The organism is Collimonas sp. (genome assembly GCF_035566375.1).
Classification (GTDB): Bacteria; Pseudomonadota; Gammaproteobacteria; order Burkholderiales; family Burkholderiaceae_D; genus Collimonas.
The window spans coordinates 1-57,671 of sequence record NZ_DATMRK010000079.1 but is presented as its reverse complement, the minus strand read 5'-3'; the positions used below and the strand labels follow the sequence as shown (position 1 = coordinate 57,671).

Genomic DNA, 57,671 nt, shown 5'->3' with positions numbered 1-57,671 from the left:
GCCATTGCCAAATCCGGCCAACTGCAACTGGGTATTGAGATTGCCGTTGGCGTCGCGCACACCGACCAGGTGGCTGGCGGCGTCATAGTAGTACTGGGTAGTCGGCGTCGCCCGAATGATAGTGCCGTTCTCCAGCGTCACATTGGTTTCCGGCGCCTGCTTGCTGACCAGTTGGCCCATCGTGTCGTAAGCCAGCGTGACGCGGTTGCCCCGGCCGTCAATTTCAGTACTGACATCGCCGAAGGCATTGTGGATCTGGCTGCGATGGATCGCGGCCTGGGTATTCGGGATGTCTGGCGCGGTATTGTTCAAGCCGGTAACCGTCCATTGCAACTGCCGCACAGTGCCGCTGCGGTCGGCGCCGATTTCCAGTGTTCCTTGCGCACGCGGATTGCCGCCCGACACGGCGACCGGCTGGCCGCTGGCGTCCAGCAGGCTGTAAACATATTCCAAGCTCAGACTGCCGCTGGCCGGACGAAGCGCATCGACATTCCAGACAAAACTGCCGCCTGCTGTTCTCGCCAAGGTTACGCTGCTGTAAGCGCCGGTAGAACCGGCGTTGCGGTACTGCAGCAGCAGTTGCGCAGCATTCGCCGCCGGCGGATTGAAGGTGATGGTGGCAGGCTTGGCGTCGTTCAGGTGCGACAACACAAGCTGGTCCGAACCTAGTTGCAAGGCGCCATGTGCGGCATTGACGATGGCACCGCTGGCATCCATGGTCTGGTAGTTGTAGTCAACCACATAATTGCTAAAACGGTCAGGTACCAGGCCGCTGGCATCCCAGTTGAATTGCTGGTGGACGGCGTCCCAGGTCAGGTCGGCGCTGCCGCTGGCGCCGCCGCGCACCGAATAATTCACGTGCATGGTGGCGGCATTGGCCGGCTGGCTGCCGAAGGCGACGTTTTCCGGGAGGCTGGTCCACGAGGTCAGGTTTGAAACCCAATCGCCGGCAACCAACGAACCGCTGGCGCGATTGAGCATGGTGCCGGTCGCATTGGCGCCGGTATAGGTTTCGATCGAGTATTCATAATTGCCGCTCCAGCCGATGGTCGATATCATGAACCAGCCGGGGGTGTAATGGCTGACCAGGCCGGTGCTGGCGGCGCCAACCACCTGCGTGGCCCAGGCTTCGCCCGAGCCGATATGACGGTAGCGGATGCGCATCGAATTGGCGGCAACACCCTGTTGCGTGAAATTGAGCGTGTATTCCGGTCTCACCAAATTGTCCCTGGTCAGGAACACTTGGCCGCTGCCGCCAACCGGTTGCGCCTGCTGATACATGCTTGGCGTCGCGCTGCTGGTGTTGAGGGTGCCCATCTCCGAGTTCAGCACCGTGCCGTCGGGCGCCAGCGCGAAGTATTGGAACAGCCAATTGCTATCCGGCCAGCCAGTCCAGTCGGCGTTGAATAAGCCCGGCATTATCCCGTTGCCGCTGTTTTGCACCGGCTGAGGAGTAAACCAGGTCCACGGCTGGCTTGAGTTAAGGGGACGGATCATGGCAATGATCCGATCGGTCGATGGCGACTGTCCCTGGAACTGGATCACCTGTTTCGTCGCTGCGCTAGCTGATGCGTAGATATCGTTTGACTCACCAGCGCTTATAAAAGGGTAATCCGGTATCGTAACGGAGGTTTCACCGATCACGATTATGCTGCCGTCTGGCAGATCTTGATACACCGATACCGGGTAAGTGCCGGCCGGCCAGGATCTATTGGTGCTGGGTATGTCAATCCGCGTTGTACCGGCCGGGACCCGCGCATATTCAACCCCGCCAAAGCGGAAAACCAAACTGCCGGTGCCGTAACGCGGCCCGGCCGGGATCGTGATCAGCGCTGTCCTGCTATCGCGTACCTGTCGAGTTCTACCCGACATGGAAACGGTACGGGTCGACGTGAAACTAAATCCGACCGTACCGGCCGTGTTAATCGCGACTGTCCCCTGCATCGCAGGCGGCGCCGTCGTCTTGCTTTCGGTCGCTTTGGTCGGCCCCAGAGTCACGCTGCCACCGCTGAAATTGCTGCCGGCCTGTTGGGTCAGGAACTCCTGTATCGTCGCCAGGTTGTGGGCGCTCTGCATGGTCGGCTGATAGGTGTCGACTAGTTGGTTGCGCCGGTCGTAGACGCTCACCGTCATATGGATGCCGCCGGCGGCAATCGCCGCCTGCACCACAGGATCGGCAGAGACACCCTGGGTTTGGCTGACCGCCAGGATCTGCGCCAGCGTCATATTGCGCATGTCGGCGCCGGCTGACTGGATCAGGACCGTGGCGTTGCCGCTGGCGTCATACAGATAGACCTTGGTGGCGCCGTCGCCGGCATTGGTCTTCCAGAGCCGGCCCTGGCTGTCGTGCTCGGTAAATTCCGCCGTGCTGCCGTTGACGCCTTTGCCGACAATCTCGCCATAGGTGTTGTAGCGTACTTCATGGGTGTCGCCGCTGATCCACACATTTTTGCTCGGATCGCCGTTAGCAGCCGATATCGCCTGTCGTGACACCTCACGATTCGCGGCATCATAGAGCGTTACGGTGGAATCCCAGCGCTGGCCGCCGTCGGCATTCTTGCCTATCACGCGTGTCTCAGTGACATTACCCACCGCATCGGAATAGTACTCATAGCGGCCATCGACGTTGAGGGTCGACTTGCCGCTCAGATGGCCGGCCGCATCATAGGTGAAGTTGGTGACGCGGTCGTCCGCACTATTCTTGCCGCGTGCAATCGATTGCGTGATATTTCCCAGTCCGTCATAGGCAGTGTCGGTGGTAGGCCGCACCAGAACGCCTTCGAAATCGATAAAACCGGCACTTTGCGTACGTAGCTGGCGTCCCAACGCATCGAAACTCCAGTCGCTGACATCGCCGTTGGCTTCTGTCTTTTCGATGACGTTGCCCAGGCCGTCGTAGACATAGCGCGTGGTCGCTGCACCGGTGGCGGTAACTAAACCGCCATTGCCGTTGAGGCTGGTGGTGACCAGATTGAGCCGGCTCTGCGTCAACAGACGGTTGAGATGATCGTAACTGGAGGTGGTAATACGGTCGTTGCTATTGCTGCCAGCGTCTTGCATCAACTGGCTGACGGCGCTGGCGGTAGTGGCCGGCGTCGACAAACGATTTGCGTAACGATATTCCATGGTGACGCTGTCGTTCTGGTCCCGCACCCAGACCGTCAGGTAGTTCTCGGCGTCGACTTGCGCGATCTTTTTGCCGACCGCGTTGTAATAGGACAAGGTCTGATTACCCATGCCGTCGCTCTCGACAATCACATTACCGAGCGCATCGTATTGACGTGAAGTCGTAATCGAACCGGTATAGATGTTCAGGCTGGTGCCGCCGATTGGTCGCTGCGCAAAGGTGGCGCCGTCGATCAGCGTTTGCACCTGGCGATTGCTCTTGTCGTAGCTGTAACTCGTCTGCCGATAATTGTTTGGGTTGACGGCAACGGGCAAGGCGCCGCCAACCGGCAGCGCCACCGCATCGGCATAGACCCGGGTGCTGGTCATATTGCTGGCGGCGTCGTAGTTCCACACTGACAGCGTGCCGGCAGCGCTCAACTCGGCAATCTTGCGGTTGGCGGCGTCGTAGTACCAACCGGTGCGATTGCCGTTGGCGTCCGTGTAGGACGTCTTGTTGCCGACCGCATCGTAGGTCCAGTGCTGGGTCGGGCTTGCGGTCGACCATCCCTTGGCGTCGCGGATCGTGACTACATCGCCGCTTTGGGTAGTCAAGCGGTCATTCTGGTCGTAAATGTAATTGGTGGTGCGTTGCTCCGGCAAACCGGCTGCTTCGATCATTTGCATGCGGTTGCCGCGCGCATCGTAACGATACTGTTTCACCACCGGCGCCAACACTCCGGCGCTATTGCGCGAGGTGATCGGCAGGGTTTCGCTCAGCAATAAGCCACGGCCATCGTAGGTACTGGTGGTCACGCCGCCAAGCTTGTTTTGATAGCTGATCCGATTGCCGGCGCCGTCATACGCGAACAACTCGACACCGCCCTCCGCGTCGGTGCTTTTGATCAGGCGATCATTCTGATCGTATTCCAGCTTGGTGGTGGCGTCGGCCGCATTGGCGATCAGTGCAGGTTGGGTCGAGACCGATACCGGCATGCCGACCGGCGTGGCTAAACGCACTACCTGGCTCGGCTTGCCCGAGGCCGTGTAACTGGTCTGGGTGGCGTATCCCAGCGGGTCGATTTGCAACACCACCCGGTTGTGCTGATCGTAGTAAAAATAACCGACGTTGCCCAACGGATCGGTGATTTTGACGGCATTGCCGAACGCATCGTATTGCGTCGTTGTCACTGCATACTGCGGTGTTTTGCCGTCCGTGCCGTCGTTCAAGGGTACGGAGGTGACGGTTTTTCTGCCGAGTGCATCGAATTGCTGGATGGTGGTGTAACCACGTTCGTTGGTGATGCTGACGGCGTTGCCCAGTGCATCGTAGCCATAGCTGACGGTTCCCGCTGCGGCGGTGCCGGCGGCTTTGGTTTGCTGCGTCACCCGGCCGGCAGCGTCGTACACATAGACCGTAACACTGTCATCCGCTGTAGGAGCGGTTGTAACCGGGATAACGACGGGTTTCGCATATCTGACGATTTGCGTCAGCTGGCCATTGGCGTCATAAATCTGCTGCGTGACAGCGCCCATGGCATCGACGCTATAGATTCGCCGATTGGCCGCGTCGTACACATAATTGGTGGTTTGATCAGCACTGCTGGAAGAGACTGCGGCCAGATTTGTGGTCGCCGTCAGCGGCGCTGTCAGCGCTGTTACATAATCGGTCCGACGCACCACATTATTGTTATTGTCATAGACAATCTGGCTCACTGCCCCGGCCGCATTGGCGGTATAGATCAGGCGATTGGCGCCATCGTAGACATTCACGACATGGCCGTCATGGACTGGATCGGCGGTGCTTGCGAGTTGTTGCGCAATAGCTGCCAGCGTCGCCGGCTGCCCGGTCGGGATGGTCTTGGTGTAGGTAATCCGTTCGATGCTGTTGCCGTTGCCATCGTAGTGCTGCTCGACCACTGCGCCGTTGGCGTCCACGGTGTAAATCGCGCGGCCCAAGGCGTCATAGGCAATCTGCGTCAGCCTATCGTGCGCTGCATCGGCGACTGATGTCGGTAATGCTGCGGCGTCTGCCTTGAGCGCGGCAAGATTGCTGGCACTGAGGCGCGTAGCGTAAGCGAGCCGTTTGACTACATTGCCGTTGGCGTCATAGCTGTTTTGCGTCACGGCGCCGGTACCGTCTACTGTCCAGGTCAAGCGGCCGTCGTGATCGTAGCGACGCAACTCCGTGACGTCTTGGGCGCCATTGGCGATCACTTTAGCCTGAACATCGCTCAGTGCAGGCGTCAAAGACAAGCCGCTGATCTGAATCGGCGTCGCATACCTGGTGGTTTGCGTCACATGGCCATTGGCGTCATACACCGTCTGCGTCACATCGCCTTGCGCATCGATCGCGAAAGCCACCCGGTCGTTGGCGTCATACACATAACGTGTCACGTTGCCATTCGGATCGGTCACCGTGACCGCATTGCCCTGTTTGTCGTAACCGGTGCGAGTAGTCAGGTTCAAGCCGCTGGGATCGACATGCTGCTCGATGCGCCGCCCCAGATTGTCGTAGACGTACTGGGTCACGCTGCCGCCAGGACTGGTGACGCTCAATACATTGCCGTTGCCATCGTAACTATATAGCGTGGTCAGCTTGAGTCCGCTCGGATCCAGTGTCTGACTGATCTTCTGCCCTTTGGCGTCGAAGCTGACTTGCGTGGCAACGCCATTCGGGTCTATCACCGTCACTTGCCGGCCCTTGGCGTCGTACTGATACACGGTCGTCAGATTGACGCCTTTGCTATCCACCTGGCGCGTCAGTACCCGATTCGCGGCATCAAAGCTATACGCAGTGAGCCTGCCATTGGCGTCGATAGTTTGCACCAGGCGATTGGCATGATCGTAATTGTTGCCGATGGTAGTCAGCGGTGTGGCAGTCGACAGCAGGTTGCCGTTCTTGTCGTAACTGTATTGCGTCGCATTGCCCAGACCATCCGTGATGCTTTGCGTCTGCCCGTTCCGGGTTCTGACCGTCGTTACCGTCACACCTTCCGGCGTGACCAACGTCACGCTGCGCCCCGCCGTATTGTAGGTATAGCGCGTGACATTGCCCATGCCATCGGTCTGCGTCAGGCTGCGGTCAAAGGCGTCATACGTCGTCGCACGCTGTGCATTCAACGGATCGAAGCTTTGCACCACCCGGCCCAGGCGGTCATAGCTTTGGCTGCGTACATTGCCGTTGGCGTCCACCGTCCGCATCACCCGCCCGAAAGCATCGTATTGCGTCGACGTCGTGGCGTTGACACCCAGCGGATCGGTGACAGTGCCCACGCTCAATCCGCGCCGGTCATAGCTGCCGGTCTGCGTCAGCACGTGGGTGGCGTCTATCACCTTGCTGCTGGAGATCAAGTCGCCAAACGCATCGTAACTGCGTGTGGTGACATTGCCCAAGGCATCCGTGGAAGTCGCCAGGCTGCCATTGACGTTGTAAGTAAAACTGCTCTTGCTGTCCAGATTGCTGTTGCGTACGGCATTGAGCGCCGTCGTCAGCGTAGGATTGACTAAACCACCTGTCAGGCCGCTGGTGCTGATCCTGGTCCCGTACTGGATTGTCGCCGTCAGCTGCCCCAAACCGTTGTATTGATTCTCCGCCACTTCACCCAAGGCATTGACGGTCTGCGTCAGATGGCCGTCGGCATCGTAGTAAAACAAGCTCTTATTGCCGTTCTGGTCGGTCGTGCTGGTGCGTCGTCCAGCCGCATCATAGGTGTGCGTCAGCCCATAACTGCTCCAGATGACATCGATCTGCGCTTGCGTCAGATTGCCGCTCAACTGGGCGCTGCCTTCGCCAGTCAACTCACCGGTGAGCCGTCCTTGCACGTCATAGCGCGCATTCAGGGTGCGCACATCGCCGCTTCCCACCGCGCTCGTGCTCTGGATCAGGTGGCCGACATTGTCGTAGCTGTACTGCGTTAGCGTCCCTTCCGCATTGGTTTGCTGGCTGATCCGGTTCTGCGCATCGTAGAGCGTCGTCGTCACGTGGTCTTCCGCACTGGCTCCAGGACGCACGCCAGCCACCGTCGCATTGGCCGATACCGACGCGCTCACCTTGGTGGCGTAACGCACCGTCTGCGTCACATTGCCATTGGCATCGTAGACCTTCTCCGTCAGATACCCTTCGCCATCGATCTCGCCGGCGACCTGGCCTTTGCTGTTTAACAGCAATCGGGTGACGATGTCGCTGCCACTGGCCGCCGGCAGCAATTGCGCTAATGTCCCGGCAGCGCGCAGACTGGCGTCCGTTGCCGTCGCATAGCCAATCCGGCTGGTCAGATGGCCGGCGCTGTCGTAGCGTTGCTCGGTCAGATAGCCTTCGGGGTCCAGCGTAGCGCGCAACAGACCATCGCTATCATAAAAGCTACGGCTGATACGGTCTGCCGTCGACGCCGCCGGCGCAATGCTGGCAGCGTCCGGCGTGCTGCTCAGGCTGCTTGCATCAAACAGCGTGGCATAGCTGGTCGTGCTGACCAGGCGTGAAGCGCCGTCGTAGCGATATTCGTTCACCCGCCCCGGCTGGCCGTCGACCGTCTTCACCAGGCGATTCGCACTGTCATAGGCGCGCCAGGCCTTATGATCGGCGGCGCTGGCGCCAGGACGGATCGTACCCAAGGTCGCTGCCGTCAGATTGCCCGCCGCATCGGCCAATTGCCCCACATCGATGGGGCTGGCATAAGTAATGGTTTGCGTGAGCTGATTGTCCTTGTTGTAGACGTATTCGGTCACGCTGCCGTTGCCATCGATATCGGCAATCTTGCGGCCGTCATCGTCGTACAGGATGAAACTGCGCACTCCCGTTGGGTCTTGCGTCATGCGCAGGCGGTTGTCGGCGTCATAGACATATTGGGTCGTGCCCAGCGTCTGCGCCGCCGCATTGCTTTGCTGGACGCTGATCAGGCGTCCGGCCTGATCGTAGGCACTGGTGGTGGAAAGGCCATTGGCCAGCGTCACCGTGGTCTTGTGATGAGCATCGTCATAGCTGGTCAGAGTGAGCTGGCCGGCTGCGTCCTTGCTCGACAAGACCCGGCCCAGACCATCATAGGTGTATTGGGTCACGCCGCCGCTGCCGGCAATCGTGCTCAGCAGTTGTCCGGCCTGGTCATACAGGTATTGCGTCACCGTCTGGCTGCCGTTGGCGACGCCATTGCCGCTGGCATCGACCGCGCTCCAGCTCGACGCGGTCTGCAACTGACCGCGGGCGTCGTAGACCATGTCCACACGCGTTGTCTGCGTTTGATCCTGGCTGCCGGCCCAGGCGCTCAGCGTGGCTTCGAGCGGAACTTCTGTCCCTCCCAGACTTGCCACAGCATAGGCCGCACCGGCGTATTGAATACTGCTGCTGCGCTCGCCATAGCTGTTGTAACGATACTCCGTCACCCGCCCTTCGGCGCTCAGCACAAAGCGCAGCAGATTGCGATTATTTCCATCGTAGACATAGCGGGTCGTCAGCGGCAGCCCCGGCAAAGCCGGGCCGGCGCCGTCCGGATCCGGCGTCAGATATGCCGTTTCTGTCTGCAACTGATTATTTGCGTCGTAGCTGCGCGTCACTGTATTGCCGGCCGCATCGCGTTGCAGCACCTGATTGCCGTTGCTGTCGTATTGCATGTCGATGGCGTGGCCTTCGCCGTCGACCACCTGGATCACATCGCCATTGGCGTTGTAGCTAAAGCTGGTGCTGGGCGCGACGCCGCCTACGGCAGCTGCGGTGATGCGGGTCAGTTGCCCGTTGCTGTCATAGGCGTACAGCGTGTTCAGGCCCAGCGGATCGATCACCGTGGTGCGGCTGTTCACCGTATCGTAGCTATAACTGGTGGTGTGGCCCAGGCCATCCTGCGCCGTGGCGATCCGATAGTCGGCGCCGACTTGCACATAGGTAAAGGCCTGGCTGCTGCCGTCGCTCTGGCTGACGCTGGCGATCCGCTTGCTGCTACCGTCGTAGGTATAGCTGGTCCGATAGACCTGGTTGTCCACCACGCTGTTGTCGGCCGGACTCAGGTCAACCGTAACCACCGACAGCCGGTTGCTGGCGTCGTAGCTGTAGCGCACCCGGGTCGTCGTATGGCCATCGGCCGTTAGCGTGCGGATCTGTGTCAGGTTGCTGCCACTGTAATCGTAATAGGTAGCCTCCCCCGTCGCATCGGTCACGCTCGACAGCAAGCCATTGGCGCCATACTGGTAACTGACGCTATTGCCGTTGCGGTCCGTGCTCGACAGCAGCCGGCCTGAGCCGGCGCCGTCGTAGATCTCCTTCAGGCCCGTGCTGCCATGCGACCAGACCAGCCGGTTGTTGCCGCCATCGACGCTGATCGTGTTGTAGGCGCCGCCGCCATCGGTGCTGACATACAGCTGCCGCGTACTGTCATACAGATAGGTCGATTCGGCGCCGTCGCGTCCGGTGCGCACAATACTGCTGCCGGCCGCCGACAAGCTGCCGTTGACCCGCAACTGCTGGTTATAGACGCCGTTGGACCAGTTGTCGCCATTGTCGTCGCTGAACTTGCCCTGGCTGTTGTAGGTCCGCAGCGCCGCGATATCGATGCCGTGGTTCACCAGCATATCGTCACGATCCTGCAGCACCAGGTTGCCGCTGAAGACATTGACATACGCCAGTTCGCCATTGCGACCCTGGCTCGCTACCCCCAGCGCACCACGCTGACCCAGCGTGTTCATCGAAGTCAAACTCACACCCAGACTGTTGCCGCTGACGATCGCCACCATATTCCATCCTGTCTTCATAAAGTATTGTGCGCAGCTTTCAAGATCCCAAAAACCAGATCCTGACGCCGCTTCCCTCCCAATACATCCTGACCTCACAGAATTTGTTTAGTGTTTCTTGAAATATTTTTACATCTCCATTTTTCATCAATTTAAAATGGTGTTTTTGCGAACAATCAGCCGAATAACGTGTCACGCTAAATTTTCCTGACGACAGATGGATATATTAGGTAAGCAATGGCAAGGAAGTAGCGACGCGCATTGCCCAATGAATCTGCTACCAGGATGCGATGTAAATATCGGGCGAGTAGTTGTATGCCGATTTACAATGGAACAAAACAAAATGAATATTGCGCCTGATGCAATATTTGATCGAATCAAGATGGAACACCTTGGTCTAACCAAGGATAGTCAACCGCAAGGAAGTCAATGAGCGCAATTCTTTCACGATCGAGCCAAGCGAACTCCGAAGGCAGCAAGCGCCTTGACCGGCTGCTGAGCTTCTTGCACAGCGATCCGCAAAACGAAACCTTGCGGGCTGATGTCTTCGAACAGGCATTCGACGTCGGCAATGAAGAAGTGGCTGAGCAGCTGATCGCTGTCGGCCTGGAACTTGGCCGCGATCCCAATGCATGGCGCTTCCGCGAAGCCCGTCTGCGAATGGCGCAAAGGCGCTTTGAAGAGGCCGAGGACTTGCTGACCAGGTTGAAACAACAGATGGAACCGCAACCGGCAATCTCGCATAACCTGGCTTTCATCGCTGCGCTACGCGGCGATTACCAGGCATGCTTCGAAGAGTTGCTGCCGTGGACCAGCAAAGATCCCGCCGTAGAAGTTGATCCTTCCATACAAACGCTCTGGCTAAAAAGCCTGCATCATTTGAGCAAGCTGGAGCTTGCCTTGCAATGGGCAGAGCAAAGACGAGCCCTGGGCAAGCTGACGCCGGCAGCAATAGGCGTAGCAAGCCTGATCGCCATCGATGCCGATCAAACCGTCAAGGCAAAGGAACTGGCCGACCAGGCTCTGGCAGCTGGGGACGGCAGCCTGGAAGCCCTGCTGGCCCGCGCCGCCGTGGCGCTGGCGGAGCGCGATACGACGCGCGCCCACCAATACTTGCAACAGGCGATGCAGCGGGCGCCGGACAACGGCCGTTGCTGGTCAACTTTAGGGTTGGCGCAAATGCTCGACATGGACATCACAACAGCCCGCCAAAGCCTGCAAAAGGCAGTCACTCTGATGCCCGGCCATATCGGGACTTGGCATAGCCTGGGCTGGGCTTGCCTGGTCGACAAAGATATCGATGCAGCGCAGCAAGCGTTCGAAGCCGCCATGCAGCTTGACCGCAATTTTGGGGAAAGCCATGGCGCTCTGGCGATCATCGCCGCCTTGCGCGGGCAAAGAACCAGTGCGATCGAACAGATCAGGCGCGCTACCGGCCTGGATAAAAACAGCTTGTCGGCTGGTTATGCCCAGGCGGTCCTGAACGGCGAAATCGCCGATCCGCAGTCCTTGCAAAACGCCATGCACGGTCTGCTAAGCAGCCGCATTGCACCGATGGGCGAACCCCTGCTGGATTTACTGCCGCCACTGCCGCAAATCAACGCTTAACCTTGAGAAGCCTTATGCAATCCTTCCCTGACAATCTCCCTCCATTGATGCAGCAGGCCATCAGCGCCAGCCAGGCCAAAGATAGCGACACCGCGCTCAGCCTATTCCAGCAAGCGAGCCAGGCAGAACCGGGATCGCCGTTGCCGCATTTCCTGATGGGTGCAGAACTGGCGCAACTGGAGAGAATGACCGAAGCGGAAGCAGCGTACGCCCGAGCCGTGATACTCGCGCCTGACTTTTCCATCGCGCGCTTCGAATTGGGAGTACTCCAATTCGTCACCGCACGCCCGGCTATCGCTTTGGTGACATGGCAAGCGCTGCTGGAATTGCCCGACACCGATCCGTTGAAGCTGTTTGTGCTCGGCTATGCAAAGCTTATGCAGGACGCCTTCGACGACGCCCAGCATTATTTCGAGCAAGGTATCGCTGCCAACACAACGAATCCCGCCCTGAATGGCAATATCCAGCTGTTGATCGCGGAAATTCATCGGACGCGTGGAACGCAGGCGCCGGCGACCGAAAAAATGCCAGCCCAGGAAGAGCCTGGTGATAACCACTTCCTGTTATCCAACTACAATCAAAGCCGACTTCATTGATTTGTTTCCAGTCAATTAGAAGAAGGAATGTCAGATGACCTCGATTAACGCCACGGCGGAGATAGCCGCCCTGATCCGTAGCCAGGTAGCATCGCTGCGCAAGCCGTCCGGTTCTACCGCCTCCAAAAGCCAGTCAAAACATGGCAAGCTTCAGGACGAACGCGATATCGCAGCCCTCATCGCCCAGCGGGTAAAGGTCATCGATCCGGACGACCCGCAGCGTGAGCGCAAGGCTTTCAGGATTTTTCTGGAATCGGTACTACTTGCCGAATTGGGAGGTGATCTGATCAACGATCCGGCTTTTTATCAGATGGTCGAAGATGTGCAGCTGCAGATGGAAAGCGATCCGGGGCTAGCTTTAGCGGTTTCTCAGGCGGCTAAATTGTTGTTGGCGCCGCTGAAAAAATAGTTGGCGCAGGCCCCTGCCAAACTTCTTAGCAGCTCTCAAAATATTTGTACATACCTGCTTCTAAAAACTCACCAAAAGACATCGCTGGTCTTTTGCTCGCGCAAGGTGTCGCGTAAAGAACGCAATGCCTTGCGATGGATCTGCGCAATACGCCCCTTGCTGAGTTGGAGAGATCCGGCGATTTCATCGAACGGCATTCCCTGCAGATAATGGCGCTGAATCACCAGCCGCTCCTGATCCGAAAGATCGCGTACCAGCGCACGTACATGTTGCTGCAACTGCCTGAGCTCCAAACCGCGATAAACTGGCATCGCCTCGACCGCGGCCTCAGCGCTATCGTCAATCATGCCGGTATCCGCCAATAGCCAAGTCAGCGCCAGTCCAACGCCCACTTGTGCCAGATCCCGGAACAGCTCTGCCGAAGTTTTTCCTGTTGTTTGGGCCGCTGCGTCTTGATCCAGGTTTTTGACCGCGTCTAGCCGCTCACGCAACAATCGCTGACGAACGGCAATTTGTTGTTGCTTATCGGTAAGATGTTCCAGCCCGTTGAGAATCGCGCCGTGCATCCTGCGCGCGGCATACGTTTTGAACTGGGCGCCGAGATCCGGATCATACCGATCCAATGCCTCCATCATGCCGACTGATGCAAGTTGCAGATACTCTGCAAACTCGATTTCGTCGTGAAACCGTTTCGCGTAGTATGAAGCAGCTACGGTCCGTGCGTAAGGAATATAGTGACAGGCCAAGCGCTCACGCGCGGCACTGTCGCCGTGCTCGCGCCAGCGTTGCCACAGCAAGGATTCTTCGCTATTTTCCATCAGTGTTCCGGCAATTTCAACTTCCTGAAATTGCAGATGGCTAGCAAACGGGCGCGAATTACTCACGGCGATGACCGGCTATCTCAGTGAAACGAACCAACGAGCGCCTTCAAAATCAGGCTCCAGCCGTCAATCAACACGAACATCAGAATCTTGAGCGGCAACGCAATGGTAGTAGGTGGCATCATCATCATGCCCAATGCCATCAGGATGCTGGAAACAATTAGATCGATCAGTAAAAACGGCAGAAAAATGACAAAACCAATCTGGAATGCCGCGCGCAATTCCGACAGCATAAAAGCGGGGATCAGTTGCACATTGCTGATGTCGTCCATATTGCGCGGGGCTTTAGCTTTTGATAATTCCACCATCAGTGCGAGATCCTGCTCACGCGTCTGCCGCACCATAAACTCACGAATCGGAAGAATGCCTTTTTCGTAAGTAGCTTCCATCGAAAGACTTCCTTGCATGAACGGTTGGAAGGCATCCTCATTCACTTTTTGCAATACCGGCGACATGGTAATCATCGTCAAGAACAAGGCTAGTCCGATCAGCACCGTATTCGGTGGCGTCTCTTGCATGCCGATTGCATGACGCACCATCGACAATACGATGATGATGCGCATAAATGCCGTCACCGACATCAGCAAGGCCGGCAACACGGCCAACAAGGTCATGCCGACAACCACGCGTATCGCTAGCGCGGTGTCGTCGGATTTTCCGGCAGCGCCGCCGTTGAATCGAATTTCGACGCCGGGGGTTGCCGCACTCCCTTTCGAAGCAGAGCTCGGTTTAGATGCCGGAGCCGCTGTTTTAGAGCCGGACAGCGAGTCTGCAATGGTAAAACCATGCTGTGTTGCGCCGGTGTCCGCCTGCGCCGAACCAAAGGCGCCACACAACAAAATGACGGCGCAAATACGCATAGCCAGAGAGTAAACAGATTGCGGTATCAAGAAAGCCCCCCCGCCGCAGGCTCCTGGGTAAATGCTTTGGCGTCGACGCCTGGGGGCATGCCGGCCAGGCGCACCACGCCTTGCTCGCCGCAGGAAACCAGCAGCTTGCCGCCCTCCCATTCGATGATGTGAATCGAAGTACGTCCCGCCAGGCGGGCGCTCGCGACCACCTTGAGTTCGCCGCTTGCGGGGGGTACAGGCAACCAGGCCAGCCAAGGAGATTTTTTTGTTTCACCGCCCTTGCGGCGCCAAGCAGCGTAGAGACAGCACAGCAGCAGGGCGAATAACAACAGGCTGAGCAATACGCCACCACCAGTCGAAAAATCAACACCAGCAGCATCCTGCTTGAACGGCAAAGTGCTGGCAGGAACTGCAGCCCTGGCTTGCGCCAACGCGAAGCTCGGCAACAGACCAACGGTAGAACACGTCGCAGCCACCGCGGCAAAGCGACCGCCTTTTAAAAAGCAACCCACAATCTGATCAGGCATTCTGCATTACGCCTTCAGCGGGATCGGCAATTCGGTGATGCGCACGGCAAAATGGTCGCCCACTGCAACCAGCTGTCCACGCGCCACAACCCGCCCTTCCAGCAGCAGATCGACCGCCTGTTCAACTTGGCGGTCGAGCTTGATCACCTGGTTTTCTCGGGCGCCCAACAGTTCCCCGACCGTCATCACGGCTTCGCCGACGCAGACGCTGAGACGCGCCTTGATCTGATGCAGAGGGTTAAGCGTTTCTACTATCTTTGGTTCCGAAGAACGGTCAGCATTATTTAGCTCGTTCAATGTAATGACCTGGGCAACAGGTTGATGGTTTGCGAAAGATTCACTCATTTTGTTCATATCGTATTGTCATTAAAATTAAAGGGCAGGCGCAGCCGGTGGGAATTCGCCGGCATTGGCGCGGACCAGTTCAATCGCACGCATCCCTCGCTGCTGCCCCAGAAAAGCTCCGCACAGAAGCTTGCCGTCCTCGCCATTGACGGCCAGTGGCTGTTCCAGTTTGTGCGGCAGCGGTATGACATCCCCCACCACCAGCGCTTGCAGGCTTCCCAGATCCAGTTCAACCGCCGACAGCTCCAGCCGCAAGCTGGTTTCCTGCTGGCTGAGTGCTTTGTGCAGCGGCACCAAAGGATTGCTAGCCGCAGGCGCTGCTGGCGACGCCTCCTTCTTATCCGCCCCCAGCAAGCTGCTAACCCGCCCAGGTCCGATATGCAACGCCAGTTGCAAGCCGCACCATGGCAGCGAGACGCGCACAGCCCCCGACCACGCCGACATATGACGGGCAGGCAATGCCTCGCCGACGCAATCGCCTGTACCGAATGGCAGTTGCTTGCCGGATTCCGGGTATAGAACCGAAGCGTTTCCGAGGGCGCTGCGCAATGCCTTGATGCAGTCTTGCCATGCCGCCTGCACCAGTTCCGCCACCAAGCCCGGTGCACCTTTTGCCGACAGCGATTGCGGCGCCGTCATCTTCAGCAGTACTGCCGACAGCGCTTCGCCGGAAACCTGGCTGGCGTCAAACCATACCTGGGAATCGCCGTCTTCATTTTCTGCGAACAGCGGCTGCCAGCTGCCGGCGCCCGGCTGCGTATCAGCCTGATGCGCCAGGATGCAGACAATATCCGTGACGACTTCGTCTTTCGCATGAGGTGGAAGTTGGTCCAGCCAGGCGGAACGCCAGCGCGCTCTTGCAACATCGAGAGTTTGCACCAGCCGCACCAGATCCGCTTCCGGCCACCAGTGTATGGTGCGGAATGTCTGACCGGCGGCCACGCCAGCCTGCATCGTATTGTTGACGGCCTGCATTGATTATTTACCCTTCATCGAGAACAGCTCCTGCAACATTTCATTGGCGGTCGTGATGACTTGCGACGAGGACTGATAGCCGCGCTGCATCACCACCAGATCGCTAAACTCTTGCGACAAGTCGACATTGGATATCTCGATCTGCCCTGCCCGCACCGCGCCGAATCCGCCGTCGCCCGCCTGTCCAAGCTGCCAAGCTTGCGTGCCGCTGGCGGCAAACTGGTTATTGCCGACAGCGGTCACCGCATCCAGCGAATCGAAACGGCTCAACGCCAGGCGAGCCGCCTTACTGGTCTGGCCGTTTGAATAGGTCAGCACCAGGTTGCCGGCGGTATCGAAAGTGGCCTTGCTCATGGCGCCCGGACCGTAGCCGTCTTGCGATGCCACCGCCAGTGTGGACAGGGTGCCGCCGGCAAACGAAGTGACGTCGCCACTGAAATCGAAAGTCAGCGGAATCGGCGCCAGATTCTTCGCTTTGTAAGTCATCGATATCTTGGCTGTGGACGGGTCCGGCTTGCCATCCTGAAAACGGATCATCCCGGTGCCGACCGTCGTGATGCCGTCCATCAGTGTGACATTCCAGAAACCCGGTGTAGATGGCGTGCTCGGAATAGTCGGAATAGTCGGGATGCCAGGCGTTGGCGGCGTACCCGGAGTGTTGCCGGTGAAGCCGGTAAAGTTCAGGGTCAGTGCATGCTCGCCGTCGGCGGCGTCGATCACGGTGATACCCTTGACCGTCTGGTCGGTCGTACTGCTGGAAAGATTGCCGCTGAACTTGATCGTCGTGGTCACCGCACCGGCATGTGTCTTCAAGCCGGACAGGCTGATTTCCGCCAATGCGCCATTGGCGTCAAGGCCCATGACCTTGGCATTGTCGCTTCGGTTGATCAGCACGCCGTCTGCATTGAATTGAAACTGGCCGGCGCGCGTGTAATGGATATTGCCGGCGTCGTCCTTCAGATTAAATAGCCCAAGGCCGTCAATCGCGGCATCCAGATCGTTGCTGGTTTGCCTTAGCTCTCCCTGGCGAAAATTGAAGGTAGTGCCTTTGGTATCCAGGCCATAGCCGACCTGCCCATAGTTTCTGCCGCCGCTACCGCTGCCGAGGTTACCGTTGGAGTAAAACAGATCGGAAAATTGCAGGGCCGATCCCTTGAACCCCGGCGTGTTCATGTTCGCAGTGTTATTGGCGATGACCTTCAAGCCTTGGGAGTAACCCAGCAATCCGGTCATACCAAGATAGATCGATTCAAGCATGATGTATTCCTTTTAGAAATGCGGCGCGTTCGACGCTCAGCGTACTGTGACGATCTGCGATAGGCTGATGTTCGCCAGTGTCGCCCCTGCTGTCGTTTGAATGGTCAATTGCGGCGTATCGCCACTCAAGGCCAGCGCTTTCACGGTGCCGGTGACGGCGCCGCTGGTAGTGTTGATATCCACCGTACGGCCGATCAGCCCTACCGACTGCAGCGACGACTGGGTTGAAATCAGCTGATCTATCTTGCTGTTAAGCTGCTGGCTTTGCTGCAAAGTGGTGAACTGCGCCATTTGCGCCATGAACTGCTGGTTGTCCATTGGCTTCAGAGGATCCTGGTAGGTAAGCTGGGTCAGCAGCACCTTCAGGAAATCCTGCATGTTCAATCCATTAGCTTGCAAGTTACTGGAACCGCCGACTGCGTCGATAGCCATCATGCCTCCTGCGAATCAATATAAGAATAAGGGAAATGTCCAGCAAACGATGGACGACTCGGTTGCGTGCGTGCGAGTACCGCTGCTGCAGTTTTTTCTGTTACTGCCGGACTTACGCCAGGCGCTGTATAAATCGCCTGGCCGTTACAGACCACGGACAGTAGCCGCGCCCCTTGCGAGGCAAGCCAGGATTGCGATTCGCGCACGATCTGCGCAAGCTGTCCCGGCAGTAGTTCGTTCTGGCCGTCGACGCCCAGCCACAGCTGCATGTCCTGCCCCTGCCAATGCGCGTGAATGCGCAGCAGTTGGCGCGTCTCTTCAGCGGCAACGGCGCCCGGCGTCCCGGCAGAAACCATTTCCCGCGGATCGCACGCCACGGTATCCAGGTGAGGCTCCGACACGGCTTCGCTTAGCGTCGGCAGGTTCAAGTTCAGCTTCAGCTGCTGCAGCAGATCCTGGCCCAATGCATGCCCATCAGCAGCCGTCATCGCAGATTTAGCGGCACTTGCCATTTGCACCTGAGTCTTCGTGTCCGGGCTCGGCAGTTGGGCTGCAGCTGCAGATGCCACGGTCATCGCACTATGCGTTGAGGCGTCGTGCGCCAATACCGTCTGCGCCACGCCAGCTCTGCCCGCCGCCAGCGGCGCGGCAACATCTGGCATATTCGGCTGCTGATGCGCTTTTGCTTCTGTGGCCGGATGCCTGAGCCAGTTTTGCATCTGCGCACGTTCCATCTCCCGTTGCCAGGCCGATTGCTGAGATCCGCCGTCAACATCCTGCTGTCCCTTCTCTGTCCCACCATCTGGTGGTACACGCAGCGCGGCAGAAAACAGCGGCGAGGTTGAAATCATGCTCATACTTTGCTCTCCAATTGTGGCGTCTTCACTGGCGGCTGAGCGTGCAGCCGTTCTTTCCAGACGCTGCGCGCAATCCAGTCACGATCAGCCTCATTGCTCTGGCGAATCTGTTCAAGCTCTGTGTATTCCTTTAAACAATCCAAGCGATGCTGTTCCGTCAGCTCCAGGCGCTGCTGCTGGTCTATACATTCCCGCCGTAGCCGTTGACGTTCCTCCTCCAGCGCGGCCAAGTGTTTTTCCTGCTCCTTGATCTGCTGACTGCATTGCATCAGGTAGGCAATCGAACGCTGATGTGCAAGCGGGTTCAGACGCTGCAACACGGCTTTTGCAATGCACTCTGTCTGCAGCGCCATTTGCCGCCTCATCTCGGCAAGGCGTTCTTGTTGTGCCTGCATCTGGTTCTGTATAGCGCCCAGCTGCCCTTGCAAAATATCCAGCTGCCATTGATAGCGCTGCTGTATCGACGCCAGCGGATACACAAAGCCGCGCAGATCAGTCGCCATGCCGCCGCTCATTGCGTCGCCCCAAACACCTGCATCAAGGTACGCAGCGCTTCTTCACGACGCACTCCGCCATGGTTCTGGCGCAGGAATTGCAGCAGATCCGGCTCCAGTGCCAACGCGCGGTCCAATTCTGGATTGCTGCCGCGTTCGTAGGCGCCGATGTCCACCATCTGGCGATTACGCTCCAGCAAGGCGAGAACCTTGATGGCATGCAACGCCAGCTGGCGCTGTTCCGGCGTAGTCAAATCAGGCATCAGGCGGCTGGCGCTCTTCAGGACGTCCAGCGCCGGATACTGCCCTTGGTGCGCCAGCTGCCTGGTCAAAACCAGATGGCCATCCAGTATGGAGCGCAAGCTGTCCGAGATCGGCTCGTTCAGGTCATCTCCCTCCACCAGCACGGTCAGCAAGGCAGTGATGGCACCGCCGGATGGCGCCGTGCCGCAACGCTCGCAAATTTCCGGCAGTTCGGCAAACACCGATGGCGTATAGCCGCGCGCTGTAGGTGGTTCACCCGCCGACAAGCCTATCTCGCGCCTGGCCATGGCAAATCGGGTGATCGAGTCCATGGTCAGCAGAACTTGCTTGCCTTCGTCCCTGAAATGCTCAGCAATGGCAACGGCGGCATAAGCGGCGCGCACCCGTGCCAACGCCGGCTGGTCCGAGGTGGCCACCACTACCACCGAACGCCGCAAACCTTCCTCGCCCAATTGCTTGTCAATGAACTCGCGGACCTCCCGTCCGCGCTCGCCGATCAGCGCGATCACATTGATGTCGGCCTTGACGTGCCGCGCAACCATGCCGAGCAAAGTGCTCTTGCCAACGCCGCTACCGGAAAAAATGCCGACCCGTTGCCCCTGGCCTATCGTCAACAAGCTGTCGATGCTGCGAATGCCGGTTTCAAGCACCTCTGTGATGCGCGGCCGCTGCATCGGATTGATAGGTAATCCCTTCAAGCTCCGGCGCGCAGTGGTTTCGGGATCGGCACAGCCGTCCATGGCATGGCCAAAGCAATCCACAACCCGCCCCAGCAAGGCGTCGCCGACGCCGATCTCGGTCTTTGCGCCGTCGGCGATGACTTCACATCCCGCCGCCAGGCCTTGCACCGAGCCGTAAGGCATCAAAGTAACTTGTCCCGACTTGATGGCGACCACTTCCGCCAAAACACCATTCTTACCGCCAGACACGCCATCATTGCCCACGCCAGCTGCCTCGTCGCGCGGGAAAATCCGGCAAATCTCGCCAATGGCGACATCCGGCCCGCTGGCAGTGATAGCCAGTCCGCTCAACTGCCGCACGTAACCCATTTTCCGGGCCAGCTCGGCGCCGCGCACAGTGTCGAGATAGGCCGTTCTCACTCCGGCTCCCCCACTTGCTGATCGGGCGCTGCCGGTTGCGGCACAACTATCGCAGCTTCAGCCGCTGCAGCGGATTGGCGCACATGCAAGAGCAGATCGGTGAACTGACGGAGTTGCGTTTCCAGGCGCGCATCCAGGGTTCCCTGCGGATAGTCGATCAGGCATCCTCCCAAGGAAACCTGGTTATCCGGCAGGTAGGAGACTTCGCGTCCAGGTAGAGGTGACGCCTTCGAGGCCTCTGTCAACAGCAGGCAATCCGCCGGGTGCAAGCGTATGACGATCTGTTCGCTAGCGCGCAACTGAGCCATGGCCTGCGACACGATCTGACGAACGCCACCCGGGGACAGCGCCAGCTTGCCGGCGATGCGGCAGACCGACTCATGCACCAGGGCCACCATGTCGTCTTCGGAAGACGCCAGGCATGCGGCGATTTGCGCCGGAATACTGTGAGCCAGTTGCAGCAGCTGCTGCTCCTGCTTGTGCAGCACCGCCTTGGCAGCGATGATTGCGTGCTGCACCGACAGCAGGCTTTCTTTCTCTGCCGCGGCAAGGCCTTCCTCACGGCCACTGCGGAAGCCCTCTTCCTTACCTATGCTGTGGCCGTCTTCACGCGCCTGACTCAAGCCCTTTTCGTAGCCTTCGCGCGCCGCCCGCTCCTGGATTTCAACCAGTGAAAGACTCGAGGAGACGACGGCCACTGGTTTCTGCAACACAGCTCCTGGCGCCGCCGTCAGTGGTTCTGTAGCCTTGGCAAGCTCTTTCGATTCAGGCGTTCGGCCGGGACGCGACAAGACCCGTGGCAAAGGATGCAATTCAAGCTTATGCAGAACTTTGGACGAAAGAGGGTCTTTCTCTGTCATCTGGCGCCTCGCTTAAGGCTGGGAAATTGCCGATGGAGCTTGAACGCATGTTCGATTTTCTTGAACCAGCTAGTTGGCGCTGTACGGGACCCGATATTTTTTTTGCGCGAGGAATTGCTTCCTTGTTTGCTGGCTGGAGCAATTTTCAGGCGGCTGATCAGCGAATCAAGCAAGACTTCCGTCAGGCGCGGCCCGCTGCCGGAAAACGCATGCGCGAAGCGCTCAACCTGTAAGCGTGATGCCTGGCCAAGCTGCTCCAGCAAGTCTTCGCGCCAGCTCCATGCGTGACATGCCAGCAGACGCGCGATCAGCTCCGGCGGCTCTTCTTTCAGAACCTGGGCTAACGATGCCGGCGTTGCATCCTTCAAGCTGGCAATAGCATGCGCCAGCGGATCGGCACGCAAAAATTTGGCGGCATCGCCAATATCCAGTTCCTCTAGGCTTGTCGCAGGCAGCGCTGCATGGCGCGCCGGCGCGGTACTTTCCGCGGCGCGGCTGAGCAAGTCCTGATCCGCAGGAATACCTAGCGCAGCCAACTCATCCAGCATACCGTTCAAGCCGGTCTGCACTGCGCCGCCGAGCCTGGTCAGCATCCAGTTGCGATCTGCCACTGACATCGCGTGCAACAACAATGCGGTACGGCGGAAATTCAGCGGGTCGCTCACGTTCTGCCTCGCGCAGGCGATCCGCTGTCCACGCCAGGTTCTTGCAACCAGCCACGTATCTGCGCCAGGACCGCTTCCCGCTGTTCGTCGGATAGCGGAGCCGTTGCAGGCGCCGCTTTGCGGCGAAACAGCAGGGCAGCCACCACCAGCATTATCACGGCAATCGACAGCAAGGCAAACAGCGCCAGCACCAAAGGATTAGTCTTGCCGGAAGCGCCGGCAATGCCATCAAGCAAACCGCCGCCCTGGCCGACCGCAGTTGATTCAGGCGCTTCGCGCGCTGCACGCTCTTCAGCGCCTGCCACGGCGTCAGCCGCAGGCTTGTGATCCGCCGCGCTGAAGACATTCAGAGGCTGAACCACGACCGTATCGCCCCGTTCGCGCGAAGCGCCGACGGCAGCCGCGACGACATTCTTGATACGCTCGACCTGGGCGTCATCCAGGGACTTCGGGACCACCGCAACCACCTGGACCCGACGAATCGAACCGGGCACGGCGACCACTTGCTCTACCCTGCGGCCAACCGTATATTCGATCTCATGCTGCGAGCCGCCGCTGCCGCCGGTGGAGAACTTGGTATCCAGCGGCGGACCGTTATCGCGCATCACTTCGCGTTCGCGGACAACGACGCCGGTCGGCACCTGGCCGTTGCGTCCTGGCGGCGACACCACGTCTTCCGTGGTGGTACGCACCTGGTCCATATTCAAGGTCACGTCCACGCTGGCAAGCGCCTGGCCCGCACCGAAAGTGCGCTCAAGGACTTCGTTGGCTTTGTGGCTCAAATAATTTTCGGTTTCCTTCTTCAGTTCCAGCCGGATCGCAGTCGTCTCGACCTCACCGTCGCCGCGCGCCATATGGGTCAACGCCACGCCGTGCTGATCGACAATCGTGACGTCGCTGATTGCAATACCTGGTACCGCAGCCGAAACCAGGCGCTGGATGCCGCTTACCTGCTCCGCGCGCAGCACCTTTCCTTCTTTCATGGTCAGGGTAATCGAGGCGGTAGGCGCATTGTTGCTGCGCTTGAACAAGCCTTCCTCGGGCAAGGCCAGGTGGACGCGCGCGGCCTGGATTTCCGATAGCGACAAGATCGTGCGTGTAATCTCGCCTTGCAGGGCGCGCTGATAATTGATTTTCTGCGCAAATTCGGTCATGCCGAAATCGGTATTGTTGAACAGTTCAAAGCCGACTGTTCCGTGCAGGGGCAATTCTTTGCTCATCAATTTCAGACGCGTCTGATGCACCGTGTGCTGGTCGACCAGAATCGACGATCCGCTGTCGCCCAGCTTGTAAGGAACTTTCATCTTGTCCAGTTCGGCCACCATTGCTGCCGCATCTTGCGGCGCCAGGTCGGAAAACAGCACCTGATATTCGGTCCGCAACGACCAGACCGTCAACGCCAGGAAGGCAAGTATCAGCAATACACCGGTAACCAGTCCGATGCGGGCGGAGCGGCCTAAGTCTTTCCAGAACGTCTCAATCACGATTCGCTCCTGCCGTCACACAACTTCTGTAAGTTCTCATCGATTCTTTCATCTCACACCGACATTTTCATGACATCCTGATAGGCTTCCAGCACACGATTGCGCACCTGCATCAGCAGCTGGAAGGACATGCGAGCCTCTTCCAGGTTGATCATCACCTGATGCAGGTTCTGTACGTCGCCCACCGCCAGCTGCTGCAAATCGGTCTGGGTCGACAGCAGTTTCTGGTTAACCTCGCCCAGTCCCTTGCTCACCATCTGACTGAAACCAGCCTGCTGCTGCGCTGCGGCCATCGAGCCGAACGCCGGGTCGACGATTGAAACGTTGGCAATGCTGGCAATACTTTCGAGACTCATGCTCATCCTCCGATATCCAAAGCCTTCAGCGCCATCGTGCGGGCGGCGTTCATCGCCGCCACGTTGGCTTCATAGGAGCGCATCGCCGTCATCAGCGACACCATTTCCTTGGCCGGATCCACCCCCGGGTAGGAAATGAAGCCTTGCGCATTAGCGAACGGATGGCCCGGTTCGTACACTTGGCGCGGACTGGCGTTGGATGCTTCCACGCTGGCTACCGGCAGATTCTGGGTAAAATCGGCGCCGCCTTGCAGGCCCCGGCTCACCAGGTAATTGAACGATGCGGCGTCGCTGCCGGCAGTGCGGGCCACGACCTGCAGCGGCTGGTAGCTTTTGCCGTCCGCACTCTGCAGCGTCTGGGCGTTGGCGAGGTTGAGCGCGGCGACGTCGACCCGGGTGCGCTCGACCGACATGCCGGCTGCACTGATGGCAAATGTATGTGTGTAATCCATTGATCTCTCCTATCGCTTGCCGTCGCTGAATGCGCTTTCCAGGATCGCAAAATGCTTGTTCAGCCCCTTTGCCAGGACCTGGTACTGCATCGTGTTCTGGGCCAGAGCGGCGACTTCGGTATCCAGCTGAATCGGGCCCGCTTGCCCGCTGATGCCTTGCAAGGCTTGCATCTGCACTTTGACCCCTGCAATCGCAAACGGATCTATGCGCCCCTCGGTGCGCAGGCCGCGGCGCGCATCCTCCAGTTGCGCCTCGAAGTTGACCCCTTGCGGTACATAGCCGGCCGTATTCGCATTCGCGATATTGGCGGCAATTGCCTGCTGGCGCAGACTCGCTGCATCCATCGCCAAACCGAGAATTGCGGTGGTTACGCTTTCCAGTCCTTGTGTCATGTCAATTTCTCCCCGATCTATCTCAACTTATTGAACTACCAGTTCTGCATGCAGTGCGCCTGCTGCCTTGATGGCTCGCAGGATGGAAATGATGTCGCGCGTATTGGTTTTGAGCTTGGCCAGCGATTCCACCAGGTCCGCTACCGTATCGTTGGTCGGCGCCACATATCCCGGGCCGTTTTGCTCCTCGACGTCGACCCGGCTGTTGGTGACGATCGCGGTGCGTATGTCGGCGCCGCCGCGGCCGATGAAAAACGGCTGCGAGGCGGTGTTTTGCGTGGCGATGGAAATTTTCAGGTCGCCATGGGAAATGGCGACTTTCGAAATCCGCACATCGCCGCCGGAAACAACCGTTCCGGTGCGCTCATTGATTACTACCTTAGCGCGCCGATCCGGTTCGACCATGACGTTTTCAATTTGCGTCATATAGCTGACCAATTGTTCGCGCTTGGCGTCCGGCACGTAAATTTCGATGCCCGCCGCATCGCGCGCCTTGGCCAGCCCCGAACCCAGCTGCTGGTTGATGGCGGCGGCAATCCGGTTCGCTGTCGTGTAGTCCGGCTCAGCCAGGATGAAAGTTACGTTCTGCTCGGCATTCACCATTTGCGCTGTGACGCCGACCTCAACCGTGGCACCCGAAGGCACCGAGCCGACGGTAGGATGGTTTTTCTGGACTACGTTGCCGTTGGCGTCGTAACGATAGCCGCCGACTGACAACGGCCCTTGCGCCAGGGCATATACGCGACCATTGGCGGCCTTGAGCGGCGTCATCAAAAGACTGCCGCCGACCAGGCTGCGGGCATCGCCAGCCGAAGTCACTGCGATATCCAGCGTATCGCCTTCCCGGGCAAAGGTCGGCAGCGCGGCAGTTACCATGACGACTGCAACGTTACGACTTTGTATCTGTTCCGGCGCCACCGTCAGGTTGAACTGAGAAAACACATTCGCCAACGCTTGCCGGGTGGTGCGATTGGTCGGTGAATCGCCGGTACCGGCCAGGCCAGTCACCACGCCATAGCCAACCAGTGCGTTATCGCGCCAGCCGCGCATGCGTCCAAGATCCTTTACCCGGATCGAATCCAGCGCCCAGGACGAGGGGCAGCCGGTCAGCAACAAGATTGCGGCTAGGGCGGAGGTAATGCCAACGGAAAAACAGGAGCGTTTCATCGTCAGAATCCCACCCAGTCAACCACACCGCGCCACCAGCTGCGCCGTTGCCGATCCGACAAATCGCCATCGCCAACATAGGTAATCCTGGCTTCGCTCAGGCGGCTTGAAATAACTACATTACCGTCGGAAATATCCAGTGGCCGCACTCGTCCCTCGAGCTTAACGTTCTGTTTTTCGCCATTCACCAGCAGCGATTGTTCACCGGCGAGACGCAAGTCGCCGTTCTCCATGATCTCGGTCACGGCGACCGTCAGCTGCGCCAGCAATCTGCTGGTGCGCTGGGTCCGTCCGCCGCCGTCAAAATCACCGCCGATATTCAGGTTGCCGTTAATCGGAAGATTGCGGCTCAACGTCAAGTCGGCGTTGATGCCGTTTTTGCGCCGAGTGGTAGTGTCTGCATTGGTCGACGCGCTGGAATTTTCCAGCACTTGCACCGTCACCACGTCACCGACACGAAACGCCTTGTTATCACCGGCCAAAGGGCGATATGAATTTTCCTGATACAGACTCTCCGCCAATGCTGGCACACAGGCCAGCATGAGACAGCCAAACAGGAACCTTGAACCGAAACCGCACATATTTTTCCTCATCACTCTGTGATCTCCACCATCCCAGGGCCGGCAACGCGCGCCGTGACCGAATTGGTTGCCGCTGCCGCCTTTACCCTTACCATCTGGCCTTGATAACCGTCCTGCAAGGCCTCGACACGCCCCTCCAGCGACACCAGCCCGGTGCGCGTGCGCAAGGTAATCTGCTCACCGCGGGTGACCGCCGGCGCCGCCTCGACCTGCGAACGCAATACAAGATCTCCTTTGTTGACGCTGCGACGCACGCGCCAGAGCGCGTTGTCGGTCGGGTTCCTGACGGACAACGCGTTTCCATGGGGAGCATCCGCAATATCCACCTCGCGCCGCTCAAAACTGGCAGGATTGACCAAACTGCCGCTCATCAGATCCTGCGATGCGACATAGCCTTCCTGATATGCGCGCACTTCAAAACTCACCGGAATCGAACGGCTGAAAGCGCTGTCGATCCAGATATCGACCCACAGCAACATGCGATGGCTAGGCGGCCTGCCGTCAGGCAAAGGCCGCACGCGCAATTCGATTTGCCCCTGAGGCAAAGAAATGTCGTGTGCTTCGCTGACTTCGCTTATCTCGCTGCGCGCCACGCGTGATTGCAGCCAGCGCGACAATTCTTCACGGGCGCTTTCCACCACTTTCTCACCTGCGAGCGTTTGCTCGGATGCGTATATCTCAACGCGCTCGGCGCCACTCCAAACTGCAAGCCCTTGTGTCAGCTGGCGCGAGCGGACCCAGCGCTCAAGCTCGCCGCGTTCCAAGCTGGCCATATTGCCGGCACGCGGCGCCGTGCCCAGCGGCAGACTCATCCATTGAGACAAAGTCGCCAGATCTCCTGTGCTCAGGTTCGCCACGTCGCCCAAGGTCACTTGCGCGTGCCTTACCTGCACTTTCGCGCGCAATTCAATCTTCACCGGCCATTTTTTTGCGTCCGGCTGGGCGTATGAAACATTCCCGGCAGCAGCCAGCAGCACGCCAACCATAGCCTGCAGCACTGGACGCCGAAAGAACGCTTGGATGGACATGTTGCTGAATTTACTTACGCAGGTTATTGACCATGCCAAGCATCTCATCCGATGCCTGCACCACTTTCACGCTGGCCTCGTAGGCGCGCTGCGCCACCATCAGGTTCACCATTTCTTCAACCATCTTGACGTTCGACCCTTCCAGGAACCCCTGTTGCAGTACGCCGACGCTACCTTCTGCGGCTCTGCCGGTAATCGGCTCCCCGGACGACTCGGTGGTGCGGTACAGATTGTCGCCTTGCGCGCTCAGCAAGCCTGGGCTGGCAAAGCGCACCAGCTCAAGCTTGCCGGCCTCGATCGGGGTCGATTGGCCAGGCACCTGAACAGCTATACGGCCGGTCGGATTGATCACCATGTTCTGCGCGTTGTCAGGCACCGTGATCCCTGGACTAAGGGGATATCCGGCCTGGGTAGACAGCATGCCGTCTGCGTTCACCTTCAGGGTGCCGCCACGGGTATAGGCACGAGAGCCGTCGGGCATCGTCACCTCCAGGAAGCCGTCGCCCTGAATCGCAACGTCGAGCGCAGAATCCGTCTTCTTGATATCGCCCACATCAAACATTTTTGAAAGATTGGCGATCCCTACGCCGGAGCCCAGCGGCGAGGCACCGCCCAGAAGCGCGCCGTCGCCGTCCGGACCTTTGGACATGGCCAGCTGGCGGGTGCCTATCATCATCAGGTCGGCAAAGCTGATCCGTGCCTTCTTGAAACCGGTGGTATTCACGTTGGCCAGATTATTAGCGATCGTATCGACGTTCAGCTGTTGCGCCTGCATTCCGGTAGCGCCGATATAAAGAGCATCAAGCATAAAATCCCTCACTCAAACTTTGATTGTTGTTAATCCACTTCATCACGACTTAGCCGTCACATGTCGCCCAGTTTGCGAATCGCCGTCCCCAACATTTCGTCATAGCCCTGTGCCACTTTTTGCATGGATTCAAAATGGCGCATGGTCTGCGTCAGTTCGACCATTTCCCGCATCGAGCTGACATTGGCGTTCTCCAGATAACCTTGCTTGATCTGTATTTCGGCGTCCTGCAACTGCGTCATGCCATCGCCCGCCGCCACCAGACCATCCCCAAGACGACGCAAGCTTGCCGGCTTATCGAACTGGACAATCTTCAACTGCGCCACCGGCAGCTTGTTTTCAACAATGTTGCCCGCCGCGTCGATAGACGGTTGCGAGGTATTCAGATAGATATCCCCGCCCTTGCCCATGACTGGATAGCCTTGCGCCGTCACCAGGCGTCCGCGCCCATCCATGCGGAAATTGCCTTGCCGGGTATAGGCCGTGCCATTGTCTGTCTGCACCTCGAAGTAACCAGATCCGGCAATCGCCAGGTCGAGATTCTGTCCGGTCGATTTCAACGTGCCGGATCGCGTGTCCGACAGCACCTCGACCTGGCTTGCGGACAGCTCACGTCCCATGGTCTCTGCCATGCCGGCATCCCACATGCGCGCAAACGAAGGTCCGCGCCCCGCTGACTGAGCGCGCACCACCGCAACTTCGCGCTTGTATGCCGGGGTCAAGGCATTACTCAAGTTCATGGCAACGCGGTCGACCCTGGCCATGTCTTGCTGCATACTCTGCAGAGCTACTCCCAGTAATTCTTCCATTTCTATCTTTCAAGCCAGTCAGGGATTGATAAAAGTACACTCACAAAGTCACCACGCTGTACGATTTGAGTTCAATCGAAAGCGGTATTTCGGTCATGGACAACACCCGCAAATGCGGCACCACACGCTCAGACAGCATGCGGATATGGCGCCGCAGTTCGGGCGAACACAACAGTACCGGCAGCAGATTGCTTTTCATCATGCGTTCAGCCTGTTGCACCAGACGGGAAATGAACTGTTCGGCCAGCTTCGGCTCCAGCACAAATGGCTGCTGCCCGTTGGCGGAATGAATGCTGTGCATGAACTGGCTCTCTATCGCCGGATCTAGCGTCATCACATGCAGTGCATTGGCGTCACCGACCAGCCCCTGGCAAATCGCCTGGCCAAGACGATGTCGCACCGCTTCGGTAAGGTAATGACTGTCCTTGCTGGTGCGGCCGGCATCGTTCAGCGTCTCCAGGATGGCTTCTACGTGACGGATACTGACTTTTTCCCGCAGCAGGTTCTGCAGCACTTTCTGGACATCGCTGATGGCCAGTACCGTGGGGATCAAGTCTTCCACCAGGCTTGGTTGTCCCTGCCGTACGCGGGTCAGCAACCGTTCAGTTTCAGCACGTGTGAGCAAGGTCGCAGACTCGCGCCGTAGCACTTCGGTCAGGTGTGTCATGAAAACAGTTTGAGCATCGACCAGGGTAAACTTGGCAGCCTGCGCTGCAGAACGTTGCGACTCATCAATCCACAACGCCGGCAAGCCATAAGTAGGATCGCGCGTCTCCTCGCCCGGAATGGCTTTGACGTCGCCGCCGGGATGTATCGCCAGCAGGCGGTCGGCTCGCGCTTCGCCGCGCGCCGCTAATACACCATCAAGATGGATTTCGTACTGATCCGCGCCCAGCCGCGACGTATCCCTAAAGCGGACCCGCGGCAGCACCATCCCGAATTCCTGTGCATGCTGCTTGCGGAAAGTCGCAATGCGCTCCATGAACAGGCTACCGGCCTGGTTGGCCAGCGGCACCCAATGGCGCCCGATATTCACTTCGATCGGTTCCACTTTCAACAAGGCATAGGGGTCATCTTCACTGGCCGCAATCGCATCTTCGGCATTGCCGGCGGTCGCTTCAGGTACCGCTTTTGCTTTCGCAGCGCGGAATGCAAACCAGGCGGCAATCAGTACGCATGACCCCAGGGCCAGCACAGGTACGGCCGGAATGCCAGGCATCAGCAGCAGACCGACTTGCGCAGCCGCCACGATCAGCAGTGTTTTCGGAAAGGACGTCATCTGCCGTGCAACCTCCTGGCTGAGATTGGCGTCCGAAGCAGAACGGGTAACGATAATGCCGGTGCCAAGCGCAATCACCAGCGCCGGCACCTGGGTGACAATGCCGTCGCCGATGGTCAGCAGCGTGTAAGTCTGCAAAGCCTGCGCCCATGGCATGCCATGCTGCATGACGCCGATCACAAGGCCGCCGACGATATCAATCAACAAAATGATGATGCCGGCAATCGCATCGCCCTTGACGAATTTGCTGGCGCCGTCCATCGCGCCGTAGAAGCCGGCTTCCTTGCTCACGTTCTTACGGCGCAGCTGGGCTTCCGCCTGATCGATGAAGCCCATGTTCAGGTCGGCGTCAATGCTCATCTGCTGGCCCGGCATGCTGTCCAGCGTAAAGCGTGCCGCCACCTCTGACACACGCTGGGCGCCGTTGGTGATCACCACGTATTGGACCACAATCAGGATGAAGAACACGATCAGGCCGATCACGTAGTTACCGCCCACCACGTAGGAGCCGATGGCGGAGATCACCTTGCCGGCGTCGCCGTTGGACAAGATGAGACGCGTGGCTGCCACATTGAGCGACAGCCTGAACAAGGTTGCAATCAGTAGCAAGGACGGAAAGGTGGAAAACTCCACCGGCCGCGCCATATAAAATGTCAGCAGCAGGATCAGGAAGGCAAAGCTGAAATTGGTCAGTATCAGAAAATCGAGCAGGCCGGCGGGAATCGGCACGAACAGCACCACCAACACGCCCAGCACCAGCACCACCATAACGATATCACTATGCTTGCCAAAGAATCGCCGTAGCATTTCCATCAAACCTTTCCTCCAGCCGCAGCCGGCACTGGCTGGCCGCCGCTTTCGCGCGCCTGACGCATCGCGAACACCCAGACGATAATGCGCGCGACGTCGGCATACAGCGCCGGCGGCACTTGCTGATCGACACCTACCTCATGGAATAATTTGCGCGCCAAGGTACGGTTCTGCACCACCGGGATCCTGTTTTCTGCGGCAATCTTGCGCATCGCTGCGGCGATCAGTCCAGCGCCCTTGGAAACCATTTGCGGTGAAGACATTTCGCCATGGGTGTAGCGCAGCGCTACCGCCAGATGCGTGGGATTGGTAATCAGAACGTCGGCATCACCCGTTTTGCTCAGAGCCAGGCTGCGCTTGAGCATTTCATTCCGGAGCTCGCGCAGACGCGCACGAATCCGCGGATCGCCATCGCGGTGCTTGGATTCGTCGCGCAAGTCGCGCCGGCTCATGCGCATTTTCTTGGAGAACTCATGCCTGGTGTAGAGCCAGTCGCAGACAGCGATAATCCCCATCATCAGGATAAGCTTCATGCCAATCGACGTCATATCGCCGAGCAAAGTGCGGATATAGCCCTGCGGCGAGTATCCCGCCAGATTGAAGAACTGCGGCGCCAGGCTCTTTAGCGCACGGTAGACCACCCAGACGAGCAGGGTCAGTTTGACACACGCCTTGGCGCCGTCAAACAAGGTACGCAGTGAAAACAGGCGCTTGAAGCCGTTTGCCGGATTCACCTTATCCCAGTCGGGGCCGAGCGGTTTGGTAGAAAATACCGGCCCGATCTGAATCAAGTTACCGACAATCGCCGCCAGCATGATGGTTGCAAAAAATGGCATCAGCAAGGTCAGGCTGCTGGTCAGCCCATGCGAAATCAGCTGCCACAGGACGGCAGGACTGGCGTCCACGCGCCCGGCCAGATTGAACAGCGCTTGGTCGAAACGAAACTGATCGCGGAAATTTTCCCAACCCTGCCAGTTAACGTAGACCACGGCGACGGCAAACACAATCGCAGAAATAACGTCCGGGCTTTTGGAAACCTGCCCGCGCTTCCGCGCTTCGTTGAGCTTGTACTGCGTCGCGGCCTCGTTGCGGTCGAGATCCTGTTCAGCCATTATTGGGTGCCCCCAAAAATGTCGCTCCAGGTTTGAAAAATCGATGCATAGATGCGCGAGGTGACGCTGCCGGCACCGGTCATCCATAGCGACAATGCGGTCAAGCCGACTACAATCTTGACCGGGATCCCCATAGCAAACATATTCATCTGCGGCAGATTGCGCGCCAGCACGCCCAAGCCAAGCTCCACCAGAAAGATGCAAAACACCACAGGAGCAACCAAAGCAAAACCCAAGCTGAACATGGCAGCAACCTGCTTGAAGATCGGACCGGCGGCATTCGCCAAGGACCAGGTGCGCCCAGGCGGAAAGCGCTCCAAGCTATAGGCAAAGCCGCGCAACAAAGCGTGATGACCGTTAAGGGCAAAGAACACCACTACTGCCAGTTGATTGAAAGCACTGGTGAGAATTGGAAGCTGGCGCCGGCTGACTGGATCGAATACTTGGGCAATGCCATAGCCGATCTGCACATCAAGCAATGCGCCGCCTACGGAAAATGCGGCGAATCCCAACATCAGCCCCAAAGCTAGGGTCGTGCCAAGGATCATTTCCGTCAAAGCCGCTTGCAGCAATTCTCCGGCGCCAAGTGCGGCTGAAACACGGATATCGGGAAAGCCGATGGTCAACGCAACGGCAAGAGCAATCACCAGGAACACGCGCACCGTGGCAGGCATGGAGAAGACATACATGACGGGAGTCATCAGAAACACCGCAGCAAGTCTGATTGACAGCAGAAAAACGGTGAGGAGCCAGGAGATATCGACGAACAACGCATTTTGGGGCTCCATATACTTTCCCCAAACTAGAACATTGACGGGATATCGGACCAGAGCTTCGTAGAGAATTGGGCCAATTTATGCAACATCCAAGGACCAAACACCATTAAAGCCACACCTGCGGCCAGAAGTTTGGGCACAAAGGTAAGCGACATTTCTTGTACTTGTGTCACAACTTGCAAAATACTAACCACAAGACCGACCAACATGCTTAAAGCTAAAACCGGCAGACAGACCAGCAACCCCGTCCAAAACATCTCTGCCATCATCTGCAAGGCTAAATCTGCGTGCATAAAAATTCTCGATACCAAATAAGCCACATTCTTGATGCTCTTACCGAGAAAATTTAATTCTCAAGGTGTCCCAATTGCCGAGTTAGATCGCACGCAAGACAAGATTCAATAAAATCAATCTAACAAATTGTACGATAAAGTAACTAATTTCTGCATAGTAACAACTTTTTTACATATTGGCAAAAAATGAAGTAAGCGGTCATTCATGGGCGTGGCTTGCGGCGGGATGGCGTTTGTGCCGCAGCAGTTCGAGAGGTTACTGGGCTACGGGAATGTTGATTTTCCCCTACAGCAATGCTTCGTAGTCATCTGTGATTTTGGCAAGCGGCAATCTACGAGTTGCTCTGGCAGTAGGATGCTCTGCGTGCGATCCATTCCCAGGACAAAGCGCTTCATCGAAACCTCTGTCGGTCATTCATGATCTGTGAGATCAACGCCATCAGCATAGGTCAGCGCGAACCAGCACAATAGGTCAGCCAGAACCGGCACAGCCGTCAATTTGCACCAGCGCCGGCATGCAATCGTGCGATCCGTACCAAACGAGAGACGCGAAATCACCAATGTCGTCAACGCGTTATCTTGGTCTGCTGGCCAACGCGCCGCTCGTACTGGACGCAATCCACGCACCGGTGAAGAAATAGAGATCGCTGCTGCCAAGACAGTCAAATTCACGGTCGGCGCGAAATTACAGGGCTCCAAAAGCATAACAGTGTCCGAAAGATAGGACTCCAGCCCTTCCGCTGCTCATTACGCCCTGTCTTTCACGCAACATCTCGCGACGTTCTCGGCTCAATAATATTATTAATTTGACATCATTATTTCCAAATAGAGAGCCGAAATAGATAGAAAAATATTTCGTTGACATCAATAAGAAAGAAAAATACTATTTATCACGGGACTATTATGTAGTTTTGCTACTTTGTAGTTTTACTACGTTCTATCCAGGGTGCTCGAATTGCTTATGGCCAAAATAGAATTTGGCCCAATCAATAGGCACAGTACGACGTAACAAGCGTTTGGCAACGCAATGTCAAATCCGTCAAGCGCGCATCAACGCTGCACCTGTATTGCTCGCAGTTTCTCGTGATTTTTTGCCTAAAAGAAAGATATTCAAACCTGCTTTGGACTGAATAGTGGCCTGAGTTAACTGGCTGCCGGAGGTACTGAGACGGATCTTTTTAACTAGAAAAACAACATTATTGGAGACAAGCATGAATCGACGTATCAGATTGACGGCCATGGCGACAGCTCTGGTGGCAGCATTCCTGAGCATGCCATCGGCATTTGCGGGTGGCACCGCATCGGGCGGTCCAGGCCTTGGATCTAGCTGGGCACCTGCACAGAAATCATTACTCGGCACCTCGGCAAGCAATACATCAAGGGTCTACTTTACTGGGTACCGTAGCATTATCACGGAGGTCTTCTACCCTACCTTGGACAATCCAAATAACGTTGATCTACAGTTTTTGGTCGGCGACACCGCAAAAACGTTTGTCGACGAAGAAAAAGTGCAAGCCAGTTATTCGTCGACGCAAGCGGACAAGCGCTCAATGGCCTGGACGGCAAGCACGGGAAATAACGGCCACAACTGGCAAATCAGTAAAACAATTTTTGTCGACCCCACACGGAATACCCTGATTCAGCGCACCACATTCACCGCGCTCAACGGTACGAATGTCAGCAACTTCAACCTCTATCTTCTGCACAATCCTTCGATGAACGACGCGGGCATGGGCGACACGGGGAAAACGTTGGTATCGGGTGGACGTACATTACTTGTCGCTTCAAAATCGACACGTGCTTCTGCCGTCGGCGTATCTCTACCATGGAAGAATGTCGGCGGCACCAGCATGGCCTCGGTCGGTTTTGTGGGCGTCAATGACGGATGGACCGACCTGCTGGGCGGGACTGCCGACAAGGCCATGGACTATACCTATTCACTGGCGTCGAATGGTAATGTGGCGCAGATGGGTTGGATCGACTTTGGCGCCAGCACCGCCAGCAGTATCTCGTTCGACGTTGCGATCGGCTTCGGCGCGACCGAAACAGAGGCGATGAATACCGCCAACGCAACCCTGGCAGACAATCTCTCCACGCTACGGACGACCTATGATAGCGAATGGCATACCTACAACAATGGTCTGAATACCCAGGGCGGCACGGCCGACGATCAGTACTATCTTGCTGCGATGTCGCTCAAGTCGATACAGGACAAATCGAATGGCGCGATGATTGCCGGCATGGGCACGCCGTGGGGAGAAACCGCGGACGACACCGTCAATACAGGTGGTTATCATCTCGTATGGGCCCGCGATCTGTTCAAATTCGCGAATGCGCTCATTACAGCGGGCGACACAACATCGGCAACGTCCGCCATCAGTTTCCTGTTCAACGTGCAACAACAAGCGAGTGGACGCTTCCCGCAGAATTCGCAAATCAATGGCACGCCATATTGGAACGGGACACAGATGGATGAGCAGGCCATGCCCATCTTGCTGGCCTATCGTCTTGGCCCAACGGTCTACAATCCGATTTGGCCGAAGATCAAGTTGGCAGCCAACTATATCGTTGCCAATGGTCCGTGGACACAACAAGAACGCTGGGAAGAAACTTCGGGCTATTCGCCTTCTACGATCGCCGCGGAAATTGCCGGCCTCGTGGCTGCATCTAAAATAGCCATGGCGAATAACGACACCACCAGCGCAGCGACATACCTGCGCACTGCTGACTATTGGCAGCAAAATGTCGCGGGATGGACCTACACCAATACCGGTCCACTCGGCAACGGCCAGTACTACATCAGAATAAATCCGGCAGGAAAGAGTGGCACAGGCAGCGGCCCTCAGATCTACAATCCGACCAGCGGCCCGGATGCTGCATCGACCTTTACGATCGGAAATGGTGGCGGCTCGCACGATCAACGCAAGATAATTGACGGCGGCTTTCTCGAACTGGTGCGCATGGGGATCAAGAGCCCGAATGATAGCACCATCATTTCAACGATACCGGTGTATGACGGTGCCATTAAGCAGACCGTGGCGGGGAAAGGCGATGCATGGTTCCGCTATAACTTTGACGGCTATGGGGAACAAAACGACGGCACAAATTATAACGGGTCGTCTGGAAGAGGACGACTATGGCCTATCTTTACCGCCGAACGCGGGATGTACGAGATTGCCAAAAGCGGCAACGGCAGCAACGGCAGTTCTTTTTTAAGCGCAGTCAAGGCATTTTCCACACCTGAAGGCTTCGTCTCGGAACAGGTCTGGAATAATACGGCGTCGGTCACGCCTGGTGTCGATGGTGGTTGGCAAGCTACGACGCCTTCCCCTTATGTGCCGGGAAGCCCGACCAAATCAATTGCACCTTTGAGTTGGGCCATGGGCGAGTATATCAACCTGCTGGCATCGATTAAAGCCAATAATGTCATCGATATTCCTCAGCCAGTCTGCTCACGCTACAACAACTGCGCAATCGCTCCCTCAGCAGGTCAGGTACAGGCGATAGTGAACGTGTCGGCCAATACATCCGTTGGGCAATGGATGTATGTGACCGGCAGCACACCTGAACTGGGATCGTGGAACACCGATCTGGGTACGCCCGTGGATCCAGGCAGCTACCCGATCTGGAAAAACAAGATCAACTTGCCTGCAAGTTCTGGAATTAGCTACAAGTACTATCGTAAGAACAGCGACGGTTCGGTCACGTGGGAGAATTTGCCAAATAACGGTAACCGTACGCTGACTACGCCAGCTTCTGGAGCCGTTACCTTGTCTGACACGGTAGGCTGGTAGTGCTGCAGGCGACCCGCCGTAAAAGTCTCACTGCATCGTGGCAAGGTCGCCTCCAGCCAACTCTTGCGGTATCGTAAAAACGTCCAGCCCCATCGACAGGGAGCCTGGACGCACTTGGTGTCGCGCAACCCCCTGTCGCCAGGAGGCGGATTAGCGCCAAAGTACAAGAAAGGAAATCATGCTTGCCAAAGCCCTATCTCTCAAAGCCTTAATCCTGTTCGTAACCGCTCTAGTCGTTGTGTATATAGTCGTGATCCAACGCGCGGATAACAGTCACGAAGCAGTGTCCCCCGCCGTTGGCGCCAGTTATTCCGAGCCGCAGGCTAGTTCATCCGCATACGGCTCCCTTGATTGCACCGCCAATGCATCGGAAAATCCGTTTGGCCGAACCCCGGCACACTGCAGCAATGGGAGTGATACCTCAACTCCGTCGGCTAACCAAGCGGCCAACACGAGCGCCGCTGCCTCCATCGGTAAAACTCTTCATGAACTAGAGCCATGCAATACGCTACACCGCAATGGGAGCGGAGCGTCGGCCGATTGTAATCAATCTGCCTCGACAGAAGCCAGCAAGGTAGCCCAGCTTGAAGAGCTGACCAGACGAGGCAACTCGCAAGCGCGATTTGAGCTGAGCATGCAACTCCAACGCCAAGAGCAACGCTCCGGCCGCCAGATCTTGAATGAAACCGACGTCGCCCAAGATCCGCAATTGCAACGAGCAGTTGCGCTGCTTGCAGAGGCAGTCGCGGCAGGAAATGTCGACGCGCAAAGAGTTAGAGACGCCATGGGAGATCACGCCAAGCTTCTGCATACCGGGCGCTAACAGTAATCAGCCGAACCTATGTAATGTGCACTCTCCAGGAAAGCCATGCACACGGCATCTCCAAACATTTACGAGGCCTGCGACGGTCTGGTGTGTTTCATATTGGTGGACGGCAGGAATCGAAGCCCCGCCCGAGGAGGACGGTCTTCAACTCAGCAAAGACCGAACGGGCACAGCACATTGAGCTGTGTCGGCAGGTTTCATGGCGATGATGATAGAGCCATCGTCATTGATGAAAAGCAAGGGCTTCCTATCGTTGATTATCGATTGCTCTATTTCAGTCAACTTTAATGCAATTGTCCTTTGAAGCCGGCAAACTCGCTGTGTACACGTACTACGGTAGTTCTTACCTCGATGCCTAACACTACAGACGGGTCCATCACCTTGGCCGGTGAATCGATTGCCGGTCGAGCCTTGGAAAAAGTGGCTGTAACGATTACTGGCGCTAGCGTTATCGGCCCCAGTGTACTGACGGAGAATTTGCTAGCGGACGCATATTGACGAAGCGGATTGATCGCGCTCGATGGTCAGGATACTGATATGACGTGTCACGGGTCCCGTTACACAGTGTTGGCACGGCCCTGTCATTCAAGTGAATGCCGTGCCAACACGTTTGATGGTGACACCGATAGCTTAATCGTAGGTAGCGCTTAGTGACACGCCGTTAAATGCTTGCTTAGCGACTAGCAAAATGTAGTACCAGCGCCCAGAAGCGGGGATTGCCAGAGCAATGTTTTCCCTGTTACCAGCATTGGTGGAAGCGACATCGTAAGAGCTAGTGGTCGGGTAACGATCAAGGGCAATATACATATCGACATCACCGCTACCGCCGCTGGTGCGCAAATTAAGGTTTTTTGCCCCGCTCGGCAGCTGAATATAAGCGTATACGTGATCAGAAGACGACAAGCCCATGATCGAGCAATTCTTGCCCAGATAACTGGATGATGCACAGCTTGGCAGTACCGGACCATCGGGTAACGGCGGCTCACCGGCAGTACTCGCGGTCTTGGCCCAACTGACAAACTCGTTGTCGTAGCGAGCACCTATGTAAGCCATCGTATTTTGATAGCCGTCGTAATCGCCGATACGGAATTTGGCTACCATGGCATCGACATCATTACGATGGCGCTCAACCATAAAACGAGTTGCCATGTAGCCCCAGCGATATGCCCGCGGCACGTAATCCGCCATCGAATACGTATTGCCGAATATTTCGCTCAGGCGGTAAGCGCCGGTACGGGCGGCATCGATCGATTCCTGGTTGTCATTCTTCTTAGACAGATACTCGGCGATACCTTCGATCCACCAAACGGTCGGCTTCGCTGTAGCCGCGTTGAAATCTCCGTACATGTCGAAGCGGCCATCCAGATAATGGACATATTCGTGTTCCAGGTTCCATACCTGAAATACCGGACGCAACCAGGATGCTTCGTGGGCAATAAAACGCGCCTGGTTGCCAGGCACGGCGGGGTTGCCTTCCAAATACATCCCGCCGTTATTGGTACTGATACCGAATATTACTCCGGCATATTTGTTGTAGTTGGTGTAGTCATCAAACACCACCACTTCCAACGAAGTATTATAGTCGTTAGCCACAGGCGTACGATTGGTTTGCAGCATGTCATGAAAATAGGACTCTTCCGTCTGTAGCAGATTGCACGACGATTGCATTTGCGCCGGCGTCATCTGCTGAGCACGGATCCGTATGGTGGGGCTGCAGGTATATTTGTTTTTCAGTACGACATCGGCGATCCGGTTTTCAAAATCGCAAGTACCGTATTCTGCACAATTGGCGTTGTCGTAATATTTCACCGCTGTCGCTGCAGCCAACCAAAGATCACTATCTGCGCCGGTCATAGTGGTTGTTGCCAGCTGATTTTTGATCATGATTTTGACGCCAGTTTTCTGCGCAGGGTATTTCATGAAACGAAATGCCTCGTTTGCGGTGTCGGTCAGCTGATACGCAGTTTCGGTCCCCAGGAGAGAAATTTTGTTGTTAAGGACAAAATTATTCAGTGCGGCGGGGTACGTCATGTCGTTCTGCAGTATCAGCCTGCCATCGGCCCTGTCGTGGGCAGAGAAAATCACGGTCAGTACGCCGGTAAAGCCGCCGGCCGCGGTCGGCTTTCGTAACGCATCAGCGGCATGCGGATTGCTGGCGCTATTGGTGTAGCGGAGCAATATGTTCTTCATGCTGTCCAGATAATAGGTTTCGTCGCTCATGTTGGTGATGAGCTTCAGTACTTCGCTGGCGGTGCTCGGCGCTATGGCGTTTTCCCGGAACAGGTTAACGCCGTCGACCAGTTGCCGGATTGGCGGGCGCAGGGTAGCCAATAATGATGCGGATGGATTAGCAATCACATTGCTGCTGGCTAGGTAGTAGCCGGCACGCAGGTAAATCAACAGATTGACCAAAGCCATATTGTCGGCGTTGTACTTCATGCTTTCTTGGACGAAGCGCTCTGCGACAGAGTTGAAATTACCGGCAGAATAAACTTTGGTAGCTTGCTCGGTATTGAGCGAGAACAAACCATAATGACATTCATAGTCGGGCAAGTTGACGATGTAGTCGGCCAGCGCACTGCCGTCATAACTCGCCAGTTTGTTCATATCCGTGCAGCCCGGGGTGGTTGCCATCGCTTTCGCGCGATTTTCTCTGGCTTGACGGCTCTTGGGATCGATCAAATCGACGCGTGGTTTTTTGGTCGGCGGCAGATTGTATTTAGATTGTTCAGGTGAAGGCGGTAGAGTTTGCCTGGCACGCGGCATTGGGGCCTGCTTAGGTAATGCCGGCTCTGCGCCAAGATTATCTGGCGCCGTCCCGGCGTAGCCGGATATTGGTATGCAGACCAACATCAGACCTGCAAACCAAAAATTTATTTTTGAAGTAGGCATCATTTTTTTCCGTGAATTGCATTGGGGCGCCTCACAGCAACATGCCGTGAGATCACCTTACTTCTTGGTACAACGAAGTTTGTGAAATTGAGGCTATGTCCGATTTGCAATTCTCGGAACCAAACGCAACGAGATTCATTGTCTAAGGTGACTTAAATCGAAACTGGATCGGATAATTTTTACGACCGACACGACTGCATGGATGAGCGATGCCATCACGCGTCAAAGTGCGTTGTAACAATAAAACCGCCCACATCGAAAATTACAGCAAGAAAACCAGCGTAAATAGCTGGCAGAATTGACAGTGTGACGCGGAAGAAATGGTCCCAGAAATTCGGACATTAGGTTAAGTGTTCGCTTTACTTCACAATCTCGGCCGAAAGGTCGATTACAGGAGCAAGGACGCGGCCAAGAGAACGAGACGGAACTACACAGGGACTCCATGCAACTTAAGCCTCTGCAAACGCGTCCACCGCAGCTCTGCGCGCCGCATCCACGGATGACTGGCTGCGATCGCAGTCCGCCGAGTAAATGTAATGCGCGCTCTCCAGGGAGAGCTCACACTATCACCCGATAGCATCCACTAGATCTGCCGCAGGTTGTAGGAACTTGTTGCGACCGAAAGAAAGCTCTGGATTCACAGGTGAATCAGAGATTGCCACCGGCATGACGACGAAGGAAATCAAAACGTTGGCAGGCATCGAGTAAGCGCTGATATGAAATCTGACTTCGCTCACAAGCGCAAAATCGAGAGGATGACGAAGTCATTTTCCATGATCGATCATCCATCTAACTTTGCGTTTCACTTCGCTGAGCGCGATTTCTTCATTATCCAGTGGCAGGTCTCTACATGTATAAATCGCCCCGCTCGCAATTTGATAAGACCAGGCCCATTGCCCTTTTGCGCCTTAATAAACATCAACCGAGCAGGAGATGCCTTTGTATTCAAATTGATGCCTCATGTCCAACGCGCTGCCGACAAGAGAGTTCTTGTACAACCAACCTTGCAAAATTGCGATGACAGCATGAACTCACTTACCAGCATCGATGAGATTCTTTGCGAACGTCAATCCTTGATCGCGAGCGGAGTTCCATGTACCAGACGGCTCAACCGCCGGTGGTTGTTGCAATACCCCGTCAATCAGAACGGACCAGCAATACTTCCCGCCACGGACGATCGTGCTCGCGACTTTGATCGTGCTCCCTTTGTGCTCCGTCTCGAATTGCGGCATATGTCCCTCGTAGATAGTTTCCAAAAAGGAAAATTTATCATGATTAACAACCATTTCATACTGGTAGAAATACAAGCAATTCCAGTCGTGCGCGATGCGAACGCCCATTGGCCACATCCTGACATGCCTAGTCAAAAATTTCTGACTGTCTTGACCAAACCCGCAAGCGCCACCACACAAAAAATCGCGCCGGCATAGAAGGTGAATGAAGCGCCAAAGCTATCCCACAGCAACCCAGCCACTACACTTGCCAACAACATGGCAAGCCCGCTGACCAGGTTGAAGAAGCCATACGCGGTGCCGCGCAAATCGGCGGGTGCGGTATGCGCCACCATGGTTGCCAGCAAGCCTTGCGTCATGCCCATGTGGAGGCCCCAGAGCGCGACACCGGCAAGTACCACGCCCCAGTGATTGCTGGCAGCCAGCACCAGATCCGATACGATCAGGACGGCCAGGCCGATTGCCAGCAGCTTTCTATGACTCATCCTGTCAGAGAGCTCGCCGAACGGGTACGCCGACAAGGCGTAGATCAGATTCATCGCCACCATCACCAGCGGCACCAAGGCAATCGGAATGCCGCTCTGCTGTGCACGCAGAACCAGGAATGCTTCACTAAACCGCGCCAATGTAAATACCGCGCCGATGCCTACTACCCACCAGTAGGAACTACCAAGCCGCTTCAGATTTTCGCGCCGAATCGGATTAATGCGTTTTTCGGATTGCTGATGCTTTGGTTCGCGCAAGCCGACGAAGAGTACCGCGACAGCCATCAAACCCGGAATCACGGCGACCCAGAACACGGCGCGAAAATCATTAGCCCAAAGCAGCATCAAACCAACCGCTAGCAATGGTCCGAGGAATGCACCCACCGTATCGAGGGCCTGGCGCAGGCCAAATGCCGCGCCACGCAGATGCGCGGGCGTAATGTCCGCAACCAAGGCGTCTCGCGGAGCGCCGCGTACACCTTTGCCAACCCGATCCAGGAGACGGGCTGACAATACGATGCCGATACTTGGCGCGACGGCGAACAGAGGTTTGCTCAGCGCGCCCAGCGCATAGCCGAACAGCGCCAATCCTTTGCGCTTGCCAAGGTAGTCGCTCAATGTGCCCGAGAATACTTTGACGATCAGAGCCGTCGCTTCGGCTAGTCCCTCCACCAGCCCGACAGCCAAGGCGCTGGCGCCGAGTGTGGTCACCATGAATAGCGGTAGCAGGCTATGAATCATTTCCGAAGAAATATCCATCAGCATGCTCACGATGCCGAGTACCCATATTCCGGCCGGGATCTGGCGCAATGTACTTTTTGCGGTGTCGGTGGTCTGCAAGTGAGTACTCTCGAGAAAATAAGAAAACTTTTGCTGATTATTATCTATTTAGACTGACACCATCCGCGCTTCAGGCAATTCGACAGTAACACACAGCGGTATCATGAAGACAATCTGTCGACTAGCTAAGGAATTGCGAATGCATGCACTACTAAACGATATTGCCATTCACCCGCATTGGGTGCTGCTGGTCGTCTTTCTTGTCGCGCTTGCTGAATCATTGCTACTTATTGGCACGCTTGTCCCCGCCGGGATTGTGATGTTTACCGCGGGTGCGTTGATCGGCGCCGGGGCGTTGAATGTCTGGCTGACGCTGGGTATTGCGGCAGTCGGCGCGGTGATTGGCGACGGCCTGAGTTATGAAGTGGGACGTGCGTATTACCAGCGCCTCCGAACCTGGCAATTCGTCAAGCGGCGCAGCGCCATGATCGATCGCGGAGAACAATTTGTTCAACGACACGGCGGCAAGAGCATCTTGTTCGCGCGATTCTTTGCACCGGTACGGGCGGTAGTGCCCGCGATTGCCGGCATCGCACATATGCCGCGCGCCAAATTCTATGCAGTGAATCTCGGTTCCGCACTGGCGTGGTCGCCCGCGCACATCTTGCCGGGCGTCGTCTTCGGCGCCTCGCTTCAGCTGGCCCAAGCGGTAAGTGGCAGATTGGCGCTGATCTTGCTGATGCTGGTGGCACTGGTGTGGTCTGCAAGCTGGGCCACGCGCTTCGGGATAAGGAACGGTTTACCTGTCGTCGAGCAGTGGCGCGACCGTCTCTTACAATGGGCCAGCCGGCAACCTGGCGGCCGATTTACGCGGATCAAGAGCTGGGTATTCTTCTTCCTTGACCCGCGCCGTCCTGAATCGCAGATATTGCCCGTCCTGGCGTTGCTGCTGGTGGGCAGCAGTTGGCTTTTTCTGGGCATCGTGGAAGATGTCATCACCAGCGATCCATTAGTGGGCGTGGATGCGGCCATTTTCCATTGGCTGCAAGGATTGCGGACTTCAGCAGTCGATCATTTGATGGTCGGCGTCACCGAGCTTGGCGGCGCCAGCGTTTTGTGGGTGGTGGCGCTGACGGTACTGGGCTGGCTGCTGGCGCGGCGCTGTTGGCGCACGGCTGGCTATTGGGTGATCACGGCCGCTTTCGCTCAGGTCCTGGTGAAACTGCTCAAATGGGCGATAGGCCGGCCGCGCCCGCTGAACCTGTACAGCGGCGTCGAACAGTATGCATTCCCGAGCGGCCATGCGACCTCCAGCATGGTCATCTACGGTTTCCTGGCGTTTTTAATCGCGCGCCGCCAACCGCCGCTGGTGCGGATGTTTATCGCCGCGGTCACCGTGGTTGGCATCGCGCTCATCGGCTTCTCTCGCCTGTATCTGGGTGCGCACTGGTTGTCGGATGTGTTGGCAGGATGGAGTCTTGGACTTGCGTGGATTGTATTGATGGCGATCGTCTATACCAATCATCAGGTGAAGGAAGAGCTGCACCCAAGAATCCTGGGGGCGCTGTCGATGGCAGCACTACTGGCCGGTGCGGCTTGGAGCATGCACACGCAATTCCCAGCCGATCTCGCGCGCTACACTCCGGCAGCGCAGCTTAAGACTGTCAGGCTGGATCAATGGCTCCACGCTGAATGGCGCCAGTTGCCTCGGCAGCGAACCGAGATCAGTGGCGACAACGAGGAATTTTTCTCTCTGCAATGGGCCGACAGTGCTACAACACTACAAAACCGCCTGGCACTTGCCGGTTGGCAGCCGGCAGCAGCTTGGTCGCTACCAGCGGCATTGCTATGGCTCGCGCCCAATACAGAGGTGAAAGATCTGCCGGTGCTGCCAAAATACGATCAGGGCAAAAGCTCGGAGCTGGCTTTTGTTGCCCTCGATCCGGCGCGGCCTATGACCAGGATGATATTGCGGTTGTGGCAGTCCGACTACCTGCTGGAGGATCCTGCCCATCGGGGCAACGTGCCGATCTGGTATGGCGCGCTCTACCAGGAAGAATTACGGCGGCCGTGGCATCTTTTCACGCTGGGCCGCACAGTTGGTTTTCCGGACGCATCGCTGATTCCACGCCTGCTGCAGGCAGACATGCAAACCGCAGTGCTGCCGGACACGCAGAGCGGGCTGCTGCGTCAGATTGTCCTGATTCTGCCAGAGGGGCAGAAAGTTTTGACGCAGCCAATTTCTGGTCGAAAATAAGTCATGACATCGCCACGGCAAAAGTCATCTGGGGTCGGAGTCATCTGGGGTCAGAGTCGACTTTCGCAGTGTTTCATCGCGAAACTCGACTCTGACCCCACATGACGGATTCGGAGAAAGGAAGAGCGCATTACGCGGTTTTGTTTTTTTAAACGATGAGGCAGCTACTCCGTGGCCCGCTAAGTGGGGTCAGAGTGAAACAACACTGCGTTTCAATTTGACACACTTGATACACAATCCGGATGGGTTCACGGCCGCTTCGTTTGTAGAATCAAATCATTGTCAACGTCGAAGGAGAATCAAATGGAAGCCATCCAAACTACCACTCGTTTGCACCCACTGGTCGCCGGCGCTGCCGTAACCGTCACTCTGGCGAGCTTGCTTGGCGTCGCAGCGATGACCGGCTTCCTCCCGAGTTCTCACGGCAATGTGGCCGGGACGCAGAGTCCGGAAGCAACCGCTGCCGTGCAACAGCCAATGGCAAATCCCGCGGCGCCAATGACTCCGGCAGCTGCGACCACTACTGCGCCGGTATTGGTGCAGACCGCGAACGGCTATCAATACATGCAACCGCTAACTGCACCTGTGGCGGCGGGATATCAGGTTGAGCCGGCCAACGTTGCGCCTAAGCAGAAAACCATAGTGCATCACGTTTACCGCAATCAAAATCCCTCGTATGCGCAAGCCGGACCGGCGCCGCAATACCAGGCTCCGGCCGAGCCAGCCCGCCCGGTGTCGCAGGTCAGCCCGCTGGGCATCGCCACCGGTGCAGTCATCGGCGGCTTGCTGGGTCATCAGGTTGGCGGCGGCAACGGCCGTACATTGGCGACAGTAGCGGGCGTGGTTGGCGGCGGATATCTGGGTAATACGGTCGCCAGGAATTATGGCTACTAAATTACGGTTACTAACTACGGCTACTAATCATCCAAAGTAAGGGCGTTCCGACGCGAACAAAAGGCAGCGGGCTCCGAGCCGCCAGTCGGCAGGCGCCCGCTCTCCGAGCACCGTGACACCCATGCTGTAGGCCGTCGCCCGCAAATCGATCGGCAAGCCGTCAAGCTGATCCTGTGCTTGCGCGAGATTGCCGGCACGCAGCGCATCGGCAAAGCGCAGCATGGGCGCCACGATAGCGGGATCCATCCGATTCTGCCCCAGGCGACCGAGTGCAGCACGATAAGGGGCTATGTCTTTGCCGGCACGAATTGCCAGCGCCAGCGCGGTGAATACGCTAACCTCATCGGCATCGCTGTCCAGCAGCGGCAAAGCCAGAGCCTGCGCCACCAAAGCGCGTGGCGCGCCGCTGCTGGCTGCCGCCAGACGCAGCACCCGTGTCTCATGCACACTGCCCTTGGCCTTTGCCACCGCGCTTTCCATGCGTCCCAGCGCTAGTTCGTGATACGCAGCGGCCGGATCCTGGCCGATGCCCTCCCCTGTCTCCAGCACCATCAAAGTACGCACACTCGGCGAGCTGCGCGCCAGGTCGGCTATGTCGATTTGTGGATTCGCCGCTTGCATGCGCCTCAGACGTGCAATATCGACGCTAAGGACATCTTTCAGCGCCGGCTCGTTTTTTACTGCCGAGATCATGGCTTCGCTGGCGTCCGCCCAATGCGCGCCTTCCTCGGCGGTATATCCTGCCGCATAAGCAAACCAGCCGTGACCGGGCCAGCGTCGATGGCCCTCGTCGAACGCCTGATTTTTGGCAAGCGAATTCGGCATGCAGCGCACCGCGATGTAGCGCAGATCAGGATTGTCCGGCGCGGCAGCGGCAAGCGCGGTGTGCTGCGCGCACCAGCTGGCGCGCTCAGCCGGAGCAATACTGTCCTGCTGCATGCGCAGGGCAACCATATCGCGTGGGTCATCCGCCAGGCGCTGCTGCAAAATATCGCCAAAACCGGGCTGTGCTGCCGCCAGACTCAGCCAGGCCATCAGATACGGATCATGCGAAGCACTCCAGCGCGCATGCGTTGCGACTGTTTTTGGCATATCTTCTGGCGCCACCCAGTTCAGCATGTGAGATGGCGCTGCGTCGCCGGCGCCGCTTAATACCGTGCGCAAGCCGCCGCCTTTGGCTTGAATCGAATTCGGCGGTTCGGCAAACAATACATCTGCCGACGACTGTCCCCAGCGGGTGACGCCCAAGCGCTGCGGCGGCGGCGCCTCATAGCCGCCGTAGGCCGCCGTCCATTTCACCAATGGGCTGGCGGCGGCGACGTTATAAAAGGTGTCGGATTGGCCGCTGCCCATAGCGCCCTCGAAACTCTCGATCAGGCGGCCTCGTTCATCGTGCGTTTCGACGTGGTAGCTGCTGGCATGGGGAACTTCGACCTTGCTCGATGAAAATGCGGGAACAGTGACGGCATGATCGGCAATGCTGACTTGCACCGCGCGTCCGAGGCCGTTATAGATGGTGATCTCAGGCGTTGACAGGGACGATCCGGCCAACAGTACGGCGCCGATGACGCCGCCGGCAACGGTGAAACGCGCCAGGCCATGCGCCCAGCCGTGGCCCGATTGAAAACGCTGCCACCAGCCGGCCTGGATCACTCGCACCGGCTCATTGCCGGCTACCAGCGTGCTGCAGTCCTTGGGCGCTTGCGCGGGCGCCGGCGCTGCCTCGGGTTCGCTGTTTCCCCGGGTCCATTTTGCAACGGCTGCTTCGCTCAACAGCAGCCTCTCCAGCGTAAAAGCCGACAAGGACGTCAAGCCGTTGAGTGTCCGGTTCAACCACCAATCGATAATACGTATCCAATCGTTGAGATTCTCACGGTGCGGCGGCTTGAGCTCAAACTCGCCAAGCGCGGTTTGCCAGGATTCCGCGCCGATACGTGGCACAAACGAGGCGTCAAACACCACCGCGGCGGCGTCCTTGTATACCTGCGCCAGGTTTCGATACAGCTCGCCGGCTGCCTGTACGATGCGCTCGGCGCCATCGTTGCCGGCCTGGCGCCGGCCACCGGCGGTTTCCACCGCGATCACCTGCCGCAATCCAGCCTGGGCGTCACGCAGGCAGGCGTCGGTATGATCGGCGTAATGCAGCAAGGCGATCAATCCTTTCAGGTATTCCTCCCAGCCGTGTCCGAGTTTGCGGGCGGCGGCCAGATGCACTGTGCGGCACAGACGATCGTGTGTGTAGATCTTGTCCCGCGCCTGCGCTGCCTCGCGCCGCGATTCCTCGATAACTTGCGGCAGCTCGCTGCGGCGCAATTGCCGTCCGCGGTAACGGATCACGCCGTCGGCCGGCACGAAGGCCTTGCTTTGCAAAGATTCGAGCAACAGCACCTCCTTTTCAAGGTTGCGCATTTGCTCCAGATCTTGCCGTAGCGATTCCGGATACAGTAATTGCAGATCGGCCTGGTCCGCTTGCCATTGCGGATCGAACAGATCCTCGGCGCGCCTGGCCTGGCGCGTCACAGAGCGGCCCAGATAAACGCCGCGGTAAGCCCGATTGAAATACTCGCGCGCATACTGCCCCTCCAGTTTTGCCAGGGAGGCGTCGAGCGCTGCCGGCTCGTCATCCTGGCCACCAGCCAAACGCGCGGAGGCTTGTTCGCGCAAGGACTGCGCATCGTCGAAGATGGTCCAGGCGCTGCGGTCATCCGATGCGGCAGGCACGTAATTGCGCTTGGCGTTTTCTTCCCGTTCATAATTCAGCGGATGCGTCGCCCACATGCTTGGCGGCAGTGCAAAGTCAGCCTTGAACACACGATGGCCTTGCGCGTTGTCAGCTGGCAGCGGCGGATATTTTCCGTACAGCGGATCAGCCAGCAGCGCGCCAAAAAGCTCGATGATGCGCGACTGCACCGCGAACACATCCTTGACCGGCCGTTTATCGGCAGCCTCCGATTGACAGAAACGGAGCGCCCTGTCCCAGGCATCGTCCGCCACTCCCAGGCGATGCAAGGCATGTATCAGGGTATCGCTGCCGGTCAGCGACACCGCCACCAGATCGGCCTGCATTTCCATTTCACGCGCCAGTGCGCGCTGCGCCAGGACCACTCCGCGAAACGCCAGATCGATCAGCGACCGTATTGACCAGATGATCACCCCTAAGCCCCAGCCAATCCATGCGATACGGATATCGAAACGTGACAAGCTCGCCAGAAAACTGTCAAGGGCGTCGCGCTTGGCGACAATATGGGCGGCAATCTGTTGCGCCGTGTAGACCCAGCGCCCGACCGCCATCGAGCGTTGTGCAAAATGTCCGAATTCGTGCGCGCAGACCGCCTTGAGTTCGCCCAGGGAAAGCACGTTCACCAAGCCCAAGCCGATTTCGAGATTTTTCTTGGACGGATAGATCAGGTTGAGGATCGACAGATCGTAGAAGACAGCAGCATTCACGCGCGCCGATAAAAATACCCGGTGCGGACGCGGCGCACCCGCCTCGTCGGCAAGCCGGTACAGAAATTCGAAAAGACGCGGCTGTTGTTCAGGTGTGATTTCCGGATCGTCGCTCTTGACGATCTGCTTGGTGAAAAAAAGCGCCTTGAGCATGAAGATGGCAAGGAACGCTGCACAGCCCGCGGCCAGGATGCTTACACCCGCACTTTTTTCAGTTGTCCGCGCGTATTCTATGAGGCGATATGCGGTAAGCGCGAACCAGCCGGCGAGAAAGAAATACAGCGCGATGAACAGGGCCAGGCAGCCTACCGCGAGCCATGCCCGGTTCCTGTATGCCTTGGTTGGTTTGGCCAGATCCCCCGGCACGCTCGCCGGCCCTGCCGGATACGTATTTTCCATCCACTCCCCCTGGTTTTGCGGGCCTGGCGCTCTGATTTCTAATTTCCAGCAGCGGCGCCTGTCAGCCCTATCGATAAGATTCAAGCAAAGCGGTCGGCGTTATTCAAAGTCAAAGCCGGCCTGCTCGCAAGTTGAAAATATTATCATGTCTTTGCACTGTGGCAACATTGATCTCAGGGCAATTTGGGGGGATTTTGGTGCAGGTGAATTTCGAGGGCCGGATCACAATGTCAAACGCCTGTAATAATCCCGCGCTAAGATCTGTTCCAGATTCACTTTGGATATCGCGCGGTGATTGTCGCGCGGTGATTGTCGATATGTGAGTAGATTCATTCATAGCCTTGTCACTTTGCAGATAGCACTGGATGGCTAGAATCTCCTCACATATCGATCAAGCAAAGCCTCACCGATGCACCCTAGCGCCGATCAGCGGCCAGACGCAATAAAGTGCCGTTTCGATCTTCGGTAATCACAATACTGCCGTCATCCAGCGTCGCCAGCCCCAGCGGCGCACCCATCGGATGTTTACCCGATAGAAAATTCCAGCCCGACACCAAATCCTGCGGCTCCCCCGCCGGCTGATATGCCGCATTCAAAGCCAGGCTGACCAGTTTATGGCCGGTGGCGCGATAACCGTGATAGCCGATGATCAAGCGGCCGGCCAATGCCGGCATGCTTTTGCCGCTGTAAATGAGCATGCCAAGCGGCGCCGCATGCGGCGGCAGGAGACGGCTTGGGGCGGTCTTTTTGCTGCAATCGAAATCCGGGTATTCAGGGCTGCTCCTGAGTTTATCGAAACAATAAGGCCAGCCATAATCGGCGCCGGCAAGCACCCAGCTGAGGGTGTCGTGCGGCAGCGCCGCGTCGGACAATTTGGGATCTGCTACGTTGATGTTGTCACGCGAATTGGTGGCGGCGATCAGCTTGCCATTGGGAGTAAGCGCGAGCGCCATGCTATTGCGCAAGCCGCGCGCATGGACCGGTATGGTGCGGGCGTCAAGCGGCGGGCCGTTGGCTGGCAACTTTGCCTGCAGCACACTGCCGCGCGGCGGCGTCTCTTTTATTTCGGGACAAGGAAATGCCGATTTTCCGGGTTGATCTGGCTTGCTTTCGCAATTATCGGTGGCGGAGCCGACATTGATATACAGCGAACCGTCAGCCCCGAGCACCATCGCTGCCAGCGGATGGCGGCCAGTGGCTGGCAGATTGATCACGACATCCTGCATGGTGGCGGCGGGATTCCTGGCCGCCGGATCGATCCGCACGATGCGCCAAAGCACGCTGATCAGCAGCCGTTTGTCCGGCGTCGCCAGAATCGCGTTGGGCATGTCGAGCTGGCTCATCAGCACTTCCGGCTTGCTTCCCTGTTTCAGATTCAAGCGCAGCAAGCGCCCTCGTTTGTTGACCCAGCCGCCCATGTCCAGCACATAGATATCCTGGCCAATCGCCGCAACGCCGCGCACGAAACCGAGGTGCTCGGCCAGCAAGCCGATGCACATGCCTTGCGCCACCTTGAGATCGAGGCGCGGATAACCGTCGCATTGGCCGGAGGTGTGGTAGGTGCTTTGTGCTGACGCAGCTCCGCAAGCAAGCAGGAGCATCGCGGAAAATAGATACCGCAAGAAACTCCTTTTGTTAGCCGCTCCTGCCAGCCGCCGGAGATACGAAGTTTTGCCTATGCTTTGCCTTAAAACCTTCATCAATTACCCTTTTAAGATGTATTTGCGATTTCTTACATGGTATTTTGGGCGAGCCTTTAGTAAAAGGCGAGCAGTTAAATCGATGAACCGGAACAAGGGCCGAACGGTAAAACAATGAGGTGAAGCAAAGGTGTTTGAAGTGCCTGCGCTGGTGTTGGCAGGTTTTAAAGAAGACGCGGATTAGGGATGTAACAGCATCCCCAACCCGCTAGCCAATCAACTAAAAGGAGTAGTCAATATGGTTAAGCGCAATTCTACGCGAGACAGCAACACGCCGGTAGTAAATGCAGCACAACGGCTCACTGTGTCCTTCTATCAAGACGACAATCCCGAAACGCTCTGGATACGATTGCATGGCAGCGGCATGAAACAAACCGGGTTCGAGCCCAACTCCACTGTACGCGTCAGAGTCATGACCGGGTGTTTGATGATTACCTGTGACTAAGACTGACGTTTAATCGCAGCATCTGCCGCAAAAAATCCGTTCTACAACCCTGCGCAGTAGGTAAGGTTGGGAGCGGATTTTTTATTCGAAGAGAAAGGGTAATTTGTACTTGCTCAGACTTGATTTGACATTCGCTGTATGAATCTCTGTCCGGAAACGACTGTGGATTCAACCGGTAGATGCAACAGATTGATGAAATCGTTCGGCCGGTGTTTCGTAGTTTAGCGTTTTCCTTGGACGCTCATTCAATCGCCTCGCCACGGAATATCACAACTTTGCACTATTAATTTCGTTTCACCTCGTATTGCAGGCATACGACGCCCGACGGAAAAATTTTACTATTTACCAGCATGAGTGCGGTTTTGTCCTTGATATTTTTGAACAAGGGAATACCTTGGCCCAGCAGTATCGGATTGACGAATAGCCAGTACTCGTCGATGAGGTTTTCCGCCATCAGCGCGTGAGTGGCGGAGGGGCTGCCAAACATCAAGATCTCGCTGCCCGAGCTGTGCTTGAGCTTGTTGATTTCATCGCTCAAATTGCTACTGATGATTTTCGTATTAACGTGACTTTTTTCCGACAAAGTTTTCGACAACACCACTTTGCGTGCGGATTTATACCAGCGTGAATGTTCATGGTCATGCGGGCTGGCGTCAGGCTTATCGGCAGCGGTTGGCCAGTACGACTCCATCATCTCGAAGGTGGTACGCCCGTATAAAGCTGTGTCGGTCTGCCGAATCCGCTGCTCCACGTATTCAAACAAATCGGTGCTTATACTTATCCAGCCGAGGCCCGCCGAGCCCTTCGCAGTGGAAGCAACAAAACCATCCAGTGACACATGTACAAACGAAACGATTTTTCTCATGATTTTCTCCGTGTTCAAGTTTTGATTACATAGCCGGCAAGCCGCGCCAGAGTTTGGTTGCCGCCTTCAATCGCACCAATTCTTTCTACCGCCATATTGCGTGCCTGCGCAGTAGGAAAAAACAGACGGATCGTCACTTTGGTTTGTCCGCCCACTGCCTCGAACGTCCACATCGCCTCAAACATGGCCTTCGGGTCGCCCTTGTATGTGCCGCCGGTGCAAAACTCGATGTGGTGAGGTTTGTCGATCGCGGTATAGACGCTGCGGCTGGGATAATCTCGTCCATCCGGCCCGTGCATGACATGGTGCCACTCGCCTCCCACGCGAAAATCCAGTTTCTCCAGCGTGTTAGTAAACCCATTCGGACCCCACCAATGCACGACATGTTCAGGTTTGGTCATCGCCTCCCATACCAATTCGCGTGGCGCGTCTATCAAACGCGACATGATGATTTCGCGGTCGCTGGTATCAGCATTGTTCGCTGCGTTATTTTTTCTTTCCTGCACTTTTCGTCTCCACAGATTGAAGGTTTTTAAGATACACATCCAGACGATCGAGACTCTGCTCCCAGTGCTGGCGATATTGGCCGATAAAATCGGCAGCCTCGTGCAACGGTGCGGCATTGAGCTGGCAGGGGCGCCATTGCGCCTGGCGACCTTGTGTGATCAGTCTGGCCTGCTGCAACACCTTGAGGTGCTTCGTTACGGCTGACGGGCTTATCGAAAACGGCTTGGCAAGCTCGGTAACCGATGTCTCGCCCAGTGCCAGTCGCGCAAGAATGGCGCGACGCGTTGGATCAGCGAGCGCGGCGAAGGTGATGCTGAGCGAATCAGTATTCATATTTATTACACCAATTAGTTAATTAACCTATTGGTTTAATATAGGCGATTTTAAAATCAGCGTCAATGAAAATTCGCCGATTGGCTGCTTCACATGCGTTGGACCAACCATGGGGAAATCACCGATGGCCACATAGAGGGTTGAACCGCCGATGGCGGAAGTAGCGGCTACGTCGGCTTATCCAGCAAAGCTGCCGTTTGAAGGAAAGGTTTGATGGCATCATCGCCCTCCGTAGACCGGAGCGCGTCTTCAGGTAGACAAACACATCACCTACTCAAGCCGAAGCCACGGCCAGCGGGCCCGGTACGACGCCGCTTTGCGCTCGAACAAATCGCGGTGTGGTGTCAAGGGGTTCATCGTCAGTACGCCTTCGTACAACATTGCAAGTCCGTTTGGTGCATAGATCGAACCCGGGCGAACGCCGACGCAGGTCGCCGGAATAAGAAAGCGGTCAATGCCATCGCATGTGCTACGCAGCGCCTCACACGAATGACCGAAGTATGACTCGTACCAGAGATGCACCCGGGCCTGGTTCGATGCTTCAATCTGAACTCCCAAGTCGGCCAGCATATTGTCAACACGTGCCTGCACATTCCGTTCGGCCGCCTCACTCAGATCATCGGCGTCGAAGTAAAACAGGTCGTAGTCTTTGATATCCGCTTCTGGTGCGCGGCCGGCCTGCAGATTCCAGACCGTCTGGAAGAGGCACCCTGCGACCAGCCAGGCATCTGGGAGCGCCAGGGCGTTCCAACGATCGAGGATGACGCGATTGCTATGGTTGGCTAGAATAGCGGCAAGAAAATGGTCTTGCATCACGACGGACGCTCCGTTATCGGGTAGTTATACGGAGGGCATGCTGACATGAATATCTTGCGAGATCAATACCGCCCCCGCGCAGACCCACACACTTCAGGAGAACTCATGTTTGACCACGTTAAATTCGGCGTCAGCGACTATGCAGCGAGCAAAATTTTCTTCCTCAAGGCGCTCGAACCGCTCGGCGTAGTTGTTGCCTCGGAGGGGCCGCCGACGTATGGTGTCGAGCTTATTGGCCCAACGAGTAAGGCTTCATTGTGCCTGTACCAAACTGAGGAGAGGCCGGCGCATCTTCACCTGGCGTTCACGGCCGAGAATCGCCAGCAAGTCGACGCTTTTTATCGCGCGGCTCTGGAGGTGGGTGGCAAAGACAATGGTGCGCCTGGCCTGCGCCCGCGCTACCACGCGAACTACTACGCAGCTTTTGTCATTGGTCCGGATGGGCACAACATCGAAGTGGTTTGCCACGAACCCGAGGCCTGATCCTTCCAGTAACGTGCCGATATATGGGCGTTCCGACGCTTATGCGCATCGGCGTTAATCACCGTTAAGACATAAATCTGTACAGCTATAGAAAAATGGACATATGAAAAATCCGGTAGCCGCTAATCATGAACGGCGAGAGACACGCCTATCGTCACGATTGCTGCCGCTGCGGCCGTCATCGACATCCATCTCGCCCGAAGACGCCATTGTCAAAAAACGGGCGCGAGAGCGAAAGGATGCGCTGGTTCGTGGCGTCACCTCAATACAGGAAATGCGTGAAGCGATAAGGTGTGCGGGGCGCGACCTCCCGATCATTTCCGCAGTGCCACGTATGGGTACGCTCGACGCCGCGACGTTTCGCATGCGTGCAGCAGAAGGCCTGCCATTCGTCATAACCGGGCTGGTCAATCGTTGGCCACTTTCCACCCTTACGCCGCAAACGCTGCGCGACCGCTTTGGCGAGCTGCACGTGCGCGCGAGGGTGGGCGACTATGTCAATACCGCTTTCGCGGCTGACCGGGCGATGCAGGATATGTCGCTGCTGGAGTACCTTGAGCTCGTCGCTGATAACACGCAGGACCTGCCACCGTATCTGGGCAATCTGGAATTGCGTGAATTGAATAGGCTGTGTTACTGGCCAGTCTATTTTAAAAAAATGGGGCCACCTCGCTTTTGGCTTGGCCCCTCCGGCACAGTGACCCCGCTGCATTGCGACTATGACGACAATATTTTTGCGCAGATCTGGGGCACCAAGCGTATTTTCCTGTCACCGCCACACCACGACGAATTCCTTTATCCCCGCGAGGCGAACGCCATCCTGTTCGGCTCGCCGTTTAACCCTGAGGAGCCAGATTTCGAGAAATTTCCACTTGCCCGCCAGGCAGCAGTGATCGAATGCATCATGCAACCCGGTGAGCTTCTGTATGTGCCTGCCGGGTGGTACCACCAGGTTCGCGCGCTGACTTTTTCGCTTTCGGCCAATCGATGGGCCAGGTCGCTGCCATTGGCATTGAACGGGAACGCTTCGCTGAAGGCCGACTAAGTTGATCGAATCCGTCCGCTCCGGGCCCAGACTGTGTAAAAACGGTCACTGGTCATCGACATCAATTCGATATTTGTTTCGCAACATCAAAGCGACTGTATTGATTCCCGCCGCTTCCGCTTTGTGGCTACACTCGACAAATCTCGGCGCGGCGCATCGTGCGCAGAAACGCTCCCTCAACCGTAACCCAAGGAAAATAACGAATGCCGAATGACGATCGCTCCAAGATAATTTACAGCAGGACGCCGGAATCAGCGGCCATGTTGGCAAACATCAAGCGAGCGATGACGATCACCGCCACGCTTAACCGTTTGACGTTCAACGATGCGGACGAAATTCGGGCTTTGTTCAGCGAACTTATCGGTAAAAAGGTAGACGAGAGCTTTTTACTGATCCCTCCGTTTTATACTGCCGGTGGGGATGAAATCAGCGTCGGGAATAATGTCTTCGTAAATCAAAACTGCACTTTCTATGACCTTGGCGGCCTCGACATCGCAGACGATGTGATGATCGGGCCGAACGTGAGTATCATCACGGCGGGCCATCCCCTTGAACCCTCGCGGCGACGCAACACCACAGTCGGAAAGCCCATCGTGATTGAGAAAAACGTGTGGATCGCAGCCGGCGCGACCATCATTGGTGGCGTAACAGTAGGCGAGAATTCGGTCGTCGCGGCAGGTTCAGTAGTCACCAAGGACGTTCCCCCGAATACTCTTGTCGGAGGAAATCCGGCGCGGGTCATTCGTTCGATTGGCGACCACTGAGGGAATGTTCGCAAGGGGTACAGATCGTTTTCCTGCGTCTTGACAGGGTTGTTGTTACTGCCCTGACTGGGTCGAGGTCTGAAACAAATTGGCCGCATTATTTGTTGAAAGACTAGCGTCGCCACGCAGACGCTAGCGCAGCAGGCCCTGTCTGTCCTTGAACCAGACAAGGCCCCTGGCAGTCGGCATTACGCGAGATCGAAGCGGTCCGCGTTCATGACCTTGACCCAAGCCGCGACGAAGTCCTTAGCGAACTTCTCCTTGGCATCCACACTTGCATAGACCTCGGCATAAGCCCGCAGCACCGAGTTGGAACCGAAGATCAGATCGTTGCGCGTGCCTGTGTACTTGACCGCGCCGGTCTTGCGGTCGCGTCCTTCGAACAATTCGGCCTCGCTGTCCACGGCTTTCCACTC

General features: G+C 57.0%; 47 protein-coding genes and 2 pseudogenes (1 of these 49 running past the window's edge). 12 read left to right on the top strand and 37 right to left on the bottom strand.

The window, feature by feature from the left end:
• The coding region annotated (locus VNZ60_RS23855; protein WP_325663672.1) for a hypothetical protein crosses the window boundary (this coding region is incomplete at its 3' end): on the bottom strand, positions 1-9,843 show 9,843 of its 11,172 nt. The annotated region extends 1,329 nt beyond the left edge of the window.
• A 408-nt stretch (positions 9,844-10,251) separates the two neighbouring features.
• Here VNZ60_RS23855 and VNZ60_RS23850 point away from each other — a divergent pair.
• The 3 genes from VNZ60_RS23850 to VNZ60_RS23840 are packed head-to-tail and all read left to right on the top strand — an operon-like array spanning position 10,252 to position 12,435.
• On the top strand, positions 10,252-11,430 hold the full coding sequence (locus tag VNZ60_RS23850; protein WP_325663670.1) for a tetratricopeptide repeat protein: 1,179 nt from the start codon (positions 10,252-10,254) through the stop codon (positions 11,428-11,430).
• 14 nt (positions 11,431-11,444) lie between these two features.
• Positions 11,445-12,026: a tetratricopeptide repeat protein gene (locus VNZ60_RS23845; protein WP_325663668.1), complete on the top strand. Its 582-nt coding sequence runs from the start codon at positions 11,445-11,447 to the stop codon at positions 12,024-12,026.
• A gap of 34 nt (positions 12,027-12,060) precedes the next feature.
• Positions 12,061-12,435: a hypothetical protein gene (locus VNZ60_RS23840; protein ID WP_325663666.1), complete on the top strand. Its 375-nt coding sequence runs from the start codon at positions 12,061-12,063 to the stop codon at positions 12,433-12,435.
• A gap of 68 nt (positions 12,436-12,503) precedes the next feature.
• Here the strand turns inward: VNZ60_RS23840 and VNZ60_RS23835 are convergent, their stop codons facing one another.
• Genes VNZ60_RS23835 through fliQ form a run of 25 tightly spaced genes read right to left on the bottom strand, consistent with a single transcriptional unit; the run spans position 12,504 to position 33,291 of the window.
• A complete protein-coding gene (locus VNZ60_RS23835; RefSeq protein WP_325663664.1) occupies positions 12,504-13,319 on the bottom strand; it encodes a sigma-70 family RNA polymerase sigma factor in 816 nt (271 codons plus the stop codon).
• A gap of 17 nt (positions 13,320-13,336) precedes the next feature.
• Positions 13,337-14,176 (bottom strand): flagellar type III secretion system pore protein FliP, encoded by an 840-nt coding sequence (gene fliP, locus VNZ60_RS23830; protein WP_325663676.1) that lies wholly within the window; start codon positions 14,174-14,176, stop codon positions 13,337-13,339.
• A 26-nt stretch (positions 14,177-14,202) separates the two neighbouring features.
• On the bottom strand, positions 14,203-14,694 hold the full coding sequence (locus tag VNZ60_RS23825) for a flagellar biosynthetic protein FliO (RefSeq protein ID WP_325663662.1): 492 nt from the start codon (positions 14,692-14,694) through the stop codon (positions 14,203-14,205).
• A gap of 6 nt (positions 14,695-14,700) precedes the next feature.
• A complete protein-coding gene (locus tag VNZ60_RS23820; protein WP_325663660.1) occupies positions 14,701-15,039 on the bottom strand; it encodes a FliM/FliN family flagellar motor switch protein in 339 nt (112 codons plus the stop codon).
• Between the two features lie 27 nt (positions 15,040-15,066).
• On the bottom strand, positions 15,067-16,014 hold the full coding sequence (locus VNZ60_RS23815) for a FliM/FliN family flagellar motor switch protein (protein ID WP_325663659.1): 948 nt from the start codon (positions 16,012-16,014) through the stop codon (positions 15,067-15,069).
• Positions 16,015-16,017: 3 nt separating this feature from the next.
• Positions 16,018-17,271, bottom strand: a complete 1,254-nt coding sequence (locus VNZ60_RS23810; protein ID WP_325663657.1) for a flagellar hook protein FlgE — start codon at positions 17,269-17,271, stop codon at positions 16,018-16,020.
• 36 nt (positions 17,272-17,307) lie between these two features.
• Complete coding sequence (locus VNZ60_RS23805) at positions 17,308-17,703, bottom strand: flagellar hook assembly protein FlgD (RefSeq protein ID WP_211473817.1); 396 nt, start codon at positions 17,701-17,703, stop codon at positions 17,308-17,310.
• Positions 17,703-18,560 (bottom strand): hypothetical protein, encoded by an 858-nt coding sequence (locus tag VNZ60_RS23800; RefSeq protein ID WP_325663654.1) that lies wholly within the window; start codon positions 18,558-18,560, stop codon positions 17,703-17,705. Before VNZ60_RS23800 ends, VNZ60_RS23805 begins: the two co-directional genes overlap by 1 nt.
• Positions 18,557-19,075, bottom strand: a complete 519-nt coding sequence (locus VNZ60_RS23795; RefSeq protein WP_325663652.1) for a hypothetical protein — start codon at positions 19,073-19,075, stop codon at positions 18,557-18,559. Before VNZ60_RS23795 ends, VNZ60_RS23800 begins: the two co-directional genes overlap by 4 nt.
• Entirely contained in the window at positions 19,072-20,418 is a 1,347-nt protein-coding gene (locus tag VNZ60_RS23790) for a FliI/YscN family ATPase (protein ID WP_325663650.1), read from the bottom strand. Before VNZ60_RS23790 ends, VNZ60_RS23795 begins: the two co-directional genes overlap by 4 nt.
• A complete protein-coding gene (locus tag VNZ60_RS23785; RefSeq protein WP_325663648.1) occupies positions 20,415-21,278 on the bottom strand; it encodes a FliH/SctL family protein in 864 nt (287 codons plus the stop codon). The genes VNZ60_RS23790 and VNZ60_RS23785 overlap by 4 nt, the downstream gene beginning before the upstream one ends.
• Entirely contained in the window at positions 21,275-21,943 is a 669-nt protein-coding gene (locus tag VNZ60_RS23780) for a hypothetical protein (protein ID WP_325663646.1), read from the bottom strand. Before VNZ60_RS23780 ends, VNZ60_RS23785 begins: the two co-directional genes overlap by 4 nt.
• Positions 21,940-23,427: a flagellar basal-body MS-ring/collar protein FliF gene (gene fliF / locus VNZ60_RS23775; RefSeq protein ID WP_325663644.1), complete on the bottom strand. Its 1,488-nt coding sequence runs from the start codon at positions 23,425-23,427 to the stop codon at positions 21,940-21,942. Before fliF ends, VNZ60_RS23780 begins: the two co-directional genes overlap by 4 nt.
• Positions 23,428-23,480: 53 nt before the next feature.
• Positions 23,481-23,783 carry a flagellar hook-basal body complex protein FliE gene (gene fliE, locus VNZ60_RS23770; RefSeq protein WP_325663642.1) on the bottom strand — a complete coding sequence of 101 codons (303 nt, stop codon included), beginning with the start codon at positions 23,781-23,783 and terminating at the stop codon, positions 23,481-23,483.
• 2 nt (positions 23,784-23,785) lie between these two features.
• Positions 23,786-24,235 carry a flagellar basal body rod protein FlgC gene (flgC, locus tag VNZ60_RS23765; RefSeq protein ID WP_325663640.1) on the bottom strand — a complete coding sequence of 150 codons (450 nt, stop codon included), beginning with the start codon at positions 24,233-24,235 and terminating at the stop codon, positions 23,786-23,788.
• 9 nt (positions 24,236-24,244) lie between these two features.
• The gene (gene flgB, locus VNZ60_RS23760) at positions 24,245-24,628 is read right to left on the bottom strand and encodes a flagellar basal body rod protein FlgB (RefSeq protein WP_325663639.1); all 384 of its coding nucleotides are present in this window, start codon (positions 24,626-24,628) and stop codon (positions 24,245-24,247) included.
• Positions 24,629-24,655: 27 nt separating this feature from the next.
• Positions 24,656-25,795, bottom strand: a complete 1,140-nt coding sequence (locus VNZ60_RS23755; protein ID WP_325663637.1) for a flagellar basal body P-ring protein FlgI — start codon at positions 25,793-25,795, stop codon at positions 24,656-24,658.
• A 2-nt stretch (positions 25,796-25,797) separates the two neighbouring features.
• Positions 25,798-26,337, bottom strand: a complete 540-nt coding sequence (locus tag VNZ60_RS23750) for a flagellar basal body L-ring protein FlgH (RefSeq protein WP_325663635.1) — start codon at positions 26,335-26,337, stop codon at positions 25,798-25,800.
• Positions 26,338-26,387: 50 nt separating this feature from the next.
• Entirely contained in the window at positions 26,388-27,404 is a 1,017-nt protein-coding gene (flgA, locus tag VNZ60_RS23745) for a flagellar basal body P-ring formation chaperone FlgA (RefSeq protein ID WP_325663633.1), read from the bottom strand.
• A gap of 10 nt (positions 27,405-27,414) precedes the next feature.
• A complete protein-coding gene (flgG, locus tag VNZ60_RS23740) occupies positions 27,415-28,212 on the bottom strand; it encodes a flagellar basal-body rod protein FlgG (RefSeq protein WP_325663632.1) in 798 nt (265 codons plus the stop codon).
• 56 nt (positions 28,213-28,268) lie between these two features.
• Positions 28,269-29,021 (bottom strand): flagellar hook-basal body protein, encoded by a 753-nt coding sequence (locus VNZ60_RS23735; protein ID WP_325663631.1) that lies wholly within the window; start codon positions 29,019-29,021, stop codon positions 28,269-28,271.
• A gap of 40 nt (positions 29,022-29,061) precedes the next feature.
• Positions 29,062-31,113 (bottom strand): flagellar biosynthesis protein FlhA, encoded by a 2,052-nt coding sequence (gene flhA / locus VNZ60_RS23730; protein ID WP_325663630.1) that lies wholly within the window; start codon positions 31,111-31,113, stop codon positions 29,062-29,064.
• On the bottom strand, positions 31,113-32,222 hold the full coding sequence (locus tag VNZ60_RS23725; protein ID WP_325663628.1) for an EscU/YscU/HrcU family type III secretion system export apparatus switch protein: 1,110 nt from the start codon (positions 32,220-32,222) through the stop codon (positions 31,113-31,115). The genes flhA and VNZ60_RS23725 overlap by 1 nt, the downstream gene beginning before the upstream one ends.
• Positions 32,222-33,010, bottom strand: a complete 789-nt coding sequence (locus VNZ60_RS23720; protein WP_325663626.1) for a flagellar biosynthetic protein FliR — start codon at positions 33,008-33,010, stop codon at positions 32,222-32,224. Before VNZ60_RS23720 ends, VNZ60_RS23725 begins: the two co-directional genes overlap by 1 nt.
• Positions 33,011-33,024: 14 nt before the next feature.
• Entirely contained in the window at positions 33,025-33,291 is a 267-nt protein-coding gene (fliQ, locus tag VNZ60_RS23715) for a flagellar biosynthesis protein FliQ (RefSeq protein WP_325663624.1), read from the bottom strand.
• 577 nt (positions 33,292-33,868) lie between these two features.
• Between fliQ and VNZ60_RS23710 the strand changes: the two are divergent.
• Positions 33,869-34,015 (top strand): annotated as a pseudogene (locus tag VNZ60_RS23710) (HU family DNA-binding protein); the annotation flags it as partial.
• A 315-nt stretch (positions 34,016-34,330) separates the two neighbouring features.
• On the opposite strand, the gene VNZ60_RS23705 reads toward VNZ60_RS23710, so the two are convergent.
• The gene (locus VNZ60_RS23705) at positions 34,331-34,504 is read right to left on the bottom strand and encodes a hypothetical protein (protein ID WP_325663622.1); all 174 of its coding nucleotides are present in this window, start codon (positions 34,502-34,504) and stop codon (positions 34,331-34,333) included.
• Here VNZ60_RS23705 and VNZ60_RS23700 point away from each other — a divergent pair.
• On the top strand, positions 34,503-37,085 hold the full coding sequence (locus VNZ60_RS23700) for a glycoside hydrolase family 15 protein (RefSeq protein ID WP_325663620.1): 2,583 nt from the start codon (positions 34,503-34,505) through the stop codon (positions 37,083-37,085). The genes VNZ60_RS23705 and VNZ60_RS23700 overlap by 2 nt on opposite strands.
• 634 nt (positions 37,086-37,719) lie before the next feature.
• Positions 37,720-37,908, top strand: a complete 189-nt coding sequence (locus VNZ60_RS23695) for a hypothetical protein (protein WP_325663618.1) — start codon at positions 37,720-37,722, stop codon at positions 37,906-37,908.
• Positions 37,909-38,541: 633 nt separating this feature from the next.
• Here the strand turns inward: VNZ60_RS23695 and VNZ60_RS23690 are convergent.
• From VNZ60_RS23690 to VNZ60_RS23680, 3 genes are all read right to left on the bottom strand, one after another.
• Positions 38,542-40,764, bottom strand: a complete 2,223-nt coding sequence (locus tag VNZ60_RS23690) for a M9 family metallopeptidase (protein ID WP_414648962.1) — start codon at positions 40,762-40,764, stop codon at positions 38,542-38,544.
• Positions 40,765-41,834: 1,070 nt separating this feature from the next.
• Complete coding sequence (locus VNZ60_RS23685) at positions 41,835-42,143, bottom strand: hypothetical protein (RefSeq protein ID WP_325663616.1); 309 nt, start codon at positions 42,141-42,143, stop codon at positions 41,835-41,837.
• Between the two features lie 23 nt (positions 42,144-42,166).
• The gene (locus VNZ60_RS23680) at positions 42,167-43,285 is read right to left on the bottom strand and encodes an MFS transporter (protein ID WP_325663674.1); all 1,119 of its coding nucleotides are present in this window, start codon (positions 43,283-43,285) and stop codon (positions 42,167-42,169) included.
• Positions 43,286-43,499: 214 nt separating this feature from the next.
• On the opposite strand from VNZ60_RS23680, the gene VNZ60_RS23675 reads away from it, so the two are divergent.
• Complete coding sequence (locus VNZ60_RS23675) at positions 43,500-45,557, top strand: bifunctional DedA family/phosphatase PAP2 family protein (protein WP_325663614.1); 2,058 nt, start codon at positions 43,500-43,502, stop codon at positions 45,555-45,557.
• Between the two features lie 303 nt (positions 45,558-45,860).
• Positions 45,861-46,451, top strand: coding sequence for a glycine zipper 2TM domain-containing protein (locus VNZ60_RS23670; protein WP_325663612.1), 591 nt, complete (start codon positions 45,861-45,863; stop codon positions 46,449-46,451).
• Positions 46,452-46,478: 27 nt separating this feature from the next.
• Here VNZ60_RS23670 and VNZ60_RS23665 read toward each other — a convergent pair whose 3' ends face one another.
• Positions 46,479-50,297, bottom strand: coding sequence for a M48 family metallopeptidase (locus VNZ60_RS23665; RefSeq protein WP_325663610.1), 3,819 nt, complete (start codon positions 50,295-50,297; stop codon positions 46,479-46,481).
• A gap of 416 nt (positions 50,298-50,713) precedes the next feature.
• Positions 50,714-51,919, bottom strand: coding sequence for a PQQ-dependent sugar dehydrogenase (locus VNZ60_RS23660; RefSeq protein WP_325663608.1), 1,206 nt, complete (start codon positions 51,917-51,919; stop codon positions 50,714-50,716).
• Between the two features lie 316 nt (positions 51,920-52,235).
• Here VNZ60_RS23660 and VNZ60_RS25320 point away from each other — a divergent pair, with 316 nt between their 5' ends.
• Complete coding sequence (locus VNZ60_RS25320; RefSeq protein WP_414648960.1) at positions 52,236-52,442, top strand: SymE family type I addiction module toxin; 207 nt, start codon at positions 52,236-52,238, stop codon at positions 52,440-52,442.
• Between the two features lie 283 nt (positions 52,443-52,725).
• On the opposite strand, the gene VNZ60_RS23655 is transcribed toward VNZ60_RS25320, so the two are convergent.
• The 4 genes from VNZ60_RS23655 to VNZ60_RS23640 form a co-directional block, all read right to left on the bottom strand.
• On the bottom strand, positions 52,726-53,307 hold the full coding sequence (locus VNZ60_RS23655; protein ID WP_325663606.1) for a dihydrofolate reductase family protein: 582 nt from the start codon (positions 53,305-53,307) through the stop codon (positions 52,726-52,728).
• 14 nt (positions 53,308-53,321) lie between these two features.
• On the bottom strand, positions 53,322-53,813 hold the full coding sequence (locus VNZ60_RS23650; RefSeq protein WP_218134239.1) for an SRPBCC family protein: 492 nt from the start codon (positions 53,811-53,813) through the stop codon (positions 53,322-53,324).
• Positions 53,794-54,147: an ArsR/SmtB family transcription factor gene (locus tag VNZ60_RS23645; protein ID WP_092352312.1), complete on the bottom strand. Its 354-nt coding sequence runs from the start codon at positions 54,145-54,147 to the stop codon at positions 53,794-53,796. Before VNZ60_RS23645 ends, VNZ60_RS23650 begins: the two co-directional genes overlap by 20 nt.
• 270 nt (positions 54,148-54,417) lie before the next feature.
• Positions 54,418-54,960: a nucleotidyltransferase family protein gene (locus VNZ60_RS23640; protein WP_325663600.1), complete on the bottom strand. Its 543-nt coding sequence runs from the start codon at positions 54,958-54,960 to the stop codon at positions 54,418-54,420.
• A gap of 108 nt (positions 54,961-55,068) precedes the next feature.
• On the opposite strand from VNZ60_RS23640, the gene VNZ60_RS23635 reads away from it, so the two are divergent.
• From VNZ60_RS23635 to VNZ60_RS23625, 3 genes are all read left to right on the top strand, one after another.
• Positions 55,069-55,446, top strand: coding sequence for a VOC family protein (locus tag VNZ60_RS23635; RefSeq protein ID WP_325663598.1), 378 nt, complete (start codon positions 55,069-55,071; stop codon positions 55,444-55,446).
• A gap of 103 nt (positions 55,447-55,549) precedes the next feature.
• Entirely contained in the window at positions 55,550-56,491 is a 942-nt protein-coding gene (locus tag VNZ60_RS23630; RefSeq protein WP_325663596.1) for a cupin-like domain-containing protein, read from the top strand.
• A gap of 203 nt (positions 56,492-56,694) precedes the next feature.
• The gene (locus tag VNZ60_RS23625) at positions 56,695-57,255 is read left to right on the top strand and encodes a sugar O-acetyltransferase (protein ID WP_325663594.1); all 561 of its coding nucleotides are present in this window, start codon (positions 56,695-56,697) and stop codon (positions 57,253-57,255) included.
• A 188-nt stretch (positions 57,256-57,443) separates the two neighbouring features.
• Here VNZ60_RS23625 and VNZ60_RS23620 read toward each other — a convergent pair.
• Positions 57,444-57,671 (bottom strand): annotated as a pseudogene (locus VNZ60_RS23620) (catalase/peroxidase HPI); the annotation flags it as partial.

Bases quoted from the DNA above. Each gene is read 5' to 3' on its own strand.
- VNZ60_RS23820 (WP_325663660.1), bottom strand. From the start codon at position 15,039: ATGAGTGAATCTTTCGCAAACCATCAACCTGTTGCCCAGGTCATTACA.
- VNZ60_RS23675 (WP_325663614.1), top strand. From the start codon at position 43,500: ATGCATGCACTACTAAACGATATTGCCATTCACCCGCATTGGGTGCTG.
- VNZ60_RS23795 (WP_325663652.1), bottom strand. From the start codon at position 19,075: ATGAGCGGCGGCATGGCGACTGATCTGCGCGGCTTTGTGTATCCGCTG.
- VNZ60_RS23755 (WP_325663637.1), bottom strand. From the start codon at position 25,795: ATGAAACGCTCCTGTTTTTCCGTTGGCATTACCTCCGCCCTAGCCGCA.
- flgC (WP_325663640.1), bottom strand. From the start codon at position 24,235: ATGGATTACACACATACATTTGCCATCAGTGCAGCCGGCATGTCGGTC.
- VNZ60_RS23685 (WP_325663616.1), bottom strand. From the start codon at position 42,143: ATGGGCGTTCGCATCGCGCACGACTGGAATTGCTTGTATTTCTACCAG.
- VNZ60_RS23800 (WP_325663654.1), bottom strand. From the start codon at position 18,560: ATGAGCATGATTTCAACCTCGCCGCTGTTTTCTGCCGCGCTGCGTGTA.
- VNZ60_RS23665 (WP_325663610.1), bottom strand. From the start codon at position 50,297: ATGGAAAATACGTATCCGGCAGGGCCGGCGAGCGTGCCGGGGGATCTG.
- VNZ60_RS23705 (WP_325663622.1), bottom strand. From the start codon at position 34,504: ATGCTTGTCTCCAATAATGTTGTTTTTCTAGTTAAAAAGATCCGTCTC.
- VNZ60_RS25320 (WP_414648960.1), top strand. From the start codon at position 52,236: ATGGTTAAGCGCAATTCTACGCGAGACAGCAACACGCCGGTAGTAAAT.
- VNZ60_RS23630 (WP_325663596.1), top strand. From the start codon at position 55,550: ATGAAAAATCCGGTAGCCGCTAATCATGAACGGCGAGAGACACGCCTA.
- VNZ60_RS23625 (WP_325663594.1), top strand. From the start codon at position 56,695: ATGCCGAATGACGATCGCTCCAAGATAATTTACAGCAGGACGCCGGAA.
- fliQ (WP_325663624.1), bottom strand. From the start codon at position 33,291: ATGCACGCAGATTTAGCCTTGCAGATGATGGCAGAGATGTTTTGGACG.
- VNZ60_RS23680 (WP_325663674.1), bottom strand. From the start codon at position 43,285: ATGCTGATGGATATTTCTTCGGAAATGATTCATAGCCTGCTACCGCTA.
- VNZ60_RS23725 (WP_325663628.1), bottom strand. From the start codon at position 32,222: ATGGCTGAACAGGATCTCGACCGCAACGAGGCCGCGACGCAGTACAAG.
- flgG (WP_325663632.1), bottom strand. From the start codon at position 28,212: ATGCTTGATGCTCTTTATATCGGCGCTACCGGAATGCAGGCGCAACAG.
- flhA (WP_325663630.1), bottom strand. From the start codon at position 31,113: ATGGAAATGCTACGGCGATTCTTTGGCAAGCATAGTGATATCGTTATG.
- VNZ60_RS23750 (WP_325663635.1), bottom strand. From the start codon at position 26,337: ATGCTGGCCTGTGTGCCAGCATTGGCGGAGAGTCTGTATCAGGAAAAT.
- VNZ60_RS23640 (WP_325663600.1), bottom strand. From the start codon at position 54,960: ATGCAAGACCATTTTCTTGCCGCTATTCTAGCCAACCATAGCAATCGC.
- VNZ60_RS23825 (WP_325663662.1), bottom strand. From the start codon at position 14,694: ATGCCTGATCAGATTGTGGGTTGCTTTTTAAAAGGCGGTCGCTTTGCC.
- fliE (WP_325663642.1), bottom strand. From the start codon at position 23,783: ATGAGTCTCGAAAGTATTGCCAGCATTGCCAACGTTTCAATCGTCGAC.
- flgB (WP_325663639.1), bottom strand. From the start codon at position 24,628: ATGACACAAGGACTGGAAAGCGTAACCACCGCAATTCTCGGTTTGGCG.
- VNZ60_RS23735 (WP_325663631.1), bottom strand. From the start codon at position 29,021: ATGGAAGAATTACTGGGAGTAGCTCTGCAGAGTATGCAGCAAGACATG.
- VNZ60_RS23655 (WP_325663606.1), bottom strand. From the start codon at position 53,307: ATGAGAAAAATCGTTTCGTTTGTACATGTGTCACTGGATGGTTTTGTT.
- VNZ60_RS23850 (WP_325663670.1), top strand. From the start codon at position 10,252: ATGAGCGCAATTCTTTCACGATCGAGCCAAGCGAACTCCGAAGGCAGC.
- VNZ60_RS23720 (WP_325663626.1), bottom strand. From the start codon at position 33,010: ATGGAGCCCCAAAATGCGTTGTTCGTCGATATCTCCTGGCTCCTCACC.
- VNZ60_RS23695 (WP_325663618.1), top strand. From the start codon at position 37,720: ATGCAACTCCAACGCCAAGAGCAACGCTCCGGCCGCCAGATCTTGAAT.
- fliP (WP_325663676.1), bottom strand. From the start codon at position 14,176: ATGCGTATTTGCGCCGTCATTTTGTTGTGTGGCGCCTTTGGTTCGGCG.
- VNZ60_RS23670 (WP_325663612.1), top strand. From the start codon at position 45,861: ATGGAAGCCATCCAAACTACCACTCGTTTGCACCCACTGGTCGCCGGC.
- VNZ60_RS23690 (WP_414648962.1), bottom strand. From the start codon at position 40,764: ATGTTGGTCTGCATACCAATATCCGGCTACGCCGGGACGGCGCCAGAT.
- VNZ60_RS23845 (WP_325663668.1), top strand. From the start codon at position 11,445: ATGCAATCCTTCCCTGACAATCTCCCTCCATTGATGCAGCAGGCCATC.
- VNZ60_RS23840 (WP_325663666.1), top strand. From the start codon at position 12,061: ATGACCTCGATTAACGCCACGGCGGAGATAGCCGCCCTGATCCGTAGC.
- VNZ60_RS23785 (WP_325663648.1), bottom strand. From the start codon at position 21,278: ATGACAGAGAAAGACCCTCTTTCGTCCAAAGTTCTGCATAAGCTTGAA.
- flgA (WP_325663633.1), bottom strand. From the start codon at position 27,404: ATGTCCATCCAAGCGTTCTTTCGGCGTCCAGTGCTGCAGGCTATGGTT.
- VNZ60_RS23700 (WP_325663620.1), top strand. From the start codon at position 34,503: ATGAATCGACGTATCAGATTGACGGCCATGGCGACAGCTCTGGTGGCA.
- VNZ60_RS23810 (WP_325663657.1), bottom strand. From the start codon at position 17,271: ATGCTTGAATCGATCTATCTTGGTATGACCGGATTGCTGGGTTACTCC.
- VNZ60_RS23635 (WP_325663598.1), top strand. From the start codon at position 55,069: ATGTTTGACCACGTTAAATTCGGCGTCAGCGACTATGCAGCGAGCAAA.
- VNZ60_RS23805 (WP_211473817.1), bottom strand. From the start codon at position 17,703: ATGGCTATCGACGCAGTCGGCGGTTCCAGTAACTTGCAAGCTAATGGA.
- VNZ60_RS23815 (WP_325663659.1), bottom strand. From the start codon at position 16,014: ATGCAGGCCGTCAACAATACGATGCAGGCTGGCGTGGCCGCCGGTCAG.
- VNZ60_RS23645 (WP_092352312.1), bottom strand. From the start codon at position 54,147: ATGAATACTGATTCGCTCAGCATCACCTTCGCCGCGCTCGCTGATCCA.